Annotated in this window: 59 protein-coding genes (2 of these 59 running past the window's edge); 29 read left to right on the forward strand and 30 right to left on the reverse strand. The window is 55.4% G+C overall.

Annotation, left to right across the window (positions count from 1 at the left end; all coding sequences use genetic code 11):
* The 3 genes in view from IEW06_RS05375 to IEW06_RS05385 are tightly spaced (at most 25 nt apart) and all read right to left on the reverse strand, a layout consistent with a single transcriptional unit that may run on beyond the window.
* On the reverse strand, positions 1-621 hold the 5' portion of the coding sequence (locus IEW06_RS05375) for an exodeoxyribonuclease III (protein ID WP_308421993.1). Its footprint begins 222 nt before the window's first position; only the first 621 of its 843 coding nucleotides appear in the window; the start codon lies at positions 619-621; its stop codon lies beyond the left edge, outside the window.
* A 25-nt stretch (positions 622-646) separates the two neighbouring features.
* Positions 647-1003, reverse strand: a complete 357-nt coding sequence (locus tag IEW06_RS05380; protein ID WP_187733572.1) for a hypothetical protein — start codon at positions 1001-1003, stop codon at positions 647-649.
* 2 nt (positions 1004-1005) lie between these two features.
* Positions 1006-1383, reverse strand: coding sequence for a carboxymuconolactone decarboxylase family protein (locus tag IEW06_RS05385; protein ID WP_187733571.1), 378 nt, complete (start codon positions 1381-1383; stop codon positions 1006-1008).
* Positions 1384-1589: 206 nt separating this feature from the next.
* Here IEW06_RS05385 and IEW06_RS05390 point away from each other — a divergent pair, with 206 nt between their 5' ends.
* A complete protein-coding gene (locus tag IEW06_RS05390; RefSeq protein WP_187733570.1) occupies positions 1590-2132 on the forward strand; it encodes a hypothetical protein in 543 nt (180 codons plus the stop codon).
* Positions 2129-2830 carry a ComF family protein gene (locus IEW06_RS05395; RefSeq protein WP_187733569.1) on the forward strand — a complete coding sequence of 234 codons (702 nt, stop codon included), beginning with the start codon at positions 2129-2131 and terminating at the stop codon, positions 2828-2830. Before IEW06_RS05390 ends, IEW06_RS05395 begins: the two co-directional genes overlap by 4 nt.
* Before the next feature lie 128 nt (positions 2831-2958).
* Here IEW06_RS05395 and IEW06_RS05400 read toward each other — a convergent pair whose 3' ends face one another.
* Both IEW06_RS05400 and IEW06_RS05405 read right to left on the reverse strand, forming a co-directional pair.
* Entirely contained in the window at positions 2959-4233 is a 1275-nt protein-coding gene (locus IEW06_RS05400; protein ID WP_187733568.1) for an SUMF1/EgtB/PvdO family nonheme iron enzyme, read from the reverse strand.
* A 76-nt stretch (positions 4234-4309) separates the two neighbouring features.
* On the reverse strand, positions 4310-5383 hold the full coding sequence (locus tag IEW06_RS05405; protein ID WP_188547627.1) for a PorP/SprF family type IX secretion system membrane protein: 1074 nt from the start codon (positions 5381-5383) through the stop codon (positions 4310-4312).
* Positions 5384-5636: 253 nt separating this feature from the next.
* On the opposite strand from IEW06_RS05405, the gene IEW06_RS05410 reads away from it, so the two are divergent.
* Entirely contained in the window at positions 5637-8711 is a 3075-nt protein-coding gene (locus IEW06_RS05410) for an AsmA family protein (protein ID WP_187733566.1), read from the forward strand.
* Between the two features lie 213 nt (positions 8712-8924).
* Positions 8925-9761, forward strand: a complete 837-nt coding sequence (locus IEW06_RS05415) for a DUF4382 domain-containing protein (protein WP_187733565.1) — start codon at positions 8925-8927, stop codon at positions 9759-9761.
* Positions 9762-9849: 88 nt separating this feature from the next.
* On the opposite strand, the gene IEW06_RS05420 is transcribed toward IEW06_RS05415, so the two are convergent.
* The 7 genes from IEW06_RS05420 to fumC form a co-directional block, all read right to left on the reverse strand.
* Positions 9850-10485 (reverse strand): thioredoxin family protein, encoded by a 636-nt coding sequence (locus IEW06_RS05420; protein ID WP_187733564.1) that lies wholly within the window; start codon positions 10483-10485, stop codon positions 9850-9852.
* 96 nt (positions 10486-10581) lie between these two features.
* Entirely contained in the window at positions 10582-11073 is a 492-nt protein-coding gene (locus tag IEW06_RS05425; protein ID WP_187733563.1) for a DinB family protein, read from the reverse strand.
* Positions 11074-11184: 111 nt separating this feature from the next.
* Positions 11185-11652: a DUF6970 domain-containing protein gene (locus tag IEW06_RS05430; RefSeq protein ID WP_187733562.1), complete on the reverse strand. Its 468-nt coding sequence runs from the start codon at positions 11650-11652 to the stop codon at positions 11185-11187.
* A gap of 135 nt (positions 11653-11787) precedes the next feature.
* Positions 11788-12180 (reverse strand): diacylglycerol kinase family protein, encoded by a 393-nt coding sequence (locus IEW06_RS05435; protein ID WP_187733561.1) that lies wholly within the window; start codon positions 12178-12180, stop codon positions 11788-11790.
* Entirely contained in the window at positions 12173-12766 is a 594-nt protein-coding gene (locus IEW06_RS05440) for a GNAT family N-acetyltransferase (protein WP_187733560.1), read from the reverse strand. Before IEW06_RS05440 ends, IEW06_RS05435 begins: the two co-directional genes overlap by 8 nt.
* Positions 12767-12867: 101 nt before the next feature.
* Positions 12868-13929: a DHH family phosphoesterase gene (locus IEW06_RS05445; protein WP_188547629.1), complete on the reverse strand. Its 1062-nt coding sequence runs from the start codon at positions 13927-13929 to the stop codon at positions 12868-12870.
* Positions 13930-14001: 72 nt separating this feature from the next.
* Positions 14002-15405 (reverse strand): class II fumarate hydratase, encoded by a 1404-nt coding sequence (gene fumC / locus IEW06_RS05450; protein ID WP_187733558.1) that lies wholly within the window; start codon positions 15403-15405, stop codon positions 14002-14004.
* Positions 15406-15573: 168 nt separating this feature from the next.
* Between fumC and IEW06_RS05455 the strand changes: the two genes are divergently transcribed.
* Positions 15574-15960 carry a dodecin family protein gene (locus IEW06_RS05455; protein ID WP_187733557.1) on the forward strand — a complete coding sequence of 129 codons (387 nt, stop codon included), beginning with the start codon at positions 15574-15576 and terminating at the stop codon, positions 15958-15960.
* A gap of 143 nt (positions 15961-16103) precedes the next feature.
* Here IEW06_RS05455 and IEW06_RS05460 read toward each other — a convergent pair whose 3' ends face one another.
* Together IEW06_RS05460 and IEW06_RS05465 are read right to left on the reverse strand one after the other, a co-directional pair.
* Positions 16104-17561 carry a TonB family protein gene (locus IEW06_RS05460; protein WP_188547630.1) on the reverse strand — a complete coding sequence of 486 codons (1458 nt, stop codon included), beginning with the start codon at positions 17559-17561 and terminating at the stop codon, positions 16104-16106.
* A complete protein-coding gene (locus IEW06_RS05465) occupies positions 17548-18174 on the reverse strand; it encodes an RNA polymerase sigma factor (RefSeq protein WP_187733555.1) in 627 nt (208 codons plus the stop codon). Before IEW06_RS05465 ends, IEW06_RS05460 begins: the two co-directional genes overlap by 14 nt.
* Positions 18175-18343: 169 nt before the next feature.
* Here IEW06_RS05465 and IEW06_RS05470 point away from each other — a divergent pair, with 169 nt between their 5' ends.
* The 6 genes from IEW06_RS05470 (at position 18344) to IEW06_RS05495 (ending at position 24804) form a co-directional block, all read left to right on the forward strand.
* Positions 18344-18637: a hypothetical protein gene (locus tag IEW06_RS05470; protein WP_187733554.1), complete on the forward strand. Its 294-nt coding sequence runs from the start codon at positions 18344-18346 to the stop codon at positions 18635-18637.
* Between the two features lie 422 nt (positions 18638-19059).
* A complete protein-coding gene (locus IEW06_RS05475; protein WP_187733553.1) occupies positions 19060-19914 on the forward strand; it encodes a prephenate dehydratase in 855 nt (284 codons plus the stop codon).
* A 17-nt stretch (positions 19915-19931) separates the two neighbouring features.
* Positions 19932-21113, forward strand: coding sequence for a pyridoxal phosphate-dependent aminotransferase (locus IEW06_RS05480; RefSeq protein WP_188547632.1), 1182 nt, complete (start codon positions 19932-19934; stop codon positions 21111-21113).
* Positions 21114-21117: 4 nt separating this feature from the next.
* Positions 21118-21960 carry a prephenate dehydrogenase gene (locus tag IEW06_RS05485; RefSeq protein ID WP_188547634.1) on the forward strand — a complete coding sequence of 281 codons (843 nt, stop codon included), beginning with the start codon at positions 21118-21120 and terminating at the stop codon, positions 21958-21960.
* Positions 21960-23060 carry a chorismate mutase gene (locus IEW06_RS05490; RefSeq protein WP_187733552.1) on the forward strand — a complete coding sequence of 367 codons (1101 nt, stop codon included), beginning with the start codon at positions 21960-21962 and terminating at the stop codon, positions 23058-23060. The genes IEW06_RS05485 and IEW06_RS05490 overlap by 1 nt, the downstream gene beginning before the upstream one ends.
* A 292-nt stretch (positions 23061-23352) precedes the next feature.
* On the forward strand, positions 23353-24804 hold the full coding sequence (locus IEW06_RS05495; protein ID WP_188547636.1) for a phytoene desaturase family protein: 1452 nt from the start codon (positions 23353-23355) through the stop codon (positions 24802-24804).
* A gap of 118 nt (positions 24805-24922) precedes the next feature.
* Here IEW06_RS05495 and IEW06_RS05500 read toward each other — a convergent pair whose 3' ends face one another.
* Positions 24923-25687 (reverse strand): porin family protein, encoded by a 765-nt coding sequence (locus tag IEW06_RS05500; RefSeq protein WP_187733551.1) that lies wholly within the window; start codon positions 25685-25687, stop codon positions 24923-24925.
* A 288-nt stretch (positions 25688-25975) separates the two neighbouring features.
* Entirely contained in the window at positions 25976-27226 is a 1251-nt protein-coding gene (locus tag IEW06_RS05505; protein ID WP_188547638.1) for a tetratricopeptide repeat protein, read from the reverse strand.
* Positions 27227-27325: 99 nt separating this feature from the next.
* On the opposite strand from IEW06_RS05505, the gene IEW06_RS05510 reads away from it, so the two are divergent.
* The gene (locus tag IEW06_RS05510; RefSeq protein WP_188547640.1) at positions 27326-28702 is read left to right on the forward strand and encodes a lysophospholipid acyltransferase family protein; all 1377 of its coding nucleotides are present in this window, start codon (positions 27326-27328) and stop codon (positions 28700-28702) included.
* Positions 28703-28731: 29 nt separating this feature from the next.
* On the opposite strand, the gene IEW06_RS05515 is transcribed toward IEW06_RS05510, so the two are convergent.
* The 4 genes from IEW06_RS05515 to IEW06_RS05530 form a co-directional block, all read right to left on the reverse strand.
* Positions 28732-29358 (reverse strand): hypothetical protein, encoded by a 627-nt coding sequence (locus IEW06_RS05515; protein ID WP_188547642.1) that lies wholly within the window; start codon positions 29356-29358, stop codon positions 28732-28734.
* A gap of 2 nt (positions 29359-29360) precedes the next feature.
* Positions 29361-30194 (reverse strand): metallophosphoesterase family protein, encoded by an 834-nt coding sequence (locus IEW06_RS05520; RefSeq protein ID WP_187733546.1) that lies wholly within the window; start codon positions 30192-30194, stop codon positions 29361-29363.
* Positions 30195-30313: 119 nt separating this feature from the next.
* Positions 30314-31966, reverse strand: coding sequence for an FAD-dependent oxidoreductase (locus tag IEW06_RS05525; RefSeq protein WP_187733545.1), 1653 nt, complete (start codon positions 31964-31966; stop codon positions 30314-30316).
* 147 nt (positions 31967-32113) lie between these two features.
* Positions 32114-33502 (reverse strand): sensor histidine kinase, encoded by a 1389-nt coding sequence (locus IEW06_RS05530; RefSeq protein ID WP_187733544.1) that lies wholly within the window; start codon positions 33500-33502, stop codon positions 32114-32116.
* 271 nt (positions 33503-33773) lie between these two features.
* Here IEW06_RS05530 and radA point away from each other — a divergent pair, with 271 nt between their 5' ends.
* Together radA and IEW06_RS05540 are read left to right on the forward strand one after the other, a co-directional pair.
* Positions 33774-35159: a DNA repair protein RadA gene (radA, locus tag IEW06_RS05535; protein ID WP_187733543.1), complete on the forward strand. Its 1386-nt coding sequence runs from the start codon at positions 33774-33776 to the stop codon at positions 35157-35159.
* A 313-nt stretch (positions 35160-35472) separates the two neighbouring features.
* Positions 35473-36951, forward strand: coding sequence for a TlpA family protein disulfide reductase (locus IEW06_RS05540; protein ID WP_187733542.1), 1479 nt, complete (start codon positions 35473-35475; stop codon positions 36949-36951).
* A gap of 68 nt (positions 36952-37019) precedes the next feature.
* Here the strand turns inward: IEW06_RS05540 and IEW06_RS05545 are convergent, their stop codons facing one another.
* The gene (locus tag IEW06_RS05545) at positions 37020-37382 is read right to left on the reverse strand and encodes a hypothetical protein (protein ID WP_187733541.1); all 363 of its coding nucleotides are present in this window, start codon (positions 37380-37382) and stop codon (positions 37020-37022) included.
* 373 nt (positions 37383-37755) lie between these two features.
* Between IEW06_RS05545 and IEW06_RS05550 the strand changes: the two genes are divergently transcribed.
* From IEW06_RS05550 to IEW06_RS05590, 9 genes are all read left to right on the forward strand, one after another.
* Entirely contained in the window at positions 37756-38097 is a 342-nt protein-coding gene (locus IEW06_RS05550; RefSeq protein ID WP_187733540.1) for a CHRD domain-containing protein, read from the forward strand.
* A gap of 68 nt (positions 38098-38165) precedes the next feature.
* Positions 38166-39023: a CHRD domain-containing protein gene (locus IEW06_RS05555; protein ID WP_188547644.1), complete on the forward strand. Its 858-nt coding sequence runs from the start codon at positions 38166-38168 to the stop codon at positions 39021-39023.
* A 69-nt stretch (positions 39024-39092) separates the two neighbouring features.
* The gene (locus tag IEW06_RS05560; protein WP_188547646.1) at positions 39093-39587 is read left to right on the forward strand and encodes a CHRD domain-containing protein; all 495 of its coding nucleotides are present in this window, start codon (positions 39093-39095) and stop codon (positions 39585-39587) included.
* A 67-nt stretch (positions 39588-39654) separates the two neighbouring features.
* Entirely contained in the window at positions 39655-40491 is an 837-nt protein-coding gene (locus tag IEW06_RS05565; protein ID WP_187733537.1) for a CHRD domain-containing protein, read from the forward strand.
* A gap of 94 nt (positions 40492-40585) precedes the next feature.
* Complete coding sequence (locus IEW06_RS05570) at positions 40586-41092, forward strand: CHRD domain-containing protein (RefSeq protein ID WP_187733536.1); 507 nt, start codon at positions 40586-40588, stop codon at positions 41090-41092.
* 69 nt (positions 41093-41161) lie between these two features.
* Positions 41162-41644, forward strand: coding sequence for a CHRD domain-containing protein (locus tag IEW06_RS20980; protein WP_187733535.1), 483 nt, complete (start codon positions 41162-41164; stop codon positions 41642-41644).
* A gap of 162 nt (positions 41645-41806) precedes the next feature.
* The gene (locus IEW06_RS05580; protein ID WP_187733534.1) at positions 41807-42268 is read left to right on the forward strand and encodes a CHRD domain-containing protein; all 462 of its coding nucleotides are present in this window, start codon (positions 41807-41809) and stop codon (positions 42266-42268) included.
* Between the two features lie 123 nt (positions 42269-42391).
* Entirely contained in the window at positions 42392-43414 is a 1023-nt protein-coding gene (locus IEW06_RS05585; RefSeq protein ID WP_187734204.1) for an SPASM domain-containing protein, read from the forward strand.
* A gap of 194 nt (positions 43415-43608) precedes the next feature.
* The gene (locus IEW06_RS05590; RefSeq protein WP_229743049.1) at positions 43609-44514 is read left to right on the forward strand and encodes a mechanosensitive ion channel family protein; all 906 of its coding nucleotides are present in this window, start codon (positions 43609-43611) and stop codon (positions 44512-44514) included.
* A gap of 80 nt (positions 44515-44594) precedes the next feature.
* Here the strand turns inward: IEW06_RS05590 and IEW06_RS05595 are convergent, their stop codons facing one another.
* From IEW06_RS05595 to IEW06_RS05620, 6 genes are all read right to left on the reverse strand, one after another.
* Entirely contained in the window at positions 44595-44933 is a 339-nt protein-coding gene (locus tag IEW06_RS05595; RefSeq protein WP_187733533.1) for a hypothetical protein, read from the reverse strand.
* 117 nt (positions 44934-45050) lie between these two features.
* A complete protein-coding gene (locus IEW06_RS05600; protein ID WP_187733532.1) occupies positions 45051-45254 on the reverse strand; it encodes a FeoB-associated Cys-rich membrane protein in 204 nt (67 codons plus the stop codon).
* 50 nt (positions 45255-45304) lie between these two features.
* On the reverse strand, positions 45305-46099 hold the full coding sequence (locus tag IEW06_RS05605) for an inositol monophosphatase family protein (protein WP_187733531.1): 795 nt from the start codon (positions 46097-46099) through the stop codon (positions 45305-45307).
* 118 nt (positions 46100-46217) lie between these two features.
* A complete protein-coding gene (lnt, locus tag IEW06_RS05610; RefSeq protein ID WP_229743050.1) occupies positions 46218-47954 on the reverse strand; it encodes an apolipoprotein N-acyltransferase in 1737 nt (578 codons plus the stop codon).
* Positions 47893-48591, reverse strand: a complete 699-nt coding sequence (gene rsmI, locus IEW06_RS05615; protein ID WP_187733529.1) for a 16S rRNA (cytidine(1402)-2'-O)-methyltransferase — start codon at positions 48589-48591, stop codon at positions 47893-47895. Before rsmI ends, lnt begins: the two co-directional genes overlap by 62 nt.
* A 68-nt stretch (positions 48592-48659) precedes the next feature.
* A complete protein-coding gene (locus tag IEW06_RS05620; RefSeq protein WP_262891916.1) occupies positions 48660-48923 on the reverse strand; it encodes a 4a-hydroxytetrahydrobiopterin dehydratase in 264 nt (87 codons plus the stop codon).
* Between the two features lie 142 nt (positions 48924-49065).
* On the opposite strand from IEW06_RS05620, the gene IEW06_RS05625 reads away from it, so the two are divergent.
* The 3 genes from IEW06_RS05625 to IEW06_RS05635 all read left to right on the forward strand — a co-directional run bounded on the left by IEW06_RS05625 (position 49066) and on the right by IEW06_RS05635 (position 50762).
* Positions 49066-49602, forward strand: coding sequence for a hypothetical protein (locus tag IEW06_RS05625; protein WP_187733527.1), 537 nt, complete (start codon positions 49066-49068; stop codon positions 49600-49602).
* Between the two features lie 43 nt (positions 49603-49645).
* A complete protein-coding gene (locus tag IEW06_RS05630) occupies positions 49646-49882 on the forward strand; it encodes a hypothetical protein (protein ID WP_187733526.1) in 237 nt (78 codons plus the stop codon).
* A 181-nt stretch (positions 49883-50063) separates the two neighbouring features.
* Complete coding sequence (locus IEW06_RS05635; RefSeq protein ID WP_187733525.1) at positions 50064-50762, forward strand: metallophosphoesterase family protein; 699 nt, start codon at positions 50064-50066, stop codon at positions 50760-50762.
* Between the two features lie 68 nt (positions 50763-50830).
* On the opposite strand, the gene IEW06_RS05640 is transcribed toward IEW06_RS05635, so the two are convergent.
* Both IEW06_RS05640 and IEW06_RS05645 read right to left on the reverse strand, forming a co-directional pair.
* Entirely contained in the window at positions 50831-51631 is an 801-nt protein-coding gene (locus IEW06_RS05640; RefSeq protein ID WP_187733524.1) for a tetratricopeptide repeat protein, read from the reverse strand.
* Between the two features lie 103 nt (positions 51632-51734).
* Positions 51735-52274 carry a hypothetical protein gene (locus IEW06_RS05645; protein WP_188547652.1) on the reverse strand — a complete coding sequence of 180 codons (540 nt, stop codon included), beginning with the start codon at positions 52272-52274 and terminating at the stop codon, positions 51735-51737.
* A 153-nt stretch (positions 52275-52427) separates the two neighbouring features.
* Between IEW06_RS05645 and glyA the strand changes: the two genes are divergently transcribed.
* The 3 genes from glyA to rpiB all read left to right on the forward strand — a co-directional run bounded on the left by glyA (position 52428) and on the right by rpiB (position 55241).
* Complete coding sequence (gene glyA, locus IEW06_RS05650; protein ID WP_188547654.1) at positions 52428-53720, forward strand: serine hydroxymethyltransferase; 1293 nt, start codon at positions 52428-52430, stop codon at positions 53718-53720.
* Between the two features lie 152 nt (positions 53721-53872).
* Positions 53873-54763 (forward strand): twin-arginine translocase subunit TatC, encoded by an 891-nt coding sequence (tatC, locus tag IEW06_RS05655; protein ID WP_187733522.1) that lies wholly within the window; start codon positions 53873-53875, stop codon positions 54761-54763.
* A gap of 49 nt (positions 54764-54812) precedes the next feature.
* The gene (gene rpiB, locus IEW06_RS05660) at positions 54813-55241 is read left to right on the forward strand and encodes a ribose 5-phosphate isomerase B (RefSeq protein ID WP_188547656.1); all 429 of its coding nucleotides are present in this window, start codon (positions 54813-54815) and stop codon (positions 55239-55241) included.
* A gap of 79 nt (positions 55242-55320) precedes the next feature.
* Here the strand turns inward: rpiB and IEW06_RS05665 are convergent, their stop codons facing one another.
* Positions 55321-55334 carry the 3' end of a hypothetical protein gene (locus IEW06_RS05665; protein ID WP_188547659.1) on the reverse strand. 1399 nt of this gene lie beyond the right edge of the window, so only the last 14 of its 1413 coding nucleotides appear in the window; the start codon falls outside the window, past its right edge — the gene reads right to left on this strand; the stop codon is at positions 55321-55323.

The raw sequence follows: 55334 nt of genomic DNA on the forward strand, positions 1-55334 counted from the left end.
AAAATCGGCAAACCAGCGCCGCTCCTCCGGCGTGAAGCCGGTGCTGTTCTGATTGGCCTTCGGGTTGTGCAAATCAAGTTCGCGCTGACAGCAATTGAAGTCGCCCACAATAACAAGGGGCGGCAACTCAGGCCGCAACTCCCGCACGTAGCTGCGGAAAAAATGCAGCCATTCGACTTTAAACGCCTGCCGCTCGGGGCCGCTGGTGCCGGAGGGCATGTATGTGTTCAGCACCGAGAAATCGTCAAAATCCAGCCGCAGGACCCTCCCTTCGCAGTCGTAGCACTCCGTATCGCAGCCAACGGCCACATGGTTGGGCCTATGCTTGGTAAACGTAGCTACGCCGCTGTAACCGGGCTTCACGGCCGGATGCAAGTATGCCTGGTAGCCCAGCGCCTCAAAGCCCGATACGTCGAGCGGTTCGCGGCCGGCTTTTATTTCCTGGAGGCAAAGTACGTCGGGAGCGGCCTCGCGCACCCAGTCAAGCAAGCCTTTGCTCAAAGCGGAGCGCAGACCATTGACGTTGTAGCTGATAATCTTCAAAAGTGAAATGGTGAAGTTGTGAAGTGGTAAATGTGAAGTAGTGATACTGTTGTTATCAATGCGCAAGTCGAACGACAAACTCACAATTTCACCACTTCACCATTTACTCCTTCATCCATTTATCAAAATATTCCAGAATGTGCCATTTCAGCATGCGCTCCTGCTCTTTCAGGTTGGCAAAAGGCACGGGCTGCAAGAGCTTATAGTGCGGCCAGCCATCCTCATCCACATGGTCCAACTCGTAGTGGCCCGAGAGGCTGAAGAGTCGGCAGGTAGCAATGTGCATGAGGTCCTGCTTCTGTTCTTTGGTGAACGGCCCGGCCCCCTGACCTAGTTCCTGCACGCCAATAAGCAGCAGCAACGCATTCAGATCCGGCTTTTTGCCAAAACGCTCCCGCATCTCATTCATCAACTGCCACCAGCGGGCCTCAAATTCGGCCTCCGTTTCCTGCGCGTCCATGCTTAGGCGTCGTGGGCGTGCGGTGGGGCGGCCGTTACAGCCTCTTCTTTCAGAGCTTCCCAATACTCCACGGCGCGCCGGAAGTGGGGAATCACGATGCTGCCACCGATGAGGTTAGCAATGGCAAACACCTCATAGATTTCTTCGTCATTTATACCTTCTTCGTGGCATTTGCCCAAGTGATATTTGATGCAATCATCGCAGCGCAGCACCATGGAGCAGGCCAGGCCCAGCATTTCCTTGGTCTTCACGTCGATGGCGCCGGCTTGGTAGGTGTTGGTGTCGAGGTTGAAAAAGCGCTTGATTACCTTGTTGTCGGCCGCCATGATCTTCTCGTTCATGCGCGCCCGGTAGTCGTTGAATTCAGTGACGATACTCATATTGTTGAAGGGAAATAAGTCGGAGGTGAAAATCTATAACACGAAAGTAGGCAGAAAAGGCCCGCTTAGTTGCTAGGCAGTGCTGCGCCCACTACCTTACTTTCTACCTATATTTCTATCTTTTTGTCGTTCTGGCTATGCGAATTATGCGGTTGTGGCGGGTTGGTTTGATGGTGTTTCTGGGGGCTACTTTTTTTACCTCTGGTATGGCAAAGCTCTACGCCGGTCACCATTTTCCCGGCTGGATTGGCCCCGTGTGGCTGATTGAAAAGCTACAGGCTTATCAGCTGGGCATGTACGCGGCCTTTATTGCGCTTAGTCAGGTCATAACTGGGTTCTTGCTGCTGACACGGAGGTTCTGGCTACTCGGTGCCATTGGGCTGGTACCTATGCTGCTCAACATTCTGCTAATCACCATTTCGCAGCAATGGGGCGCAACTTCCTACATAGTGGGCGTGCTGTTACTGATGGATTTGGCGCTGCTCCTATCTGAATATCCGCGTTTGCGCGTGCTGTGGGCCGATGTAGCGTATTCCCCTCCCACTACACTTCAGGCGAAGCCCACCCTGCCTGGTCACTTGCTTTGGTCGTTGGGCATTTTGCTGGTCATCAGCGGCATTCTCGTATCCTATCAGGCGCTTAGCTTGAGTTACTGGCTGGTGGCAGGTGGCTTACTGCTCGCCTGGCTGAGCCCTTTGGCCGACCGCCGCAAAACCGTGGCTACGTTTTTGCCCCCCACGCCTTCATGATCCGTACCGCCCTGTCCGACTTTGTTACCTTAATCTTTCCTCAGGTATGTCTGGCTTGCGAAGAGTCGTTGGCCCGCGGCGAAGATCATATCTGCACGGGTTGCCGCGCCCAGTTCCCTTACACAGACTATCACAAATTGCCCCCAAGCGAGAATCCATTGGCTCGCAAGTTCTGGGGAAAGCTGCCCGTACGTTACTCGCTTAGCTACCTGCGTTTTTTGCGGCGTGGCCGGGTACAGCATCTGCTGCATCAGCTTAAGTATCAGGGCCAGCGCGATATTGGGCGCGTATTAGGCCGCTGGTATGGCGCCGAACTAGCCGACCACGGCCTCGCTACCGATTTTGACCTGATTGTGCCTGTGCCGCTGCATCCGCGCAAGCTAGCCAAGCGCGGCTACAACCAATCGGATACGTTTGCCGAGGGCTTATCATTGAGTCTGGAGGTGCCGTGGAGTGCCGCCACGTTACAGCGTACAGAGTACACAACTTCCCAAACCCAGAAGAACCGCGCTGAGCGGTGGCAAAACGTAGCGGAGGTGTTTGAGGTAGCCAAGCCAGCGGACGTTGCAGATAAGCGCATCCTGCTCGTAGATGATGTGCTGACGACCGGCGCCACGCTCGAAGCTTGCGCGGCTGCGTTACTGGCCGCTGGCTGCCGAGAAGTCAGCATCGCAACCATTGCCTGCGCAGAGAACTAACCTTGGTTTGAAGGCCATATAAGTCTTACCTATTCACATCGCTTCCCAGCCAACATGGCTACAAAAAAAAGCCCCCCAGCACTCGGCTGGGGGACTTTTTTTTAGTGTTAATCGACTGCTAAGTCAGATTACTTGTTTGAGCCAGCGTTAATCATGGCGCAGCGGAAACCGATAGCAGCAGTAGCTGAGTCTTCAGCCATGAAGCGACGGGTGCCGGGCGACAACCAATAGGCTACGTCCTTCCAAGATCCGCCTTTGTAGACACGCACGTGGTCGTCGATGAGCGACTGGTAGCCTTTCTTGTCGTAGCCGGTGCTGCTGCCGTTACCCGATTCTGCTGGGTCGAGGAAACCGTTCCGGCGGAAGGGGTTCAAATCTTCTACGTCCTCAAACGAGAGCGGACGATAAATATCTTGTACCCACTCGTTTACGTTGCCAGCCATATTATACAGGCCGTAATCGTTCGGAGGGTAGTTGTAGATATACTCCGTGATCATAGCGCCGTCGTTCAGGCTACCAGCAATACCGGCATAGTCACCACGGCCACGCTTGAAGTTAGCCAAGAACTGGCCCATCTTCTTACCATAGGGGTTACGCACCTGACGACCATCCCAAGGATAGATACGCTTGTTTTCCTGGTTCTCGTTGCCTACTTCCTGCGTGCCAACAAGGGCCTGAGCAGCGAATTCCCATTCAGCCTCGGTGGGCAGACGATAGTTAGGCAGCGTGTTACCATCTTCGATAGAAGGCTTTGCTGCGCCAGCACCTTCAGCTGCATCGGCTGCTTCGTCGGCAGCAGCGTTTTTCTTGCTGCGACCAAATAAGCCACCTTTTTTCTTGGTAGAGGTGCCTCCACCGCTAGCTAAGGTCTCGTTCACTTTGGCGGTGCGCCAAGTGCAATAGTCGTTGGCCTGCAACCAGCTTACACCTACTACTGGGAAGTAACGGAAACCGGGGTAGCGCAGGTAGTAATCTACGTACGGGTCGTTGAAGGAAAGCTCACGCGCCCAAACGGCGGTGTCAGGTAAAGCAGACTGATAAAATTCTTCTGCTGAGTCTTTACGCACAAAATGCAGATACTCCAACCAGTGAATGTTGGCTACTTCGGCCTCGTCCATATAGAACGATGCGATAGTAACCGTGCGCTCCACGTTGTCGCGGGTCATGGCCACGTCCTCTTCGGCTGAGCCGAGTACAGTGCGTCCACCTTCAATGAAGATCAGGCCCGGACCTTCTGGAATACCAGCGTAGTCAGATACCTTCATGCCCTCTTCGGTGTTGTACTCGATGCCCGTCGTGGAGCTGTACTTACCAGGTTTGGTGGCGGTCGGTGCCCCTTTACTGCAGGCAGCCAGCGCGCAGGCTCCCACGATGGCAAAGCGTAAGTATTTGGAAAGATTCATGATGTAATAGAAACTACCTGAGAGAAAATGATTTAGAGAAGGTAATTTGACGCAAGTTACTTATTTGTACTGTGGTTTAGAAAGCAGGAGTCGGGATAGCTTTAAAGTTGCGGTGCCGCAAACGGCGCCAGGCATCTTCTATCCGATCAAAATTGCGGACGCTGACCGAAAGTTCATGCGCGCCACCTAAATCGGCACTAAAATCACTCAAGCTGACATCGTAGCTATAGCCGAAGCGGAAAACGCCCGTGCTGATGCCGGCAATAGCTGCTATAATCTGCTGTGGCTGAGGAGCGCCGGGCAGCGGCATTCCCCGATACACGGCCCCGAGGGTAATTGGTGAAACGGTACCATACAGCCCAACTTCCGCCCGCTGCGAACCACCCTGCCGGGTGTAGCTGGCCGTACCGGTCAGGCTAATCTCACGAGTTTTGATGGGAGTGGAGGTGCGCACGAAATAATGTTTGTAACCGGTATTAAAGTTCAACCGCATTGGCAGCTTTGTTTGGGTTGCAAAACCCAGATCTGGCTGATTTAAGTGGTGTGCAGCAGCCCCTATCCAAAACCGTTCCGTATATAGCAAACCTCCTACCCCAATTGTAAGATAATTTACCGGAACCACGTCCAGAGTCTCTGCAGTGAGATTTCCAGTTAGGCCTTCATCCGAAAGTTGGTCGCCAAAAACAAGGTTTCCGTAGCTCACGCGCTGATTTCCGTAGCTGGCCTGCAAGCCCGCGCTTAAGCTTATATATTCCGTAAGACGAGTGTGATACGCATATAAGCCCCCCACCTCAAAACGCGTGTAGCCGACGGAGCCCGTGCGGTCGTAGTTGAGCAAAAGGCCGACGGCGCTACGCTGGTTCCGCATGCGGTAGTCGGCGGCTAGCTGGCTGGTTTGGAAGGTGCCAGACAGGGTCGGGAATTGGTTTCGATAGTTAAGTGAAACGCTATAATCGTCGAGCAGGCCGGTAAAGGCTGGGTTGGTGTGCAAGCGCGTAGCGTAGGGCTGGGAGAAGTACAAGTCCTGAGCCTGCACCTTCGAGTGCAAGCCCATACTACAACCTACTGCCAACACTACCGGCGCCACAAAGCGACTCCAGGTACAACGAAGCCGCTGGGGGGCAAAAAAAGAAAGTAGAGGTAGACGCATAAAGAAAAACACTAACGCGCCACCTATCCCGTTTCGTACGCGGGACCCAGGTGGCGCAAGAAGTAAAAGGCACTCTTGCCCAATAAAGTAAGTTAAAATGTCCGTGGATCGAATGTTAATCTTAGCAATGTCCTTCAGGCTAACATTGCACTATTTTTGCCGATTCAGGATTTAAATCTCAGGTAGCACCCGCTCCGGTGGATGTGTTGAGCCCCGAACTTGTACACTTCTCCTGTTTCAAAGCCTCTTACTCATGCGTAAAATTTTTGTTGGCCTGCTGGTATTTTTAGTGGTGCTGGTGGCCGCTGTTGCCCTGGCGCCCCTTCTGTTCAAAGACAAAATCAAGCAAGCCCTGGATCGGCAGCTGGCTGAGCGCGTTGCGGCTAAGGTAGAGTACGATCCGGCCAATGTAAGCCTGAGCTTGTTCCGCACCTTCCCCGATCTGGCGCTCAGCATCGACAAGCTGCGCATAATCGGGCAAGATTCGTTTGCCCGCGATACGCTCGCCTACCTGCCGGCCTTTCGGGTGGGGCTTGATCTGATGAGTGTGGTGCGGGGCGAGCAGATCAAAATTAAGTCTATTCAGCTCGATCAGCCCGATATAAATCTGCGGGTGCTGAAAAGCGGGCGCGCCAACTGGGATATTTTCCTCTCTGACTCCACCCTGGCTACCCAAGGCAAGGATACAAGTCAGCTGAGCATCGCAATCAAGGGCTGGGAAATCGTGGGGGGCAAAATGCGCTACGAGGACCTCACTATTCCTTTTGCGGTGCAGGCCCACAACGTGAACCACACCGGCTCGGGCGACTTCACGCAGAATGTGTTCGATATGGTGTCGCAGACCACGGCCGATCGTTTCACGATGAACTACGCCGGCACCGATTATTTATCCAACACAAAGCTAAATGCCGACGTGACCATGGCCATGGACCTGGATAAGATGTTGTTCACGTTCAAAGACAACCAAGTGCGCGTCAATGAATTTCCGGCCAGCTTCGCTGGTACCATTGCCATGCCCCAGGACGCTATCAACTTCAACCTGACATTTAAAGCGCTCGAAACCGACTTCAAAAACATCCTGAGCATTGTACCCGGCGTGTTTACGGAGAAATTCAAAAATATTGAGACGGGGGGCAAAATGGCCTTCGATGGCTACTACAAAGGCACCATGGACGAGGTGAAGTCGCCGGGCTACGGAGTGAATCTGCAAGTTAAAGACGGCATGTTTAAATATCCCGATTTGCCGCAGGCCGCCCGCAACATCAACGTGAATATGGTGGTGGATAATCCTTCGGGCTTCACCAACAACGTGAAAGTGAGCGTGAAGCAGTTTCACCTCGATCTAGGCAAAAATCCCGTGGATGGCACCGTCGCCATCGATGGTCTGGAGCCGATGCGCGTGGACGGGCGCGTGAAAGCAAACGTGGATCTGGCGGAGATAATGAAGGTGTATCCAATTGAGGACTTGCTGCTCAGGGGGCAATTATTCGTGGATGCGACCGCCAAGGGCATTTATTCAACTACTCAAATGCCTGTGGTGCAAGCCGCTATGCGCCTGACCAATGGCTATGTGAAGTCCAAGCAATTTCCGGCACCTATTGAAAACCTGACGTTGAATGGTACCGTCACCAATACAACGGGCAAGCCCAACGACACGCGCCTGAATATTCCGCAGTTCCGTATGCTGCTGGATGGCGAGCCGCTGGAAGGCCGCATTGCTGCCCAGAACATCGACAAGCCCATCTTCGACACCAACGTGCGCGGCACGGTGGATTTAACCAAGCTGACCAAGATTTTCCCGCTGGAAGGCATGACCGTAACCGGGCGTCTGAACGGCGACATTGCTGCTAAGGGCAGCATGGCTGATATCGAAGCGGAGCGCTATCAGAACGTAGTGGCCTCGGGCACCGTGAATGCTCAGAACGTGACTTACAAAAGCGCTGACCTGCCCCAGGGCGTGAAAGTGACGCGCGCCACCGCCACGTTCAACAACGACAAGATTGTGCTGCAGAATATGAATGGCTTTGTGGGCAGCTCTGATATTGCCGCGTCGGGCACCATCAGCAACTATATGGGCTACTTGTTTACGCCGGGCCAGCCCTTGCGCGGCAACCTGACCGTGAACAGCAACCGCTTCAACGTGAATGAGTGGATGGTAGACGAGGTAACTGCCAAGCCTACGACCACCGCCAAGACCACCGCGCCCGCCCAGGCGCAAGGAGTGCTCCAAATCCCGAAATACTTCGACCTGACCTTGAATAGCAATGTTGGTCAAGTGGTGTATGATAACCTCAAGCTCGACGATGTGAAGGGCACCGTAGTCGTCCGCGACGAAGCCGTGCGCATGGATGGGCTGACCTTCAATACGCTGGGGGGCAATTTTGCCACTACCGGCAGCTATAGCAGCAAAGATTTGCAGCACCCCAAGTTTAACCTAGGGCTCAACATCAAAAACCTGAATTTCCAGAACGCTTTTCAGGCCTTCAACTCCGTGAAAACGCTGGTGCCCCTGGCCGCCAATCTGGAAGGAATTTTCTCTACTAATTTCAACGTAAGCGGCGAAATGGGCCCGGATATGATGCCCGTGTATAGCTCCCTTACCGGCAAAGGCTTATTTGAGGTAGTGCGCGCCGCCGTTAGTGGCTCCGAGGTAATGGACAAGATTAGCGCCCTCACCCAGTTTCAGGAGTTGAAGAAGTTTGTGGTCGAAAACAAAGATGTAGCCGCTGAACTGCTCAACGGCAACTTCATTGTAAAGCCGTTTGATGTGAATGTGGGTCAGATCAAGATGACCGTAGGCGGCTCCAACAACGTGAACGGCAACCTCGAATACGTAACTGCCCTGAATGTGCCCACCGGCAAGCTGGGCAATCAGCTCAACGCCCGCCTCACCTCGCTTACCGGCGTCCAAAACCTGGAAGGCACCGAGCGCGTGACCCTTGGCCTCACGATTGGCGGCACCGTCAAGAATCCGCAGGTGAAACTGAACAGCGGTAGTGTGAAGGCGCAGGCCAAAGACCTGGTGCAGAACATTGTGCAAGCCAAAGTGACCGATGCTAAATCACAATTGCAGGCCCGCGCGCAGGTGGCGCAGGACAGCCTGCAGCGTGATTTGGCCCGCAAGCAGCAGGATTTGCAGGAAAAGGCACGACTTGAAATCGAGAAAAAGCGCCTCGAAGCCGAAACCAAGATTCGTAGCCAGGCCAAAGACAAGCTTAACGGTATTCTGTTTGGCAAGCCCAAAACTCGCCCCACTGAAACGACGGAGCCCGCCACCACTACCCCAGAGCCATCTCCGGCTGATACTACGAGCACAGGCAATAGGTAAACCTTTTGTCTACAAAAAAGCCCCCCACCAGCAGCCGGTGGGGGGCTTTTTTATTTGGTAAGGTTTAGCAGATGTCTATTCAGCCTCCTTTTCAGTTTAAAAGTATATTTATTTCTTTAGGATATAATAAATCTAATAGTTCTGGCTTGAATATGGCTAGCGTATTCTTCAGCCACTCAAGCCTCGTTCTCCCTTTTTCATCCGCTTTCTCTTATGAAAATCCCTCATTACCTGCCCATTGTATTACTTGCTGGGCTTACATTGGCGAGCTGCGCCGATGACAAAAGCAGCAACGCTACCAAGCTGCAAATCCGCCTGACGGATGCGCCCGGCGACTTCCAGAAAGTATTGCTGGATGTTCGTCAGATTGAAGTGCACCTCAAGGACGAGCAAAGCGCTGATGGCTGGGAGCTGCTGCCTTTTACGCCCCAAACGCTGAATGTACTCGACTACGTAAACGGCCGCTCCGCACTGCTGGTAGATACTGACTTCGAGCCCGGCGATCTGAAAGAAATTCGTTTGGTACTCGGTCCGAATAGCACCGTGACGACCCGTGACGGACAGATCTATGAACTTAAAACGCCTAGCGGCCAGACTTCCGGCGTCAAGCTGAAGCTTGATAATGCGACGCTGCGGGAGCGTGAAACCTTCCAGCTTCTGCTCGACTTCGACGTGGCCAAGTCGATTGTGCAGCGCGGCAACTGGCGCCCCGGCGTCGATAAGAAAGAGCGCTTTCTGCTGAAGCCGGTCATCCGGGTTATCGCTCAGGATATTGCCGGCGGCCTGCGCGGCACCGTTACGCCCAGCGCGTCTTTGCCCCAAATACTGGCTATCCGCGCTTCTATCACGCCAGCCGATACGTTCAGCACCTCCGCTGACGCATCAGGCGGATATCAATTAAGTAGCTTGCCATCAGGTGTTTACCGCGTGGAGTTTTTCCCCACCACTACGGCTCCCACTGGTCAGCCCACTTACAAAAACGTGGTTCGTACCGACATTACCGTTACTAATAATCAGGTAACTGAGCTGGGCCAGACCAAGCTTGATTAAGTCTGATTCAAGTTCAAAAAAGCCCCCCAGATACTTTCTGGGGGGCTTTTTTGTTCGTAAACAACGTGTTCGGAAAGCCAAGCTGCACTTACTTGGCACTCAGCGCCGGCTCCAGTGCCCGCACCAGTTCCAGCAGCTCCAGTTGCGTCGATTGCGTTTTGTCGTGGGCGTACCAGCTGTGGAGTTGTGTAGCAAAGTCTTCGAAAGGCAGATTCTGACTTTTTAACTCCCGAAACATGGTCTGCGCGGGCGCCGGGCGCGGGCCCCACGTGGCGGCTTCGGTGAGCGTATCGGCGTGCAACACAATGAGTTTGGGAATAGAGCGCCCGCCATCCGTGAGGTAAATATCCATAAGATCCAGGTTCTCGTCGCGCAACAGATACCGTGATTCCAACTTACCATTGCTGGCTTGCACAATCGCCTCGATTGCGGGCACAATCTGCGCCGCGTCGCCGCACCAGCCTTCGGTGAGCGTCAGCCACACGTACTTGTTTTGCAAATTGGCTAAGGCTTCGCGCAGCTCAGGGAGCAGCACAATGGTTTTGTCTACGCGGCGCATACGCTGCACATTCAGGCGAGCGTACTGCAGAATTTGCTCCGTTTGATTGGTGCCAGTCGTGAGGTTTTGGGCCATCAGCTCATCAATAAGCTGGCGGTAAGAGGCATAAGTATAAGCTGAGGCCAAGCGCTCAGGAGCCAAAACAGGAGAAAGGGGAGCAGACATAGACAGGGTGTTAAGTAGAATAGCTGGATAACAAACAAAAACCCTTCTGGTAGGCAAGCCAGAAGGGTTTTTACGTAAGCGTAACAAACTCAGGAGCTATAAGCTCACGGTTTCCTTCGCTGACAACTCGCGGCAGTAGGTGATAAAGTCAGTATTGATAGGCTCTAACCCATTGTCGCGCAGACGGGTAGCTACCTGGCCGCGGTGATAGTTGGCGTGCACATGCACGTGCGTCAGCACGTCGGATACCTGGCTCACGTAAGCGTCGCCCACTGAGTTGGTATAAGTGATGGTGCGGTACAGTTCGGTGTCGTCGGCGGCCTGGGCCATCTGAAGCAGGCGGTTGGAGGTTTGGGCGTGCAGCTGGTGTAAGCCTTCCAGCGTGTGCTCCTGCCACACTTTCACCGGGCTTTGCGTGTCGGTGAGGCGCGCAATCCAGATAGCCTGTGCGTTGAGCACGTGGCTAAACAGGCGCAGGGCTACGGCCGGAATTTCGGCGCCGCCCGCTACTGCTTTATCCAGGTGAGCAAGCAATGTATCATTGGCCCACACATTATAAGCGGCCAGTTTTTCGATGGTGTTAATCATGGGAGTTTAATGATGAAAACGGATTAGAAATCAACCGTAGCAAATGGCTTTCGAAAAGTAATTGAGAGCCGAGGACAAGGCGCAAATTTATTTGAAACCAAGTAGAACAGCCTACCTGGGATCTTGCCAGATCAGTCTTTCGCGCGATCTTTTCTGAAGAAAGTCAGAGCATTTGCCATCTCCTTTGCCCGTAATGCCACCATCGGGCTGGCAAATGATTTTGCCATCGGCCGCATAAAGCGTAGTGAAAAAGTCGCAGCAGGGAGCCGTTTCATAGTACACCACCTGGTCGTTGTAGAGGTAGCGGAATACCTGTACGGGTGGGTTGGTGGGTTCTTCGGCCAGTATTTTTCGAATACGCTCCTTTAGCCAGGCTGGCTGCCGCGTGGTATCAGCTATAGCTGAGCGAGCGGGCGTGGGCATCACCGTGTTGGCGCTGGTTGGCGCGGGAGTGCTGGTGCCCGATACGCTGCCCGTCACGGGAGGATCGGTGGGCGTGGTTACGTTCACACCAGTCTGACAACCTGCTGCTAGCAAGGTCATCATCATGAGGGAAGTAAAGAGTAAAGCAGAGCGCATAGGGAGCAAAAGGAAGCAATGAGCAAAAAGCAATAGGCTACTTGCGAGGCACACGTTCCGTTTAAGGTAGGCCCATAATCGGAACAGTAGTTCTTACGCCGCGCTTTGCTAATTGTTCTTTAGGCCTGGTTCGCGCTACTCAACTAAAGCCCATACCTGGGGGGCAAATATGAGCGCCCCAACGACTACAGCGGCCAGTGCTGCCAGCAAAACGGCCCCCGCAGCTACATCCTTGGCCTTTCCGGCCAACGGATGATACTCCGGCGACACCAGATCCGTCAGCGCCTCGATGGCCGTATTCGCCAGCTCCGCCGTCCAGACGGTGCCCACGGCCAAGGCCACGAGCGCCCACTCCGTCCGGCTGATGCCAAAGTAGAATCCCAAACCAATCACGACCACCGTCGCCAGCGCGTGAAAGCGCAGATGCACCTCCGAGCGCAGCGCCGCGGCCACGCCCCGAAAGGCGTGCCCGAAGCTGTCGACGCGGCGTCGTAGCAGGCTGCGCTGGTTGGGGGGCAAATCAGGCATGAGGTTCGAAATCCTGGAAGGTAGTGGTGCGCAGCTGATGCCATTCCGGTTTCAGAACGCTGAAAATGACGGTGTCGCGCCGGCGTCCGCCCTGGGTGTAGCGGTGGCTGCGCAGGGTGCCTTCCTCCGTCGCTCCCATGCGCCGCATCGCCGCCTGCGACTTCAGGTTATGGGTATCGGTTTCCAACTCTACCCGCTCGCAGCCCAGTACGTCAAACGCATGCCGAAACAGCAAATGCTTCGCCGCCCGATTCAGGCCGCTGCGCTGGAAGTCTGTGCCCACCCACGTATAGCCAATAGATAAGCGGGCATCATCCAGATAGATATTGTAATAGCTGCTGCTGCCGGCTACCCGGTTCGTTTGCTTATCCACTATCACGAAAGGGTAGCGCTGCTGCTGCTCGCGGCCCTGCACTGCCGCCGCAATGTAAGCGGCCAGACCTATGCGGTCGTCGCCGCGGGTAAGCGTAAACTGCCACAACTCAGGGTCGAAAGCGACGGGTTGCAACGCCTCAAAGTCGTCAGCCGTTAAGGGGCGCAGTTGGGCCCGGTTATTTTCAAGAAGTATGTCTTGGGCGAAATTCATAGAGAGGGCAGATGCGTGAAAGACAGCCCTAAAGATGCTGGAAAAAAGAAAAGCTACCACTCCCGGACGAAGTAGCGAATTTCATAGAAGCATAAGCTTAGTTAAAACCCCAGCCCTTGCAAAAGCAGCTGGTACTCGGCAGGAGGTAAATGCCCCCCGCTGGCCTGCGGGTGACCATGGGCAAAGTTAGCGGGTGGGGTAGCGCCAATCCGGGCAAACGCCGCCCGCAGCATATCCGGAATATGAAGGTCGCGGCTGGCAGCGCGCCCCGATATAGCCACGGCACCATCTGGCAAATAGCCCAGGTTAGCGCATAGCACCACTCTATCGGGCAGGCGCTGAATCCATTGCTGAGCAACGAGCGGATGAATCTGGCAGGGCGAATTGATGGTAATAATTGCCACCGACGCGGCATCCGGCCCTTTTGGTGGGAACTTGGGGGGCATTTTGCGGGCAACGGCCAGCTCGGCTGCTACTTCCGCCCGGTAGGCGGCCAGCGTAGCATCCTGCGCTAAAGCCCGCGGGTTATCATCGTGCAATAGATACTGTAAGGGTAAATCCAGGTCGAAAGCGCCGGCGCGGCGGGCCGCATTGCACATGGCTACGGCTTCCTTGAGCCACTTGGCGGTATGCTGCTTTTTAGTTTCGGCTAGCGGCGGCCACGGCGCCTGGTCGCCCAAATCGGAGAGAATACCAATGGCGGCCACCCAACGCAAGTCTGTCATTTCGGTCTCAGTAGCCAGCAACTCATACGCCAGCCAAGCCGAGCAGGGAACTGGCTCTAGGCCGTAGCCGGTGAGCACCGTAGCACCAGCCGGCGGCTGACCTTCGGGAATGTGATGATCCACGTAAAGCACAGGTACGCCATCGGTTTCCAGAGTCCCATTTTCATGCACGCCCAGGTCTGTGACGATAAGCGCGTCGGGTTTGAAGGCTAACAGCTTCTCACGCACCGCCGGAGTCAGAAAGGCGTTTTCACCCTTGCCTGATGGCAAAACTTCTACGTCCCAACTGGCATTAATTCGATTCAGCCCGCGCCCAAATAAGCCCCCCGCAGCCAATCCGTCTGCATCGAAATGGCAAAAAACAACTACGCGGCCTGCATCAGGAATCTGGTCCAGAAAAGCACGAAAAGGTGCGATAAATTGGGGATAGGCAGACATGAAAACGGGCGGCCAGCATAGTAGCTGGTCGCCCGTTGTTCGTAGAGTAGCTCAGTAAGGTTATAGCGTGGGCTACTTCTTTATCTCGCCCACCATGTCCTCCGGTTTCAGCCACTCATTAAACTGCTCTTCAGTCAGGTAGCCGAGCTTCAAGGCAGTTTCCTTGAGGGTACTGCCTTCGCGGTGCGCAGTTTGGGCGATTTCTGCGGCTTTATAGTAGCCGATGTGCGGGTTCAGGGCAGTTACCAGCATTAGGGAGCTGTTTACGTGCTTCTTAATGTTCTCCTCAATGGGTTTGATGCCTTCCGCGCACTTATCATTAAACGACACGCACACATCACCAATGAGGCGGGCCGAGTGCAAGAAGTTATAGATCATCAAAGGTTTGAACACGTTCAGCTCGAAGTGGCCGTTCATGCCGCCGATGTTAATGGCTACGTCGTTGCCCATCACCTGCGCGGCTACCATAGTCATGGCCTCGCTCTGGGTGGGGTTTACTTTGCCGGGCATAATGCTGGAACCAGGCTCATTATCAGGGATATACAGCTCGCCAATGCCAGCACGCGGGCCCGAAGCCAGCAGACGAATGTCGTTGGCAATCTTCATCAGGCTGGCAGCTACGGTTTTCAACGCGCCGTGTGCCTCCACAATGGCGTCGTGAGCAGCCAGGGCCTCAAACTTGTTTTCAGCAGTAACGAAGGGCAAGCCTGTCAGGTCGGCAATGTGCTTGGCTACGTTCTCGGAGTAGTTGGGGGGCGTATTGATGCCCGTACCTACGGCCGTACCGCCCAAAGCCAGCTCCGACAAGTGAGCCAGCGTGTTTTTGATAGCCCGCAGGCCGTGGTCGAGCTGTGATACGTAGCCCGAAAACTCCTGGCCCACGGTCAGTGGCGTGGCGTCCATCAGGTGAGTGCGGCCAATTTTTACCACGTGCATATACTCCTCCGACTTGCGCTTGAGCGTGTCGCGAAGCTTCTCAATGCCGGGCATGGTCACTTCCACCAGAATCTTGTAGGCCGCGATGTGCATGGCCGTGGGGAAGGTGTCGTTCGAGCTTTGCGACTTGTTTACGTCATCGTTAGGGGCCAGCGCTTTCTTCTCGTCGCTGAGCTGTCCGCCCTGCAATACGTGGCCGCGGTAAGCTACTACCTCGTTCACGTTCATGTTGCTCTGCGTGCCCGAACCCGTTTGCCACACCACCAGTGGAAATTCCGCGTCCAGTTTACCCTCCAGAATCTCGTCGCACACGCGGCCAATCAGTTCGGCTTTTTCGGCTGGCAGTACGCCCGCGTCGCGGTTGGTGAAGGCGGCTGCTTTCTTCAGATAAGCAAAGGCGCGGATAATTTCCTTCGGCATCCGGTTGATATCCTGAGCAATGCGAAAGTTGTCGATGGAGCGCTGGGTCTGGGCGCCGTAGTAAGCGTCGGCGGGCACCTGTACGGGGCCCATAGTGTCTTTCTCGGTACGAAAATTCATGAAGCGGAATGCTGAGGTGGCAGATTAGTTCGAGGGGGTAAAAGTACGTAACGCCCAGTCGGGGGGCAACGTTGGAACTCAGCCGAACAGTGCGCGCTTGCGTACAACCATGCCGGCCCCACCTAGAGCCGTTGTTTAGCCCCGTTCCATCACCAAACGCCCCAAGCTATGAGTAACATCAAAAAAGTAATTGAAGTACTGGCCAGCTCCGACAAAAGCTTCGAAGACGCCCTTCAGCGCGCCCTCACCGAAGCCAGCACCACGCTCAAAGGCATCAAGTCGATCTACATCAAAGATCAAAGCTGCAAAGTGCAGGACAACAAGATTGTAGAGTACCGCGTCACAGCCAAAATCACCTTCGAAGTATTGCACAAGTGGAACGCCGGTGCCCTTAGCAGCGGCATAGAAACCGAGCAGGCCGAAGTTCCCGGCACCGGCGGCGGTACCCCCGATTACAGCCACGTAGAAATGAGAACTCAGCCCGACCTTCCCCGCGAAGTAGAACCCGGCGGCAGCGCTACCACGGCAGAAAGCGGTGGCGGCTACAGCGGCTAGAAACATTTTTTGGATTATTAAAAAAGCCCCCCAGAGCAGTTCTGGGGGGCTTTTTTGTTGAGGCTTAGCTTAAAAATGAATAAGGTGGCCGTGTGCCTGCGAGTTGCCCAGCGTGCCTCGCAGGACCATGGCCGCTATAGTTTCTACAAACGAAACGGTACTGATATACGCACCTGCTGGGCGGTGCGGCGCCCCCCGATAATGCCCGGAAACCAGGCTGGTCCTTCGCGCACTAAGCGCATGGCTTCTTCGTCGCACTCTTTGCTCAGGCCGCTCACCACTTTCAAATCCTCAATAGCACCGCTGGCAGCTACCGTGAATCGTAGTTTCACCGTTCCTTGCGTACGGTCACGTAGGGCCTTTTCAGGGTATTGCAGCTCCTCTTTTAAGTATTCGTGGAAAGCCGGTAGGCCGCCGGCTGGCGCGGGACCAACGGCTGGTGGCGCGGGCATTTTGCCTTTGCGTGTCACTACCACTTCGCTGAGACTCCTGGTATCGGAGGCGAGGGCCAGGGTGAGCGGAGTACTGGGACTGGTGAGCTTATATTCTCTTGTCTGATAACCGACGGAGGCAATGGTCAGGGTCGATTGGCTATCGGTTATGGGCAGCGCGAAGGAACCATCGGCCTGCGTGCTCACGCCTTGCTGAGTGCCTTTCACCAGCACCGTCACGCCCGGCAAACCTTCACCGGAGCGCTGATCGGTGATGCGGCCCCGAACCATGCGCATGCTGGAACCCGGAGCATTGCTGGCCAAAGACCGCGCATCGCTGCTGGGGGGCATTTTTGCCGCTTGCTCACCCGAGTCGGCAGTTGGCGCGGCCGTGCGGGCCAGAGTCGTACGCGCCCGGTCGGGTGGGAGAGGGGCAGAAGCGGAAGCAACTGTCGGGGCTTCGGTATCCGCCGCCAAACCGGAGGTGGCAACACTATCATATACTACTTTATCTTTCCTGTCAAAAGCCTCTGTTCTTATTGCTGCTATATCAGCACGGGCCGATTCCGCCATTCGAGCCGGCCGGGTACGACCAGCACCAACTGCTTTTGGCCGGGCGGAAGCCACCGCCCGCGACGGCGCCGGCCGAGTCCCTTCAGAGTCTGACGCATCAGCTGCCACTATCTCCGCCGGCATCGGTTTCAATTCTATTGTCTCCACCTCAGGTTGGGGCGTTGGCGGCGTCATTATTTCTTGTTGCGCTGCCGCCTTTTCCCTGCGCATCACCGCCGCTACTGGCTCCGACTGCGCTTCGGTTTTGGATTGATTGAGACGCCAGCCAACGATACTGGCTATCAGTAATAACACGACGCCGGCCATTTGCAGCCAAGGCCAATCTGCCGCTGACTTCCGGCTGGTATCCTGCGCTACGCGGGTGCGAAGGCGGCTTTGCAGATCCGTCAGGCTGTGGTCGGTGGTAGCGGCGTCGGTCATCTCCAGGCCTTCCAGTATCTCGGCACAGCGCTGACAATCAAGCGTGTGCGCTTCTACGCGGTGCTGAGCGGCTGGCGCGAGCGTACCAGCCACATACTGCCGCAGCAAGGCCACAGGCAGGTGCCCACCGGGTGCGGGGGGCAAAAGTGGAGCAGGTAGCTGGTCAGTGGGCCGCATCAGGAGAAGAAGACTCTAAGTAACGTTTGAGGTTGCGCTTGCCGTTTTGCAGGTGACTTTTTACTAAGCCCAGCTCGAAGCCGGTGATGGTGGCGATAGTACGATAACACTGCTTTTCGAGATAAAACAGTTCCAAACATCGTCGCTGACCGGGCGGCAGCTCAGCCAGGGCAAGTTCCAGCGCTTGCAGACGCTCTTCGGTCAGGGCGGCTTCGTCGGAGTCATCAGCAGGTAGATGCGCCGCCACCGCCGATTCCATACCGGCCGCGTCGGGAAAGTGCAGCACCAGCGCGCCGCCATCCGGGCCGGCACGTTGGCGGGCCCGCAAAATCATCAGGCAATGATTGCGGGCCGTGGTATGCAGCCATGCCGGAAAATTTTCGACCTCATGCCGCCGCAGGCTTTCCACCAGCTTTTCAAACAGCTGCATCACAGCGTCTTTCGCGTCATCCTCGTCGCGCAGATAGCGCCGGCAAACGGCTAGCACCGCCGTCATATGTCGCTCATACACAGCGCCCAGGTCGGCCACGTCGCCGTGCTGACGGTAGCTCACCAGCAGCTCTGCGTCGGATAGCGCGGCAGGCAGCTCAGGACGACGGCGTTTGAAAAACATACAAGGCGAAGCGAACAACCAGCGAATGAATCGGGAAGCTACGGGTTGGGGGGCAAAATTCCGCTTGTGAGCTGCGTACCGTGCCGCAACGCTACGTATTTCGACCAGTCCGTGTGGAATTTAGCCAAAGTGAGCATCGAGGTAGATGTTGTACCAACTCCTTTGTGCGATGAACTACAGATACCTCTTGCTGATAGCCGGGTTGCTCGGCGCGTTGCCTGCCGCGGCCCAGACGGCACCAACGTCAGCTCATACGCCCACCGATACGCTGGCTGCCGCTCCCGAGGCGGCTTACCAAACCGCTGCGGTGCCATTGCCGTGGTGGTTGCCCACAGCCGCGCAATGCGCTGCTATTCGGGCTCAGGAAGCCATAGAATTCCCTGGTCAGGCTGCCCGCCGCGAAAAACACATGCAGCGGCAAAGCAAAAAGCTAAGGAAGAAGTATCCGCAAGCGACGGAATAGCCAAGTTGCAAATGGCTTATGGCCAAGGAATAAAATCAGAAAAATTTGGGGTAAACTTGTTTTACTGCTTGGCTTTCTTCAGATTTGGGCAGCTAAACGGCTACTTTCTTCATGCGCACGACCTCCACCCGGTATTATTTTACCTCATATTATTTCTACGCCACCGCGTAGAACCGAGGCCGCTTGCCCCACATCAACCCTGACCAATCAAGCGCCTTCGGACTCCCGAAAGGCGCTTTTTTTATCTCCTGAGTATTCCTTGATCATGCAGTTCTCCGCTTCTTTTTATTACGGCTTCTATTATTTCTTCTACCGGGAGAAACAGGGAGTCTTTTATTCTGCTTAAGTTAAAAAGAAGCAATAAAAAAGGCCCCCTGAACCTCAGGGGGCCTTTTTTATAACAAAATCACGCATCTAATTACATGACACCAACCATCGCCATTCAGGGTTTCGCCGGCAGCTTTCACCAGCTCGCCGCCCACCAGTACTTCGGCCCCGAAACCGCCGTGACGCCCTGCGCTACCTTTGCGGAGGTGGTGCGGCAGGTGGCGCGGGGCACGGCGGCGGGTGGAGTGATGGCCATTGAGAACTCCATTGCAGGCAGCATTTTGCCCAACTACAATCTGCTCCAACAGTCGGAGCTGCGGGTGACGGGTGAAGTGTACCTGCCCATTCGCCAGCACCTGCTGCTGCTGCCCGGGCAAACCCTGGCTGACCTGCGTGAGGTGCACTCTCATCCGATGGCCCTGCTTCAGTGCGCCGATTTTCTTAATCAACACCCTGAGTGGAAGCTGGTTGAGACCGAAGACACGGCCCTAAGTGCCCAGCGCATCCGCGAAGGCCACCTGATGGGCATCGCGGCCGTGGCCGGCCAGGCTGCCGCTGAGCTGTTTGATCTGGAAATAGGAGCCGCGGATATTCAGTCGGTACCGGAAAACTACACGCGCTTTCTTATCATCAATACCGCCGAAAATGCCCCCCAGCCGGCTTCAGCCAACAAAGCGTCGGTGTATTTCCACACTTCTCATACTAAAGGCTCGCTGGCACGGGTACTCAACAAAATCGCCGACCACGACCTGAACCTTTCCAAGCTGCAATCCTTTCCCCAGCCCGGCCGGGCCTGGCAGTACTTCTTCCACGCCGACCTGGAGTTCGACCACGCCGATCAGTTTCACGAAGTGCTCCAAGACCTGGAACCGCTCACCGAAGATCTACGCGTGCTGGGACTTTATCAACGAGGAAACCAGCAATTAACCGAATCAACACCAGTTAGTTAGAAGCTACAGCTACCACCATGAACATTTCCACCGCCGACCGCCTCCAGCACACGGGCGAGTATTACTTTTCCCAAAAGCTGCGCGAAATCGACGCCATGAACCAGGCGGGGGCGGCCGTTATTAACCTGGGAATCGGCAGCCCAGATTTGCCCCCGCACCCCAGCGTAATAGCGGCCCTGAGCACAACAGCTGAGCAGCCCAACACGCATGCTTACCAGGGCTACCAGGGCAGCCCGGCGCTGCGTCAGGCCATGGCAGACTGGTACCAGCGTGCTTATCAGGTGGAGCTTAACCCATCCAATGAGATTTTGCCGCTGCTGGGCTCCAAGGAGGGCATCATGCACATCAGCATGACGTTTCTGCAAGCCGGCGACGAGGTGCTGATCCCGAATCCGGGCTACCCGGCTTACCGCGCCGCCGCCCAGCTCAGCGGCGCCACGCCCGTCGATTACGACCTGACAGTGGCCAACAACTGGCAGCCCTACCTCGACGCCTTGGCCCAGCGCGACCTAAGCCGGGTAAAGCTGATGTGGCTCAACTACCCCCACATGCCCACCGGCGCTCCCGCCGACCTGGAGTTTCTGGCGCGCCTGGTCGATTTCGCGCAGCAGCACAGCATTCTACTAGTCCACGACAACCCGTACAGCTTCATTCTCAACGACAACCCACAGAGCTTGCTGGCCGTGCCCGGCGCGCGCGAAGTAGCCTTGGAGCTGAACTCACTCAGCAAATCGCATAATATGGCGGGCTGGCGCGTGGGGTTGCTGGCGGGCCGGGCCGAGTGGCTGCAACAGGTGCTGCGCTTCAAGAGCAACCTCGATTCGGGTATGTTTCTGCCGGTGCAGCGCGGCGCTATTGTCGCGCTGGGGCTGGGGGCTGATTGGTTTGAGCAGCTTAACGCCACGTACCGCGCCCGTCGCGAGCAGGTTTTCAACTTGCTGACCACCATCGGCTGCCAATTTGATCAACAGCAAACCGGTCTGTTTGTCTGGGGGGCAATTCCGGCCGGTTACGCCGATGGCTACGCGCTCAGCGACGAGCTGCTGCACCAGGCCAAGGTATTTATCACGCCGGGGGGCATTTTTGGCAGCAACGGCAACGATTTTATTCGGGTGAGTTTGTGCCAGCCAGAAAGCGTATTGGCGGCGGCGCTGGAGCGCATTGTCACCGCCCGAGCTTCCGCTCCTGTTTCTCAATAAGAAAATGATAGTCACTATAATAGGTATCGGCTTGATTGGCGGCTCGTTAGCCCTTAGCCTCCGGGAAGCGGGCCTGGCTACCCAAATCATTGGCGTAGACCAAAGCTTCGAAAACCAAACGAAAGCGCTGAGCCTAGGCCTTATCGATGAGGTAGCTGACCTCGCATCCGGCATCAGCCGCGCCGACCTGATTGTGTTGGCCGTGCCCATGGATGCCATGCTCACGCTGCTGCCCAAGGTTCTGGATTCAGTCGCTGACCACCAGATAGTTATCGACGTAGGCTCGACCAAGCAAAAGCTGCTGGGCTGCGTAGAGCAGCACCCGCGCCGCGCCCGTTTTGTGGCCGTGCACCCCATGGCCGGTACTGAGTATTCGGGGCCGGAGGCGGCGGTGCAAGGCTTGTTTCAGGGCAAAACCCTGGTTATCTGTGATGCGGAGCACAGCGACCCCGCCGCCGTAACCCGCGTGGGGGGCATTTTTGAGCAAATCGGGATGCGGCTGGTGTACATGGGCGGGGCCGCCCACGATTTGCACACGGCTTACATCTCTCATATCTCGCATATCACCTCTTTTGCGCTGGCGCTCACCGTATTAAACAAGGAAAAAGAGGAGCAGCAGATTTTTGACCTGGCCAGCGGCGGCTTCGAGTCGACGGTGCGTCTGGCCAAAAGCTCCCCGGATATGTGGGTGCCCATTTTTCGCCAAAACCGCCTCAACGTGCTCGATGTGCTCAGCGAGCATTTGCGCCAATTGCAGCACATGAAAGACGTGCTGGAACAGGAAGATTACCCCGCTTTTCATCAGCTCATCGAGCAAGCAAATCTCATTCGTAAAATCTTGAAATAATGGACCATACCCAAACTACCACCACTTCGGCCGCTGAACTCACCAGCAAAAAGCCCCTGCTCATCTCCGGCCCGTGCAGCGCCGAAACCGAGGAACAGCTCCTCGATACCTGCAACCAGCTGGCCCAAACCGGCCGCGTGGATATGCTCCGCGCCGGCATCTGGAAGCCCCGCACCAAGCCCGGCGGCTTCGAGGGCATTGGCACGAAAGGCTTGCCCTGGCTGCAAAAAGCCCGCGAGCAAACCGGCCTGCCCGTGATGGTGGAAGTGGCCACGCCCAAACACGTGGAGGACAGCCTTGCTTTCGAGATGGACGTGCTCTGGATTGGCGCGCGCACGACAGTGAACCCGTTTTCGGTGCAGGCTGTGGCCGACGCCCTGCGCGGTACGGATGTGCCGGTGTTCATCAAAAACCCCATCAACCCCGACGTAGAGTTGTGGGCCGGAGCCGTGGAGCGCTTAGCGAAAGCGGGCGTGAAGCAAATCGGCCTGATTCACCGGGGCTTTTCCAGCTACGGCAACACCGAATACCGCAATGCGCCGCTCTGGCAGCTTCCTATCGAAATGAAGCGCCGCATGCCCGAATTGCCGCTCATTTGCGACCCGAGCCACATTTGCGGCCGCCGTGACCTGCTCGCCGATGTTGCTCAAAAAGCCATTGACCTCGACTTCGACGGCCTGATGCTGGAATCGCACCGCGACCCCGACCAGGCTTGGAGCGATGCCGCCCAGCAGGTAACGCCCACCAACCTCGTCGCCCTGCTCGACCACCTCATCTGGCGCCACGAAACCACCGACAAGCAGGAATTTCTAACCGTGCTGGCCAAGCTGCGCGACCAGATCAACCACATCGACGACGAGATTATGCAGCTCATTAGCAGCCGCATGGCCGTCGCCGAGAAGATTGGTACCTACAAAAAGGAGAACGACATCACCATCCTTCAGCCTAACCGCTGGAATGAGATCCTAGACCGCGGCGTAAAAAAAGGTGCCAAGCTAGGCCTTACCAAAGATTTCATTCTCAAGTACTTCGACGCCATTCACCTCGAATCCATCAACCGCCAAAACCGCGTAATGAACCCTCACGACGACGTTAAATAAGGGCTGGGGGGCTTTTTCTTCGGGAACCAACTAAAGGAGCGAGGTTGTGATAATTCCTTTTAAGAGGAGAGTAGCAAAGCTGTAAGTTTTCCGTAAGAGCGTCATACATGTCTGGCGGTCATGCAGAGCGGTAGCGAAGCATCTCGCATGCTGATGTTGAGTTAGTAATCAACGACCGCACGCGAGATGCTTCACTGCGTTCTGCATGACCGCCTTTTGGATTGTTAACGGTTCGTTACCTTTCAGGCGCGGCCTAGTTTAGTCGATACTTACTCTATAAAAGTCATTTCTAGTGGATAAGCGAGATTTTGATGCCGTCGTTGTCGGCTCCGGGCCGAATGGGCTGGCGGCAGCTATTACGCTCCAGCAAGCCGGCCTATCCGTTTTGATACTGGAAGCCAAAGACGCTATTGGAGGAGGATTGCGCTCGGCAGAGCTTACGCTGCCTGGCTTTGTACACGACATCGGATCAGCCATTCACCCGCTGGCGGCAGAGTCACCGTTTTTCAAAACCCTTCCCCTGGCCGAACATGGCCTGAACTTCCTCACGCCGCCGGTAGCCGCCGCTCACCCCTTCGATACAGGTCGGGCTGCCACCCTGGTCGCTTCCTTAGCCGATACGGCGCACCGATTGGGTCCCGACGAAAAGGCTTACCGGCAACTGATCCAGCCTATTGTGCGCGACTGGCCAGTGTTGGCGCCCGCTATTCTGGGCCCGTTGCGCATCCCGAAGCATCCGCTGGCTATGGCCCGCTTCGGCCTCGATGCCGTTACCTCGGCTACGATGCTGGCCAAACGGTTTCAGACACTGGAAGCGCGAGGATTGTGGGCTGGTATGGCCGCTCACGCCATTCAGCCCCTTACCAATGTCACTACCTCGGCCATCGGGTTGGTACTGATGGCTATGGGCCATGTGCGCGGGTGGCCGCTACCGGAGGGCGGCGCCCAAGTTATAGCGCGGGCGCTGGCTTCTTATTTCGTGTCGCTGGGGGGCAAAATCGAAACAAATGCTCCCGTTAGCTCCCTCAGTCAACTGCCCTCCACCCACGCTGTACTTTTCGACGTCACGCCGCGGCAGTTGCTCAAGATTGCGGGCCATACCTTCTCGTCGCTCTACCGCTGGCAACTAGAGCGCTACCGCTACGGTATGGGCGTATTTAAAGTCGATTGGGCCTTGGATGGGCCGATACCGTTCACGGCGCCGGAATGCCGGCAGGCTGGCACCATACATCTGGGCAACTCATTGGAAGAAATACTTGCCTCTGAGCAGCAAACCAGCGAAGGCAAGCACCCCGACCGGCCCTTTGTGCTTTTGGCCCAGCAAAGCCTCTTCGACCCGACTAGGGCGCCGGCGGGCAAGCATACCGCGTGGGCCTATTGCCACGTGCCCAACGGCTCACGCGTTGACATGACCACGGCTATTGAAAATCAGGTAGAACGATTCGCTCCCGGCTTCCGCGACCGGATACTGGCCCGCCATACTTTCAATACAAGCGAGCTAGAAGCGTTTAACAGCAATTTAGTTGGTGGCGACATCAACGGTGGCATCCTGGATGTAACGCAGCTGTTTACCCGTCCGGCGTTGCGCGCTTCTCCCTATCGTACCTCGGCGAAGGGCCTCTACATCTGCTCTTCCTCAACGCCTCCCGGCGGGGGAGTGCATGGCATGTGTGGGCACCACGCCGCCCGGCAGGCCTTGCAGGATATATTCAAGCGCCAGCCGGAGCCCTTACTTGCCACTTAAAGCACAAGGCGCATTTCGCCTTAATTCGGCCTCTGACACGGGTCCTGTTAGCCCCAAAAAAGCCCCCCGGAATATCCGGGGGGCTTTTTATTGGTTGTTGAAAGAATAGGGCGCGAAACTAGAAAGAAAAGTTTACTGAAGCTTTGATCACGCGGTTCTGCGCGTCGAAACGGTCGTTTTTATCTAAGGACGAAAGGCCGTAGTCGTAGCCGGCGCTCAGGCCCAAGCCGCTGTCGAACTGGTAGCCCAGGCCGCCAACCACGCCGAAGTCCAGCTCACGAAACTGGTTGCGCACGTCGAAATCTTGCTTGAAAGCGGAGAAACCCAAGGCCCCCGCTTCTACCCGTACTTTGTTGCTCACCAGATAAGACGCCTGCGGGCCGGCATAGATGTAGAGGCCGCGCGTGAGGTAAGCCTTCGCCAGCACCGGCACATCAATATAAGCCATGCGGGCGGTGGCCGTTACGCGGGTGTTCAGAAAGTCAAACTGCTCGAAAGGAACACGGCCCGCGAGCTGGGTGCCTTTTTCGGAATAGATCAGGCCGGGCTCAATAGCGAAGTGAGAGCCCAGGGGCAGAGTGGCAAACAAGCCAGCGTGAAAGCCGGGCTTCATTTCGCGGGTCACGGCGCCATTGGTCAACTCAGCCACGTCAAGCACGCTTTGCACGGCATCACCCGACCAATCGGCGACATTGACGCCCGCCCGGAGGCCAAACTGCACACCCCGGCTAGGCGGAGCAATAGAAGTGGTGGTGGAATATTGCTTCGGACGAGGCGCCAACGGAGCATTATACGGTTGCCGAACCTGGGCCTGAACACCAAAGCCAGTAGAAAGGAGAAGAGCAAGCGCGGCCAGGCGACCGCAAAGACGCAGATTTTTCATATCCAGGAAGTAGTAGAGAAGGAGAAAAGAAACGCTGCTATTCGCTATGTGCACTGCGGAATAGCTGAGCGTTGCAAGGTATTATTGCAAAACCGTGCCAATCACTGCGTTATGCGGTAGTTGTGGCTGTAATATTCTGATTTATAGTCAATTAAAAATTAGAATAAGCACATGCAATCTCCTCTATACTTCTTGGACTGGTCCCAAAAATTACTTTTAAAGTGATTTAAGTCTGCTGAGTTTACGTATGCTGCCAACTCAAACCAGGCCGACAATTTGCCCCCCAGCCTATTCCTGCGGCGTGGATTGAAGCAACTGATCAATCACGGCAAAAGTCGGGTTGTTGGCGGGCAGGGCCTGCACCAAAAACTGCCGAGCCAGCACCAGCTGATTGTGCGCCTGGGGGGCATTTTTCTGGTCGAGGTACAGATGCCCCAGGTATAAGCGCTGGTAGCCTTGCGCCAGCGGCTCCTGATTGGGTACCGCCGCCTGCTCCGTGAGAAAGGTTATCAGGTCGGGTGCCTGATTATTAGCTACATACAGGTCGAGCAGCTCGCGGTAAGTGCTTTCATCTTTGGGCGCCAATTGGTAAAGCTGATTGGTGAGCCGCACAATCTCCGGCTTGTTGTTGCCTTTGAGTGCAGCCAGCAGCTTGGGTTTTACCGTCGCCAGCTCGGTGGGGTTAATGGGCTCCGGGTCGGTGGAGGCATCAGGGGTACGGGGCTTCGAGCGGGCCGAAGTCTTGATGGGGCGGCCTTCAGCCTTGCGTTTTATTTGCTCCTCAATATCGGCCAGCATGTAGGCGGCGTCGGACTTGAACTGCTCATCCTTATACAAATTGAGGGCGATGCGCACCTCATCCCGCGACTTTTCCAGCTGCTTGAGCTCAAGCAGCGAGTAAGCAAAGTGGTAGTGAGCGTCCGGAAAATCCTTCTTTAACTGAATAGAGCGCCGGAAAGGTGCCACGGACTGGGCAAAGTTGCCGAGGCGCTCATGAGCATAGCCCAAGGCATAATAAGAAAGATAATCGCCGTAGCCGCGCAGGTGAGCCACCTCATAATGCCGGACCATGAGGGCAAAAAGCCGGTCCTCGCCCTTCGCCTTCTCGGCACAATCGCACTGCTGGGCGCTGTAATAATAGTCGCCCAGGGCTTTGTCAAGCTTGTAATTGGTGGGGTTGCGCCGCTTCAAATTCAGCAAGGCCGTCTCGATGGGAAACCGATAAGCCGAGTCATAGGAGCGCTGGGCGCGCATTTGCTCCAGCGTTTCCACCAAGGCCAGATCCTTCATTGAAAATGTCTCATACTCACGGGTGGTAATGTGGTAGGAGAGGGCAATTTCCTGTTTGCGCATCACTATTGCCGGTCGGGTGTTTTGGCGGTCAAACTGCTGGAGCAGCGCAAATGCCGAGTTGTATTTGCGCTGAGCTACTAGGTCATTAGCTTGCTTTAGGGCGGCTAATTCGGCTTTGTCCGTCTGGGCCGAAGCGGCAGTCAGGGTCAGCAGGAAAGCGAGAAAAAACGAGAAGACGAAACGCATGAATAGAGCAGGAAAAATGAATGCGGCAGCAAAGCCTTGCCGAAGATACCGGGTTGAGAAATAATCCTGACTTTCGCTAACGTTTTACTGTTCCCGTTTATGCTGTCGTACGCCTTACTCAAGCCCCTGATTCAACTAGGGCTGCGCGTTTTCTTCCGTCGAATTGAAGTGCCCCACCGCAAACGGCTGCAAACTCCGGGGCCGCTTATCATTGCCGCCAATCACCCGAATACGCTCATGGACCCGCTGGTAGTAGCCGCTAACCGGCGCGACTCAGTGGCTTTTTTGGCCAAAAGCACCTTCTTCAAGGGGCCATTTATGAAATGGCTGATGGCTCAGACCAACTCCATTCCTATTTACCGCCGCCAGGATGCGGAGGGCGAGTCGGTCGCCCACGTAAGTCCGGCCGAGCTGGCCCAGCGCAACGAAGCCACGTTCGGCCGCAGCTACGATTACCTCGACCAGGGCGGCACCATCATGATTTTTCCGGAAGGCACCAGCGTAACCGAGCGCCGCCTGCGTCCGCTCAAAACCGGCGCCGCCCGCATTGCCCTGGGCGCCGCAGCGCGCCACGACTTCAGGCGTGAGGTGCAGATTTTGCCGGTGGGCATTAATTATTTCGACCCCAGCCGGTTTCGCTCCGATGTGCTGCTCAATGTGGCTCTGCCCATTCAAGTATCCGATTATGCGGCCCTGTACGCCCAGGATCCCATCGCGGCGGCGGACGAGTTGACCGAGGAAATTCGGCGGCGGCTGGAGGAAAACCTGGTTATAACCCGCGACGCGGCCGAAGACGAGCTGGTGCAGCAAGTGGAGCGCACCTTCGGCGAACACCTCGCTCCCAACGACGAAGAAACCCTTTACGACAACTTCGAGCTTAGTCGCAACTTGTCGGAAGCCATTATCTACTTCGAAAAACATGATCCTGCCCGCTTGCAGGAAGTACGGGAGAAGCTGAGTGAATACCTGCGCGAGCTGCGGGCCCTGCGCCTGACCGACGAGTCGCTGGAGTCGGGCAACAAAGGCGAGCGGTGGCTGCGGGGGGCAAAAACGGCGCTACGGCTGGCGCTGGGCTTCCCCGTGTATGTGTATGGCGTCGTGAATAACTACTTGCCCTACCGGGTTCCGTCGCTGGTAGCCCAGCGCGCCACCAAGGAAGTTGAGTTTGTGGCTCCTATTCTGATGGTGACTGGTATGCTTACTTTCAGCCTGGCCTACGCCGCCCAGATTGCCCTCGTGCACTACTTTGCGCAGAACTGGCGCCTGACCACGCTCTACGCCCTGAGCTTGCCGATTACCGGCTTTTACGCTTTGTATTATTGGAATAACCTCCAAGACCGCCTCCAGCGCTTGCGCATGCTGCGGCTGTTTCGGCAGCAGCGCCCGGCAGTAGAAAAGCTGTTGCGTCAGCGCGCCAGTATTATGCGCCTGCTCGCCGACGCACGGGCCGCTTATCTGGCTGGTAATGAGCTGTAGCGCGAACTAAAAGTTCGCGCTACAGGCGCCTAAAACGTGAATTTGCCCCCCACACCCAGAGTCAGAATATCCGTCACTTTCAACCCCGACAGATTGGTGGCTTTGCTAACGACATACAAGTCATTAGTACCCAGTTCATAATACAATGACACCATTCGGGGCTGACCACTGCCAGCCGGCTTCAGCCCACGCGCGACGCGCCCGCCCACAAAGGCTCCGAAGCGAATGGTAGATGACCACCAGTAGTAGCCATCGTAGTACTTCTCGTCGCGGGAGCGGTTCAGGGTGCGCGAAGGGGTGTAGTTCACCAGGCCACCAAACGAGAATGGGTGCAGGCACCACGCAGCGTTCCGCAGGGGAATGGTGTAGGGTGTGTAAGTCGTTTTGAGGGTGAAAATGCCCAAGGCCTTGGTGCCCGCGTAGCGTTGGGGCACGTAGCCGGCCAGCACATCTACGTCGAGGCGCTGGCGAAATACGCTATAGCCTACGCCCCCGCTCACCATGCCGATGCCGCCAGCCGCTTGCAGCACAGCGTGCTTCGGTACATACCAGCGCCGCCCCGAAGTAGTTGACGCCGAATCAGTTATTTGGGCCGAGGCTGGCAACGTGGATAGCAGCAAGCCGAAAAAGCCCCCCAGAAGTAGAAAAACACGCATAGCTAAAAGGCGACTTTCTCAAGCTTAAACTGATCGGCGCCCCACACGGTCAGAATCACGTATTGGCGCTTCTCAAAGGCAAAGGAGTTGATGTAGGTCACGCCATCCGCGTACGGCTCGCTGATGCTGAAGCTGTGGGCATGGCCATTGAGGTGAAACAGCAAGCGGGGGGCTTTTGCCAGCGCTTCGGTAAAGGGTTTCACCAATGCAGGGTCGAAATCTTCGTTGCTGGGCGGCACGTGGCAAAGCACAATCTGGCGACGTATGCCCACGGTATCAGCTAGTTGCTGCTGTAGCCAGCCTACATCGGGCACTTTTCCATTGAAGCCGTACTCGCGGCTGTTGGTGTCGATGAGGATAAAGCGGGTGCGGTCGTAAGTAAACGTGTAGTTCAGGGGGCCAAATATTTCCTGGTACGCCTGCCGGCCGTTGGCTACCTGGTCGTGGTTGCCGATGACGGTCAGGTAAGGCACCTTCAAATGGCGCAGGCGGTCATTCACCCACTGCATCTCGCGGCGTAGGCCAAAGTCGGCAATGTCGCCGGCCACAACCAGCGCCGAGATGCCGCGCTGACGATTTACGCTTTCCACCAGCGGCCCGATCTCCTCATAGAAACGCTGAGAATCGCCGGTAAACACAAAGCGCAGCGTGTCGCCGCCGGTGGGCTTGGGCTGAGCTTGCAGGCGCGCCAGGTTTTTGGCCGTCAGGTCGCGGTCGGCGGCAGGGGCGCGTACGTCGTTGGGGCTGAATTCAAATAGCTCGCAGCCCGTAAGCAGCAGTGTAGCCACCGTCAGAAGCGCCGCCTGCCGAATAAGGGATATTAAGGTAAAGATCATTAATTCAATGGGTTGTAGAATATAGCGCTTTGGAATAGTAGGCAGTCAACTCATATGGGCGGTCAGGCTTCGACAAGCTCAGCCTGACCGTCTTACACAACAGCCAACACTTGCCATTGCTACTCATCCAGGTATTCGTGCACAAACTTAATCGCCATCGATCCTTCACCCACAGCCGACGCCACGCGCGCCATAGCGCCCACCCGATTGTCGCCGGCGGCGAAGATGCCCGGTACGCATGTTTCGAGCAGATACGGCTCGCGATTGCGCTTCCAAGCCGCCGCAAAGCGTGGGTCCGTCACTAAGTCGCGACCCGTAAGCATAAAGCCGCGCTTATCGCAGAGAATAATGTCCTGTACCCACTCGGTGCTCGGTTTTGCCCCAATAAAAACGAACATGGCCCGCGCCGGCCGCACCTCTTCCTGCCCTCGGTTTACAATAACCACTTCCTCCAGATGGTCCTTTCCGCGTACCTCCTTCACCTCGGCGAAAGGCAGAATCTCAATGTTTTCCGTTTGCCCAATCTGGTCAATCAGATACGCCGACATAGACGCCGCCAACGACTCGCCCCGAATCAGGATAAACACGCGGCGGGCGTAACTAGCTAAGTACATGGCTGCTTGCCCGGCTGAGTTGCCGCCGCCCACAATGTACACGTCCTGCTGGTCGCAGGAGCGGGCCTCGGTGCGGGCCGCGCCGTAGTACACGCCGGCCCCGCTCAGGTGATGCTCGCCGGGCACATTCAGGGTGCGGTAGCTTACGCCGGTGGCCAGCACGAGCGCGCGGGTGCGCACTTCGCTGCCATCGGCCAGGGTCAATACCTTGTACTCGTCTTGCAGACAGAGGTTTGTGACTTCCTGGGGGGCTAATAATTCGGCCCCCAGCCGGATGGCTTGCGCCCAGGCCCGGTGAGCCAGCTCGGCGCCGCTCAGGCCCGTGGGAAAACCAAGATAATTTTCGATGCGCGAGCTGCTGCCGGCTTGTCCGCCGGGCGCGCCGCGCTCAATAACCAGCGTTTTGAGTCCTTCTGAGGCGCCGTACACCGCCGCCGCCAGCCCCGAAGGCCCGGCTCCAATCACGACCACATCATAAAGCTCGGCGGAAGCCTTCTGCGACAACCCTATTTTGAGAGCCACCGCCGCCCGCTCAGGCCGGGCCAGCGCAGAGCCATCCTCAAACACAACCACAGGCAAATCGGCGGGCGTGAGGCCGGTGCTTTGCAAAAGAGTAGCCGCCTCAGGGTTCGTTTCAAAATCCAGCCATTGATAAGCTACCATATAGCCCGCCAGAAAGTCTTTCAACTCATGCGAAACCGGCGACCATTGAAACCCGATAAGCCTAAGCCCTTGGAAGCGGGGCTTATAATGCGCTTGCCAAGCGGCCAGCAAGTCGCGTAGCGTGGGGTAAAGCAGCTCCTGCGGTGGGTCCCAGGGTTTCAGGAGATAGTAGTCGAGGTGAGCATTGTTGATGGCCCGAATGGCGGCCTCGGTATCGGCGTAGGCCGTAAGCAACACCCGCTTAGCATCCGGGAAAATTGCCCGGGCTTTTTCCAGCAGTTCCACGCCTTCCATTTCGGGCATGCGCTGATCGGCCAGGAGCAGTGCTAGCGGCTCGGCGCGCGTATCCAACTCCTTCAGGATTTCCAAAGCCTCCGGCCCCGAGCTGGCCCGCAGCACCCGATAATCGCGGCGAAACTCACTGCGCAAATCCCGGTCGATGGCGCTGAGCACCTGCGGATCATCATCCACAACAAGGAGAACAGGCTTTTTCATAATGGTAATTGGTGCTTAGTAGGGTATAGGCTAATTAGTAAACGTCATGCTAATAGACAGTCATGCAGAGAATTCAAAGGTACAGACGTGCTGGGGGGCTTTTTTACTTCAACTACTCTCAGACCTGTCAGAAAAAGCCCCCCAGCCTTATGTAAGCGCGGGAAGCCACACGCTAAACTCGGTGCGGCCGGGAACGGAGTTTACCTCCAAGCGTCCGTTGTGGCTGCGCACAATACGCTGCGCAATATCGAGACCCAGGCCAGAGCCCGCGCCCGCTTCTTTGGTGGTGAAGAAAGGCTCAAAAATATGATTCAGCACATCGGGCGCGATGCCCGTGCCATTATCGATGATGGCGACGCGCACAAAGCCGCTTTGCAAGTGCGTGCGCACGGTAATCTCTCCTCCGGTGGCCACGGCGTCAATGGCATTATCGAGCAGGTTCGTCCACACTTGGTTCAGGCTGCTGACTTGGCCGCGCACCAATGGAAGTTGGGGGGCAAAATCGCGCGTTAGCCGGATCTTTTTGGCGCGTAGCTGATGGCCCAGCATGGTAAAGGTGCTTTCCAGACCGTTGTGCACGTCCAAAGGTGCGCGGTCGGTGGCGCGGTCCATGTGGGAGTAGGTTTTTACGCTGGCCACCAAGGTGCTGATCCGGCTGCCGGCTTCCTGCACATCCCGGATAAGGCGCTGGGTGGTAAGCTGGCCTTCCAGCCAGGCAAAAGCAGCCGGCAGCGCCGCCTTGGGTAAGTCGGCAGCTACGGGGGCAAGTATGTCCTTCGTCACTCCAGCCTCTAGCAGACCGGCCGCGAGGCGGTAGCCATCAGCCACGCCTTGATCTTCGAGCCAATCAGCCAAATCATCCTCATAGTCAGCGCACTCCAGTGCCGACATAGGCTTCTCTTTGGCGATTATCTCGGTGGCTAGCAGCGTCAATGCTTTTAGCGCCTCGGGATTGGGGCAATGCTGAAGTAAGTCCAGAAGCTGCGCGGGTTTGGCCAGGGTCAGCTCCTGCAAGGCTTGCGAGGCGCGGGCAATGGCGGCGGCCGGATTATTTAGCTCATGTGCCAACCCCGCCGACAGTTTACCCAAAGCGCGCAGCTTGTCGTCGCGCTCCTGCCCACGGGCTTCATCACGGGCGCGGTCACTCATCAAAGCCACTAAACGCTGGGTTAGCTCCGGACTCGTTCGCTCCAGCTCCGGAAATAGATCTCGGTGCAGTACAAACACAGCGGTAGGCATTGTTGCAATACTATAGCCATTCACAACGCGCAGCCGCGAATACGGCAGCACGCCACTCACTTGCCCCGCACTCACCCGAAAAATAGGCTCGCGATTTCCATTGCGCACCGCGAAAAATTGTAGCTCACCCTGGAGCAAAGCCATCATGTACTCGGCTGGGTCGCCGGGTTTAAAAATAACTTCCTCGGCTGCATACTCGCGCCGCTCACCATGATCCATTAGCCAGTCGATGGTTTCGGGGGGCAAATCGGCAAAGGCAGGAATAACGGACAGATCAGTAGGAGCAAGGCTAGCCATTATATAATAAGTAAGGGATAGTAAATCGCTACATAACAAGCTACAAGCAGCTTGGGTTTGAGAAACTCAACTGTAGCGAGTCGGGGGGCTTTTTGCACAAGGCAATGGCTTAAAGCCTCATAGCAAGGTAAGTTAAATTCAATTTCAGCTGAGCTAGCGCTACTAATAATCACCGCTGCTGCCAGCCAGAACCGGTGAGCCCCGGCAAATCTCGATCTTGCCAAACTTTTCCTTCCTGCTGAGCATTCTATACGTTCATCCGACCCGATTCATGGCCAAAATCAAGACCCTTTATTTCTGTCAAAAGTGCGGTGCTCAGTCAGCCAAGTGGATTGGCCGCTGCCCGTCGTGCGGGGAGTGGAACACCTACGTGGAGGAAGTAGTCGAAAAAGAAAATAACCAGTCTACCGGCTCCTGGAAGCCACCTACGGCTTCGCCCGCCGCCAAAACCAGCGCTAAGCCCCGGCCTATCGGCGAGATTCACTACGAGGAAGAAGCCCGCATCGACACCCACGATGGGGAGCTAAACCGCGTATTGGGTGGCGGCCTTGTGCCCGGCTCTCTGGTCCTCATTGGCGGCGAGCCTGGCATTGGCAAAAGCACGCTTATGTTGCAGATTGCCATGAGCTTACGTCAGCTCAAGGTGCTCTATATCTCGGGGGAGGAAAGCGAGCAGCAAATCAAAATGCGGGCGGAGCGCCTCGGCGACCAGCATCCCGGCTGCTACATTCTCACCGAAACCAACACCCAAAATATCTTCCGCCAGATCGACCAGTTGCAGCCCAACGTGGTGGTGGTCGATTCTATCCAGACCCTGCAATCCGGCTTGGTAGAATCGGGAGCCGGCTCGGTGTCGCAAGTGCGCGAGTGCACAGCCGAGCTGCTCAAGTATGCCAAGGAAACGGGCGTGCCCGTGCTACTCATCGGCCATATCACCAAAGACGGCTCTATTGCCGGACCCAAGATTCTGGAGCATATGGTGGACACGGTGCTTCAGTTTGAGGGCGACCGGCACCTGAGCTACAGGATTCTGCGCACCATCAAAAACCGCTTCGGCTCTACTTCTGAGCTGGGTATTTACGAGATGCAGGGAGCTGGTTTGCGCCAGGTATCCAACCCCTCAGAAATCCTGCTGAGTCAGCGCACCGAAACCCTCAGTGGTATTGCCATCGGAGCGACGCTGGAGGGAAACCGGCCTTTGCTGGTAGAGGTGCAAGCCCTGGTGAGCCCCGCCACCTACGGCACACCCCAGCGCAGCAGCACCGGTTTCGACTCCAAGCGACTACAGATGCTGCTGGCTGTTCTCGAAAAGCGTAGCGGCTTGCGTCTGGGGCAGCACGATGTCTTTCTAAACATTGCCGGCGGCCTGCGCCTCGAAGATCCAGCCCTTGATCTGGCCGTGTGTGCAGCCGTTGTTTCCTCGCTCAACGACATTCCACTCAGCGGCGAAACCTGCCTAGCGGCCGAGGTTGGATTGAGTGGCGAAATACGGGCCGTAAGTCGCCTCGATCAGCGTTTGTCAGAGTCAGAAAAGCTTGGCTTTCAGGAAATGTACATTTCGCAGTTTAACGCTCGAGGTTTAGACCTGGGACGCTTTGGTATTCGTGTACACCCGGTTGGGAGGCTCGACGAAGTGTTAACAGGCCTGTTTGGGTAAAAAATTTAGGCATGTTTATAGCTGGTAACGCATATATAATAGCTTCAGCTACTCCGGTAAAATACCTTTTTGCCCCCTTTACAGTGGTTATGAGAGCTTTTACGCAGCCTAGCTTCCTAAATTTCAACTGGTAGCCTGATAAGACGTTACGAAAAAGTAAACTACGATATTGGATTTTATAGGTTTTTATGCCTTATCTTCGGGTTAAGAATTGTCTTATCCCGAGAATATACTGAATTGATCCATTCAGTCAGACATTAGTATTTAGCTAAGTATTCACCACGGATTCTCCGTGCTGTCGATTGCCTACTGCATGAATTCTGCTTCAAAAAAATCGCCTTTTCGTTTTCTCATTGGTCTGCTGACCGTTGCGCTGTTGGCACCCGCCGTAGGTCGGGCGCAGGGCACCGTTGTGCTGACCGGTAAGGTGAGCAATTACAAGACCGATACAATTGCCGTTTCTTTTCGTGAGCATCCGCTTGACCCTAAGGAACATATCACGTACGCGCGCCTCGATAGCAAAGGGGAGTTTCGGCTGGCCGTGGCGGTGCCCGGACCCACCCGCGCCGACTTGGTGTACGGCGATGACGTAGCCGACCTGTTTCTGGAGCCGGGCAACGCAATTGAAGTGCGCTTCAAAAGCAATGACCTAGCGTCCAGCATTAAGTTTAAAGGGCCTGGCTCCGCAGCTAGCAGCTATCTGGTTGAACTGGATGAGCAGTTCATTGAGAACGACGGCTTTCAGGTGCTGCCCGATAACATCATGCTTTACGAGCCCGGTTTCCTGTCCTTCTTAGATTATCGTCGCAAGGCCGAACAAAAATTTTTGGATGGCTATGCGGAAGACAATCAGGTATCGGCCGCTTTCAAAGCTTACGCCCAGGCCGAGATTGACTATAGCTACGCCAACGACCGTCTCACTTTTCAAGACCTCCGCGAGCAGGTTGTAGCCACCGAAGGTCGTTTGAAAATGTCGCCTGAGTACTACAGCTTCCTCAACGATGCCAAGCTTATCAACAACCCCAGTGCGGCCCAGAGCGAGCAGCATCAGGAGTTTTTGCTGAACTACATCCATTACACTGCGGTAGCTGCCAATCATCACCGCTCCGACCCCGACTTTTACTGGGTGTGCTATGATCTGGCTAAAAAGCAGCTGACGGGTCCGGTAAAACCCTTAATTATGGGCCGTATTCTGCAGGAGTCGTTTCGGTTTGGGCACGTGAAGCAGTCGGCGGCCATGCTGGCTGACTTTCGCAGTGTAGATCCTAAAAATGAGTTTTACCCGCTGTTGCAGCGCGATTTCGAAAGCCATAAGGCCTTTGCTATTGGTGCCCCGGCCCCCGATTTCAAGCTCGTGACGGTGAAGGGCGACACAGTATCGTTGCGCGATTTTGCTGGCAAGCTGGTCTACCTGAACTTCTGGCGCACAACCAGCGGTCTGAGCTTGCGCGACCTGCCGTATGCTCAGGATTTAGCGAAGAAATTCGAAGGCAAAAACATCGTGTTTCTCAACATTGCCCTCGATGAGAATGATCCTGCCTGGAAGCAGCTGGTGGTGAGCAAGAAGCTGCCGGGCGTACATGTGCGGGCTGCGGGCGGCTTGCGCTCAGCGCTGGCTAGGGCCTACGCCTTGCAGGAAGTTCCTTCGTATTTTCTGCTAGCAGAAGATGGCTCTTTCCTCAATACCAAGCCTAAGCGCCTGAGCAGCCACGCGGCCATCGACGAAATAAAAGAGTCTTTCGGCAAGGCCTCCACTTATACCAGCGCTTTGCCAGTCGGAAGCGAGAAGTAAGCTGACTTAACAGCAAAAAAGCCCCCCAGAACTAGTCTGGGGGGCTTTTTTTGCTTTACGGAAAGCAGCTAAGCTGCTCGGAAGCCGGTTGCTTGCTTAATAGTGCGCTCAGCGCCGGAAGCTGGCTCGGCGTAAGTATGGTCGCTTACCTCAACGGATAGCTTCTTGCCAAGTAACTGCTTGGTGTCAAGGTCTTTGCCGCCTTCAGCATGAATGCCAACGGCTGAGTAGAGAGAAAGCAGAATGGGCATAGCCGCCGGTGATGTATAAAAGCGCTGGGTTACGAAGCCGTCTTCGTTTTCCATACGCGCCGCGAAGAATGGCACATTCTGGTGCTCGCTGGTGCCTTCCTCAATATCGGTAATCTCGACCACGTGGCGGCCATCGGGCAGAAAGCCTTTCTCCTGGCCTTTTTCAACTGGAATTTTCATAGTAGCAGATCAGGGTTAGATAATGATTAACGGTAGGGGCAGAGTGGGGTTCCAAGAGATGGTATAAAACCGCAGTAATAGGCTTATGCTCTAACTCAACAATCAGAAATTCAAATACTTGTGGAAATATTGCAAAGCTTTTTCTTACATTCAAATTAATGATGTAGCGCAGGCTATTTATATCTCAACAGTTATTTCCCTTGGTTCTTATCTCCCACTCTTCACTTCCCAACCTATGCCAAACAAACTGACTGGCTTTTGCCTCTTGGCATTAAGCTCCGTAGCGTTTTCCGCCTGCGACCAGTTCGGCCTGGAAGACTGGCGAGGCAATGGGCAACCTGCCCCAAGACCCAAAATAGCCTTGACGTCCCCTATGGACGCTCGCCAAGTAGTAAATGGGCCTCCATCGCGGGATTTTGGGACCTACGCAGGGCTCTACGACCCACAAACCAATATATTGGTTTCTACTATCGGTTACTCTGTAGAGGGGGCGCCTGTAACATCGGCCCACCTATCGGCCCACCTGCACCGGGGGCGGCCAGGAACGGATGGGCCTATCGTTTTCTCCTTTCCTTCGCTCACACTCCCCATCGGAGCTACAGTGACCCTTTCTGAGGAGGACGAGGTGTTGCTGCTCAACAACGGGATGTATGTGGATGTGCATACGCGGCTTTTCTCTCAGGGCGAAGTTCGAGGGACTGTCAGGCGGCAGTAGAGCAGGCTCTGGTATAGACCAGCTGCACGGATAACAAGCTGATAACGCTCACGTCATACTCCTCACTGATGCTACAAAAACTCACTTCCGGTTTTCTTTTACTACTGAGTCTGGGCATAGTTTCCGCCTGCGACCAGTTCGACCTGGATGACCTGCGCAAAAAGGCGCCGCCTAGTCCTCCCGAAATATCTCTGTCTGCTACCCTCACGGACAACCAAGTAGTGCCGAGGCGTCCAAATTCCTCCCTGAGCATAGGTGCTTTTACGGCCACCTATGACCAGCAGACTAACCTTCTGACTTATGTTGTAGACTTCAGTATATTTTTTACTTATATACCCGAAGATGAGTTGCACCTGCACCGGGGCGCGCCAGGAACGAATGGGCCCATTGCCTATACCTTGCCTTCCCACAATGGGACCATCACCTTAACCGAGGCTGATGAGGCACTGCTGCTGGAGGGGAATATGTATGTGGATGCAGAGGTGGGCAATCCGCTCTATACCCGATCTCGGGGGGCTATTATAAGGCAGCCGTCCACTCCTGTTCCCGTTCCGGGCCCTCAGGTAGCTCTGACAGCCCGGGTAGATGGTAGCCAGGTAGTGCCGCCCACTTCTTCTGATCGTAAGGGCATTATCAATGCAATTTATAATAAGGACACCAATGTGCTGGCCTACTGGTCAATCTACACAACTAATAATTTATCATTTACATCTTCATCAGAAGCGGTGCATCTGCACCGGGGCGCGCCGGGCACGAATGGGCCCATCATAGCGACATTGTCTTTTCCTGGTGGTTACTACCCCCAAGGCGAAGCGAGCATTCCGGAAGCTGATGAAGGGGCATTGCTCTCCGGTGGCACCTATATAGACGTGCATAGAGCTGAGTTCCCGAATGGAGAGGCTAGGGGGGCAGTGGTGCCGCAGTAGCAAGTCCGGATTACGGGTTCCGCTAGCCGATATAAGCGTTTTTGTCTCTCACTCTTCACTTCCCAACCTATGCTAAACAAACTTACCGGCTATTGCCTGTTGGCAGTAAGCATAGTAGCGTTTTCCGCCTGCGACCAGTTCGGCCTGGAAGACTGGCGAGGTAATGGTCAGCCTGCCCCTCGACCCAAAATAGCATTAGTATCCAATAATATGGATGCCCGCAAAGTCGTATTGGGTCCTCCATCGCGGGCTACTGCGGTTTATACAGGCCTGTATGACCCGCAAACCAATGTACTAGCCTCAACTATCACTTATCATACGGCCGGTGAAGTCAGCACTGGTAATATAAATGGAACAGTAACGGCAGTCCACCTGCACCGGGGGGCGCCCGGAACGAACGGCCCCATCGTTTTCTCGTTTCCTTCGCTTACCCTCCCCATCGGCGCTATCGTGACGCTTTCTGAGGAAGATGAGGCCTTACTGCTCAACAATGGGATGTATGCGGATGTGCACACTCGGGGTTTTCCTCAGGGTGAAGCCCGTGGACCAATTACGCGGCAATAAGGCCATATAGGTCTAGCTTAATCATACTGTACTAAGGTGATAAACGCTCACGTCATACTCCTCACTGATGCTACAAAAACTCACTTCCGGTTTTCTTTTACTACTGAGTCTGGGCATAGTTTCCGCCTGCGACCAGTTCGACCTGGATGACCTGCGTAAAAAGGCGCCGCCTAGTCCTCCTGACATTTTTCTATCGGCAAAGCTTACGGGTAGTGGCGCCGGCGCCGGCTCTTTTACGGGCACTTATAACCACCAGACCAATGTGTTGGACTATACAGTGGCATTCGGTATTGTACCCTACAGCATCCAGCGGGATGTGCTACACCTGCACCGCGGCACGCCAGCAACTGGCGGGCCTATCGCTTATACCTTGCCTACGACCACGAATGGAACCATCACGTTAACTGAGGCCGATGAGGCTCTGCTGCTCAATGGTGGCTTATATATAGATGCAGAAGCACGACTTATTCGTGAGACGGACCCGCTCACTGTCACATCGCGCGGTACTATCGTGAGGCAGTCGCCCACACCTGCTCCTGTTCCGGGCCCTGAAATAGCGCTAACAGCCCAAGTAAACGGTAGCCAGGTAGTGCCGCCCTCTTCTTTCCCTGAAACAGCTACTTTCCATGCCTTGTATAACAAGGACACCAATGTGCTGACCTACTACTCTGTTGGAGGAAACTTTTCGTTACCAGCAGACGTGCATTTACACCGGGGTACGCCGGGCACCACTGGACCTATTATCGTGGAACTGCCTTTTCTTTTAGGTTTCTTGTCCCAGGGCGAGGCAACCATTCCGGAAGCGGACGAAGCAGCATTGCTCTCCAGTGGCACTTATGTAGATTTTTTCCATAATGCTGCCCTCCCAAATGGGCTGGTTAGGGGTGCGGTCGTGCCGCTCTAAAACGAGCTAATAGGTTCTGCCAGCTTACTAAGCCTTTATCTGCCTCAATAGGCTCCTTTCCTGGTTTTATCTCCCACTCTTCACCTACAATCTTATGCTAAATAAACTTATTGGCTGTTGCCTGTTGGCATTGAGCTCCGTAGCGTTTTTCGCCTGCGACCAGTTCGGCCTGGAAGACTGGCGAGGTAATGGGCAGCCTACGACTAGACCCAAGATAGCATTATGGTCTTCCATGGATTCCCGCCAAGTACTGGGAGAGCGATTGCCATCGCGGGCTGTGGGGGCTTATTCAGGCTTGTATGACCCGCAAACCAATGTATTGGTTTCTACCATCACCTATTATAATGCAGGTGAGCGTGTTCCCTCTGGTAGCGAGAGCTTAGCTCTGCCGGTAGTAGCAGCCCACCTGCACCGGGGCGCGCCGGGAACAAATGGGCCCATCGTTTATTCCTTTCCTTCGCTGCTATCTCCAATTGGAGGTACAGTCACCCTTTCTGAGGCTGACGAAGCTTTGCTGCTGAACAACGAGTTTTATGTAGATGTACACGCGCAGATTTTCCCCGAAGCTGGGGAAATCAGGGGTACTATTATGCGGCAGTAAAGCTGGTTTAATTCCAGTTCAATTGCCTCAACTTAAAGGTGATACATGTTTACTTCATACTCCTCGCTGATGCTACAAAAACTCACTTCCGGTTTTCTATGCTTCTTAAGTTTGGTCGCTATTTCCGCCTGTGACCAATTCGACCTAGATGACCTACGCAAAAAGGCGCCACCAACCCCCGAAATATCCTTGTCGGCTACGGTGACTGGTCCTCAAGCTTTGCCGACTCCTGCAACTTCAGGCTTAGGGTCTTTTACGGGTGTTTATAACCAGCAGACCAACGTCTTGACTTATAGCATGGCATACGTTTATGCAATTGGAGCTAATGCGCTTCAAGAATTGCACCTGCACCGTGGTGGACCAGGTGTTGTCGGGCCCATAATCTACACGTTGTCTTCGCCTCGGTTTCCAATTACAGGCACGGTCACTTTAAGTGAGGCGGATGAGGCTCTGCTCCTGTCAAATCAGATTTATGTGGATGGAGAGCTATCATTTCAATCGCCGCCTACTCCACTTCTTGTCCAAACTCGGGGTACTATCATGAGACAATAAAGGAACTTCTGTGTTTTTTCTGAAAACAAAAGAAAGTCAACTTGTTATGAACCGGAGGCGGGGCTTTATCGTACGTTGTGCTAGCGTGCTTTCTTATTCGATTTCCGCTTCAGCGGACCCACTTTTCTTCTTTTCTATAACTCACCCTTTACTACCTAACCAATGCTAAAAAAACTCACTTCTGGTTTCCTCCTGGCATCTAGCTTGGTGGCGTTTTCTTCCTGCGACCAAGTAAACTTGGATGATCTACGTAAAATCGTTAAGCCTGCCCCAAACCCCAATGTAGTTTTGACAGCTGTGATAAACGGTAGTCAAGAGGTGCCACCAACTCCCTCAGCCGCTACAGGTACGTTCTCGGGTGTTTATAACAAGGATACCAACGTACTGACCTACACGGTAACGTATACGGGCCTGACACCGCAAGCGGGACACTTGCATCGCGGTATGCCGGGTGTGAATGGTCCAGTGGTTCACCCACTTCCACAACTCACTTCCCCTATTACAGCAACGGCTACTTTCACTGAAGCCGATGAAGCCTTATTGCTGAATAACGGTTTTTATGTGAACCTACATACGCCCGCTTTTCCGGGCGGCGAAATTCGGGGCGACATTAAGGTAAAGTAACGCAGCCTGATTTCTTGAAAAGCCCCCCACACGATATGTGGGGGGCTTTTTTTATGCCCTGTAAGTACTAGCTAAACTTTAGAGGGCATTTTTGTTCAGGCATTGCCGACCTTTGCCCGCACCATGGCCTCCACGCTCACCGACGCGCTTAATCTGCTTTCCAAAACCACCCCGCGCCGTGCGCTCAATACCGCGCAGATAGTGGGAAGCTACGCCTTGAGCAAGCTCACCGGCAAGGCGCGCCACTGGGGGCTACCCATGGCGCTGTCGTTTGAGCCGACGACCAGCTGCAATTTGCGCTGTCCGGAGTGCCCGAGCGGGCTGCGCTCCTTTACCCGCCCCACCGGCATGCTGCCCGACGAGCTGTTCAAGCGCACGATTGACGAGTTAGCGGCGCGGCTCTGGTATCTAATTTTCTATTTTCAGGGCGAGCCCTACCTGCATCCGCATTTTCTGGAGCTGGTCAAATATGCCGCCGACAAGGGCATTTATACCGCTACCAGCACCAACGCTCACTACCTCAACGACCAGAACGCGCGCCGCACGGTGGAGTCGGGCCTGGACCGGCTGATTATCTCGCTCGATGGCACAACGCAGCAAACCTACCAGCAATACCGTGTGGGGGGCAAAATTGACAAAGTGCTGGAGGGGACGCGCAATGTGCTGCGCTGGCGCAAGGAGTTGAAGTCGAGCACGCCGCGCGTGGTGTTTCAGTTTCTGGTAGTGCAGCCCAACGAGCACCAGATTGAAGATGCCAAGCAGCTGGCCAAGGAGATGGGCGTAGACGATGTGTGGTTCAAAACCGCCCAGATTTACGATTATCAGAACGGCTCGCCCCTTATCCCGACCATCGACTACTACTCGCGCTACGAAAACAACCAGAATGGCACCTGGAGCATCAAAAACCGCCTGCTAAACCATTGCTGGAAGATGTGGCACTCCTGCGTGATTACCTGGGACGGCTTGGTGGTGCCCTGCTGCTTCGATAAAGACGCCGAATACCGCCTCGGCGACTTATCTCAGCAAACCTTTCGTGGCTTGTGGCAGGGGCCAAAGTACCGGCAGTTTCGCGCTTCCCTGCTCAAAGGCCGCGACCAGATTGAGATGTGCCGCAACTGCACGGAAGGCACCCGCGTGTGGGGCTAAAGCTGCTTTTCTGCTGCGTACAAAGCTGATTTCTGCGAACCCGAAATAGCAGATCTGGATGAGTGTGCGTTTGACACCGATAAAACCCCTATCCCGCTGAGCGCGTTGTTACTAGTACAGGGCAGTGCCCCTGTTGACTTTTCGTATGTTGCATTTCTGCATTTCCTTCCATGGTATTACAAGCAGTATTTGCCTTGACTTCTGATTTTTCGAACACGCTTAACCTCGTCACCGATAAGCTCGTTGCCTGGGCCGAGCAGTTTGTGGTGATGCTGCCTAACTTGGTGGTTGCCGTTTTGCTGCTGACGGTGACCATATTTGCCGCGCGGCTAGTAAAACGCTTGGCAACCCGGTTTCTGCCGCGCGTATCGCACAGCGTTACCATTAACAGCCTGATTGCGACACTGGTGTATTTTGTGGTGTTGCTGTTTGGGCTGTTTTTCGTGCTGTCGGTTCTCAACTTGGACAAGACCGTGACTTCCCTGCTGGCTGGTGTGGGTATCATCGGTCTGGCCCTGGGCTTCGCCTTTCAGGATATTGCAGCCAACTTCATCAGCGGTATTATCATCGCCATTCAGCGCCCCTTCAACGTGGGCGACATGATTAAGACCAACGACTACTTCGGCGTGATTGAGCGCATCCGGCTGCGCACCGTGGATTTGCGCCAGCCCACCGGCGAAATGGTGCTGGTGCCTAATCGCAAAGTGTTTGAGAATGCGCTTATTAACTACTCCGTGAATACCATGCGCCGCGTCGATCTAGACTGCGGCGTGGCCTACGATTCCGACCTGGATCAGGTGCGGGAAGTGGTGTTAGAAGCTGTGCAGCAGGTGCCTCACCTTGTGCGCGAGCGGGCTCCGGAGGTCATGTTTACGGAATTTGCCGACAGCGCCATCACGTTTCAGCTCCGCTTCTGGATCCCCTACAAGCGGCAAGTTGACTACGTAGGGGCCAAGAGCGCGGCCATTATGAGCATCAAAAAAGCCTTCGACGAGGCCGGCATCAACATTCCTTTCCCCATCCGGACACTTCACGTGCCTGGCGGAGCTGTTTTGCCTGTTGCCCTGCAAAACGAAGAAGTAGATACCAACAAGAGCTGATAACCGGCGTAAATGAAATCCTTAATCTAAAAAAGCCCCCCAGCACGTTGCTGGGGGGCTTTTTTGATTCTTATTAGTTCTTATTTGTGGTCCTTCCTGAGGTTTTTGCCTAAGTCTTCTACCTGCTTCAGAAACTCCATGCTATCAGAGTCGCCGGCTGGACCAAAGGCCGAAGAAATCGTGCCACGCGTACCATCGGAGCACTCTAAGGCGTAGAGAATAGACATGTCATCAGGGTCGCTCTCACCCTCGAAGCGGTAAAAATCCACGATGGTCACATCCGCGGGGCCGTAGCTGATGGTTTCGGAGCTAAAGGGGCGCAGACGGCCGTCAGAAACCCGAAAATCTTCGGTAAAGCCATCTTTGGCCAGCTTTTGCTCTACCATAATCAGGGAGCGTTCTTCTTCTTTATCTTGCATGATCAGGGGGCGTTTGGGAGTGGAACGGTGTGGCAGAGTAGGGAACAAAAAAGAACCCCGTGCCAACTATACGCAGTCGGCACGGGGCGAGGTTGTCTGAATCGGTAATAGTGAAAGTTATTTACTTGAAGCCGGGCTGGTTTTCTGCGCCGCCTCAATAGTGCGTTGCAGCCGGTCGACATCAATGGTGCCGCAGGCGCCGCCGCAGCCCTTGGCGCAGCCCGTAGTGCTTGGGGAGAAAAAAGCCCCCCAGAATATCCGGCCCACATAAATAGTGGCTGCCAGAAACAAAACGCCGATGAGGAAATATTGGAACAGCATAACGCTCACAAAACTACGCAATCCGGAAAAAAGTTTGGCTTTCGGCCCGGCTACTTCCAGTAATCGCCAATGGTCTGCTGCATCTGCCGGTGTATCTGGCCGTTGGTAGCTAACACTTCCCGACCAAAAATAGGGTCGCCATTGGTGAGAAACTGCGTGACGTGGCCACCGGCCTCGCGCACCAGCAGCACCCCAGCCGCTACATCGTAGGAGTTGATGTTGAACTCAAAATAGCCGTCGAAGCGGCCTGCTGCTACATACGCCAGGTCCAGCGCCGCCGAGCCTACGCGGCGGATACCGTGCGTCGACTGCATAAAGGCGCCCATAATTTTGAGGTAGGCATCCAGCTTGTCGAACTTGTAGTAAGGAAAGCCCGTGGCCAACAGCGACTCATGCAAATTGGCCGCGGCCGATACATGTATGGGCTTCTCATTACAAAAAGCGCCACTGCCCAGCGCCGCCCGGAAGCACTCATCCTGATTGATTTCATACACTACGCCCACCACCAGCTCGTCGCGGTGCATCAGCGCCACACTTACGCAATACGCGGGCTGCCCGTGGATAAAGTTGGTAGTGCCATCGAGCGGGTCGATGATCCAGTTGTACTCTTCGGTTCTGGCCTTGGCGGCGGTGCCTTCTTCCGTGATAAAACCAGCCTCGGGCAGCAGCGCGTGCAGCTCATCTACCAGCTGCTTTTCGCTTTGCTGATCGACGTACGAAACCATGTCGTGCAAGCCTTTATGCTCCACGGTCGCCAGGTCGAAGCTGGCGGCTTCCTGCCGAATAAACTGCCCGGCCCGGCGCGCTATATCCGCTACCTGCAGGCTTAATGCGTTGAAATCCATAGAAAAACATAATTGTCATGCAGAGGTGGAGCCGAAGCATCTCGCGTGCTGATGTGAGGTTAGCAACCCAAATAAACACGCGAGATGCTTCGCGCTGCGCTGCATGACATGTGGTTTGTTAGATCGTTTTGGGCCCCGTAAACCGGCGCACGAGCGTAAAACCCAGCAGTAATCCTGCCAGCACTTGCATAGTCGGCCCAATAAGATCGCCGTGGCGCACGTAAAAGGTCAGCTCTGAGTTGAGTTGCACCGTGGCACGGCTGGCCGCAGGTACCCACCAATCGGTCTGGGTCGTGATTTCGCCCTTCTGATTGATGAACGCCGAAATGCCCGTATTGGCCGACCGCGCAATAGCACGCCGGGCCTCGATGGCACGCAGAGTGGCGTATTGCAGGTGCTGCTCGTGGCCGGGCGAGTCGCTCCACCAACCGTCATTCGTGATGATGCCTAGCAGCGTAGCTCCATTCTTCACGTACTCGGCCACAAAGTCGCCATACACCGACTCATAGCAAATGAGCGGGCCCACCCACAGCGCGGAGTCGGTAGGGGAGCGGAATACCGTGCGCTCCTCCTGACTGCCGTAGCTGCCCACCGTGCCGCCTAAGTCGATGTTGGCAATGAGTTTCGTAAGCAAAGGCGGTACTTTTTCCACGCCCGGCACCAAGCGTGATTTATGGTAAAAATTAGCTGGCGTGCTGGCATTTGGCAGAAAAGCGGCCGTATTGAACACATCGTAGAAGCCCGTATCGTCGCGGAAGCGGGCCGTGACAGAGGCCGTTTCCTTGCTCGGATACGCTACCAGACTGGTAATACCCGTGATAAGCTCCAGATTCGGATGCTGAGCCAGCATGGCCCGTACGCGCTGGGTATTTGGGTTAGCATCAAACTGATTTTCCCACTGCGCCTGATCCAGCGAGGTTTCGGGCCAGAGTACAAGGCGCGTTTTGGGCGTCAGGTTTTCAGTGGTGAGGTTAATCAGCCGGGTAACCTGTGCCTCGATAGGAATGAAGTTTTCCGCCCCTTGAAACTTCTCCTGGTAGGGGTCGATGTTTGGCTGAATAGCTAATACCTCGACTGGGGGGCCTTTTTCCTGGTAGTTGTAGCCGATAAGCTTGGAAAGCCCGATGGGCAGCAAAGCAGCCAGCAAAGGAATCAGGATCAGGCGCTGCACCTGTACGCGGCTCAGCTCAGGGGCACCGGGCCTACTAGCCGCCGCGTATTTTTGCAAGGACAGAAACGCCAGAATATTTACCACCCAAATCCAGACGGAGCCGCCCAAAAAGCCAGTGTATTCATACCATTGCACCCAACTATTGGCTTGCGCAAAGCCGTTGCCAAGGGTGAGCCAGGGCCAGGTGAGATCCCAGTGCAGATGCAGCTGCTCAAAGGCAATCCAGTAAATGGGCAGTGAAATGTAGCCCAGCGTAGGACCAGCCAGCTTCTTGGTGTGATAAAACGCCATGGTGGGCAAACACATCAGCAAAGCGTTCAGCACGACGGCCGCGATTCCGCCGCCTAAAGTGCTGTAGCTCACCCACCATGTGGTAAAGGCATTCCAGAGTACCAAAGTCAGATAGGTATAGCGAAACACCTTCCAGCCGCTGGCCCCGCGCCGCGTAAGCAGCTGCTCCATCCGCAGATACGGCACCCAACCTACGAGCAGCAGCAGGGCCATGGCTGCGGGGTGAACGGGCCAGCCCGCCCACAAAAGCACAGCGCTGAGCAGCGCCAACAGCGAAGGTTGCCAATAGGCCCATCCTGCCCGGGGGCGCGGAGCCGTGGCAACGGCTGGGCTAGTCTTTACTTCCTTGAACGACAACAACGATTTCTCCTTTAATGGATGAACGGCCCGCAAAGTTGGCTGCCAGCGCGGGCAGCGTGCCGTTTACGGTTTCCTCAAATAACTTGGTTAATTCCCGGCTCACCGATGCTTGCCGCTCTGGTCCGAATACCTCAGCCAGCTGCTCCAACGTCTTTACAATTCGGTGCGGCGATTCGTAAAATATCAACGTGCGGGTTTCGGTGGCCAGTTCCCGCAGGCGGGTCTGGCGGCCTTTTTTCACGGGCAAAAACCCTTCAAACACAAATCGTTCGGCCCCGAAACCCGACTTAAGCAATGCCGGCACAAAAGCCGTAGCACCCGGCAGACACTCTACTTTTAAACCCCGGCTCAGGCACTCGCGCACCAGCAGAAAGCCGGGATCGGAAATGCCGGGCGTACCCGCATCCGACACCAGCGCCATCCGTTCGCCTTTTTCCAGGCGCTCAATCAGGCGGGCTACGGTTTGGTGCTCATTGTGCAGATGATAGCTGAGCAGGGGCTTTTTCAAGCCCAAATGCTGCATCAGGCGGCCGCTGTTGCGGGTGTCTTCGGCCAGCACCGTATCCACCTCACCCAGAATACGGATGGCCCGAAGAGTGATATCCTCCAGGTTGCCGATGGGAGTGGGCACGAGGTATAGAACAGTGGTCGTATGGGCTTCGTCGGGCATAGTGGCGCAAAGGTAGGCTGATGCGGGGATGTGCTAAATAGAAAAGCGTAAATGCAACCAGCCCCTGATCAGCGTGCGCCGTGCTCAGCGGCCAGCCGGTCGATGGCTTCGGCCAGGCGGTGGTCGCGTTTGGTGATGGTGTTGCCCGCATCGTGGGTGTTGAGGCGAAACTCAACGGTATCGTACACATTCGACCACCACGGATGATGATTCTGGCGCTCTGCTTCGGCGGCCACGGCCGTCATGAAAGCAAAAGCAGTTTTGAAATCGGGGAAGCGGAAGCTGCGGGTGAGGGCGTTATCGTGTTCGGTCCACATGGGGGGCTTTTTGATTGAGGAATTTGACAATAAAGCGCTCGGCACGAACGCTTTTTACTTGCGGTAAGCCACGCTCTTTCTGTTCAACTTAAACCAAATTTCGCAAACCAGAGTACACTTCAAGGTAATCCACCCACGACTCTAAACGACGCTTTCTATGGCTATTGATCCTAATAATCGTCCCGTCCGCGTCATCAACGACGACACTACTGATCAGGAATTAGCGGCCGGACATATCATTCCCGACGCTGATCCACCCAAAAACGAAGCTGCCCGTGGCGGGTTTGGCAATCGTGATGGCAAAGAAGGCTTTGGCACGGATAGCGGCAGCGGCAATACTTCTATTTCCGTGAACGAAGATGCAGATAAAGTAGGCCATCCCGCCGATAATATCTTGACAGTAGGCGAAGGTGCTGATGAGCAAGCCGACCAGGATATGCCCGACTTCGACCTCCCTAGTGCTGATACGGTTCGGCGGCCACCTTCTGCTTCGGAAGCCAACGCTACAAAAGCCCAACGCACCCTACACGGCGCCGGTGAGAGCGACGTAGATGGCATTCGTAATACCCTGACCAAAGACGACCACGACGTGTCGACAGTGCAAGACAGCCCGGCAGGCCGCGCTACCCCCGAAACCAACGCTGACCTGAATGACCCCAATGCCCAGGAATCTGGTATTTTGCGGGGTGAATAACGCTTGAAGTTCCAGTATTTCACCACTTTAACCTGTTGAAATCATGCCTTACAAAAGTAATAACACCAACCAGCAGTCCAAGGAAAACAAAGGCAACCCGGCCACCGGCGGCAAAGCCAAAGGCGACCCGAACAGTACGCCGATCAACGAAGACGAGTTGACGCAGCGCCTGGCCGATGAATACACCAATGACGGCGAGGCCGATATCCCGCCTCACATGACCAACAACCCCAACCGCAACTACGATAAGCCAGATCTGGATAAGCCAGCGTATAGCTAATTGATAATTAAGCAGTTGCAGAACCTTGTTCAAAAAGCACTTCTTCCGTTGGAGGGAGTGCTTTTTGATTTACCAGATGCTGGTTGGCCTGCCCAGAAAAGCCCCTAGAGATTTAAAATGCACGAAATTTTTGCGGGCTTTGGCCAGACGACAATAATATTAACTAATACTCTAAACGCTAATGGCTCGCTACGTTACCACCGATTTGCACGGCTGCCTACGCACCTTCCGCCACGCGGTAGAAACAAAGTTGCTGCTGCGCGCCACGGATGAGCTGTATGTGCTGGGCGATTATGTTAATAAAGGTCCTGACAGTCGTGGCGTGCTTGATTACCTGATGCAGCTGCAAGCGACTGGCTTTCAGGTGTATTGTCTGCGCGGCAACCATGATCAGGAGTTGCTCGATGCTGCTCACGGCAGAGCGGCCGCCACCTGGGCCTCAGCCGACGACCGGGCGTTGACGCTCCAGAGCTTTGGAGTGACGGAGGCGGCTCATATTCCGGAGCCTTACCTCCGCTGGCTCGATGCCCTGCCTTACCAACTAGATATTCCGGGCTTCACGCTCGTCCACGCCGGCTTCGACTTTCATTTGCCCCCCCAGCAGATGCGCCAAGATTGGAACACGATGCTTAATACCAAGCAGTTCGTGTTTGATGCGTCGCGGCTGCAAGGGCGGCGCTTGTTGTATGGCCACGTTCCGACGCCTACGGCCGAAGTGCAGCGGCGAGTTGATGCTCGTCAAGGAGCAATTGGCCTCGATACAGGCTGCGTTTACCGCCACAATCCGGAGTTGGCTCACTTAGCCGTGCTGGATCTGGACACGTTTCAACTTCAGCTTATTCCCAACCTGGAAGAGCCTTATGCAATAGCGCGTCGCTGAGGCAGTATGGTGGTTGATGCACAGCCAAAAAAAGCCCCCCAGCTTCCTGACTGGGGGACTTTTTTAAATTAGTCTTGAAGTACGTTGTCGTGCAGCACGAGCTGGGCGTCTTCCCGATATGGATTTTTGGGGTCGTCGGCTACCTGCCTTAGAATAGCGCGGGCCTCTACCGGGTGTCTACTATGCCAATGCACCATTCCCAGGTGATAAAGGGCCTTACCCGCCAGCGGAGAGCTTGACTGCTGACTTACCCGGCGCAGGTAAGAGCGCGCGGCTGTTGGCCGGTCTTGCTGAAGCAGAAAAATGCCATTGTAATAGAGCAGCGTATCCTGGCCCACTTGGTCGGGGGAGAGGCGCTGTAAAATACGGAGCGCGTCGGGGTAGCGGCCTGCCTGATACTGGTGCATGGCCTCGGCCAGCAAAGGCCGGCGGCTGATGCTCGGGTCGTCTTCCGACAAACCCAGATCCGGCTGATAATAGCGGCTCCAGGCAGCGGGTGCGTCATCCTCGCTGGGGCGCAGCATCAGCCAGGCTCCGATGCTTACCAGAATAATGCCCATGATGGCCAGCAGCCAGCGCCGACGAGTACGGCGGCGGGTATTGGCCGGACTGCGCTGCACGCGGGTCAGGGCTTGCTGGCGCTGGTCCAGGCTTTGGTCCAGGGCCTGAAGCTGTTCCTGCAATATCTCATGCCCGGCAGCCCAGCGCAGATCGGCTGTCAGCTGCTCGTAGGCCTGGTGCGCCTTCAGCAGCTCCGGGTCTTCAAGCATACGCTCCTCAAAGGCCTCCTGCTCGGCCGCCGAAAGCTGACCGTCAGCGAAGCGCTCCATATCTTCCAAATACGGGCGTAAGTCGAAGGACGACGTCATAGAAGAGGTGGAACTTTGAACCAAGGCAGCGCGGAAAGCTAGAGAAGCATGAGGAATGAGACGTAGTAGCCACTAGCTAAACAAGAAAGGGGCCAGCATCCGGTTAGATATCGGTAGAGGGTAGCGTATGGCCGTCAGCGTCGGGGGTTTGTAACGCTACTTCATACAGCTTACGCAGGTAAGTAGATTTCTGAATACGAGCCACTACAGCATTGGGATAACCCATTTTGCCTGCTACTTTCTCAAAATTATAGCCCCGAAAATAAAAATAAGAAAGTACTTGCCGACAATCGGCTCCCAACGCATGAAATGCCCGCAGCAGGTGCTGACGCCGGTTGGCTTCGGCTTGGGGCAAACGCTGAGCGGTGGCATCATCGAGGCGCTCCCGGGCCATGTCATAAATAAAAGCGCGCAGGTCGGGGGGCATTTTTGTCAGACGACCGTCGGTAGCGCGGTCATAAAACTCCAGCAATACGGCCCGCAGCGTGGCGTGAGCGGTGGCTGGGTCCTGCTTATAGTGCCACTTCGCCCAACGCGCAAAATGGTCGCGGTTCTGCTCGTAGAAAGTAATCAAGGATTTCTGGTTGCCCACACGAAGCTGGGCCAGAAGTTCGGCGAGGGGCGATACCATAGAAATGCTCACGTAGCGTATGGCAAGTAACGAGGAACAATCGACATGCGGAAGAGGTCTCCCGAGTTTGCCGGCAGCTTATTACTAAATTGCTGGTACCTGCTGCTGAACATTGCCACGAGCTGTGTATTTATTGCTAAATGATTCACCCCTACCTTTGAGGCTATGGAAACGACCACAACTACTCTCGCCCCCGATACCGTGCTGTTCGACCTTATTCGTAAGGAAAAAGAGCGCCAAACCCACGGTCTTGAACTCATTGCTTCCGAAAATTATGTGTCGGAGCAGGTGATGCGGGCGCAAGGGTCTATCCTCACCAATAAATATGCCGAAGGTTTGCCCGGCAAGCGCTATTATGGCGGCTGCGAAATTGTAGACCAGGTAGAACAGCTCGCCATCGACCGCGCAAAGGAGCTGTTTGGCGTAGAGTGGGTGAATGTGCAGCCTCACTCCGGTGCCCAGGCCAACGCTGCTGTCATGCTGTCAATCCTGAATCCCGGCGACAAAATTCTGGGCTTCGACCTAAGTCATGGGGGGCATTTAACGCACGGCTCGCCCGTCAATTTCTCGGGCAAGCTGTATAAGCCTTCTTTTTATGGCGTGGAGCCCGAAACTGGCCTCATCGATTGGGAGAAGGTGAAGGAAACGGCCCGCCGCGAGCAGCCAAAGCTTATAATCTGCGGCGCCTCGGCCTACTCCCGCGACTGGGACTACAAAGCTCTGCGCGAAGCCGCCGACGAAGTAGGCGCGCTCTTGCTGGCCGATATTTCGCACCCTAGCGGCCTGATAGCTAAAGGCTTGCTAAATAATCCGTTTGAGCATTGCCACATCGTAACTACCACCACCCACAAAACGCTGCGCGGACCGCGTGGGGGGCTTATTTTGCTGGGCAAAGACTTCGAGAATCCTTTCGGCCTGAAAACGCCCAAGGGCGAGCTCCGCATGATGTCGGCGCTGCTCGACTCGGGCGTATTCCCTGGCACGCAAGGTGGCCCCTTGGAGCATGTGATTGGCGCTAAGGCCGTTGCCTTCGGTGAAGCCCTCACTGAGACGTATGCCGACTACACGCGCCAGGTTATCCGCAACGCTAACGCTCTGGCTACAGCCTTCACGGAGCGCGGCTACCAGATTATCTCAGGTGGAACAGACAACCATTTGATGCTAATTGACTTGCGCAGCAAAGGCCTTACCGGCAAGCTGGCCGAGAACACCCTTATCAAAGCTGATATTACCATCAATAAAAACATGGTGCCCTTCGATGATAAGTCGCCCTTCGTGACCTCGGGAATGCGCATTGGCTCGGCGGCCGTCACCACGCGTGGCCTCGTTGAGACAGACATGACGCGCATTGTAGAGCTGATTGACGATGTGCTCATGCACCACGCCGACGAAGCCCACCTTAGCCGGGTGCGCGGGCAGGTAAACGAGTGGATGCAGGCCTTTCCGCTGTTTGCCTAGGCAAAAAATCAGCGCGAACGCGCTAACCGGGCGTGGGGAAAGACTTAAAAAAAGCCCCCCACAACCATCGTTTTTGGCTGGCTGCGACCTAGGCAGCCAAAAACTTCGTACGTCTGGCGCAGGCACTTAACTACAGAGGTGCTACCTACTTCATGTTATTAACCCAAGTATCAGTGGATCAAACCAGCATCCAAGCCGAAAACCGGCCGGGCGAGCCCCAGGAGATGTCTTTTATCGATCATCTGGAGGCCTTGCGCTGGCATATCATTCGGGCCGCCATTGCGGTCTTAGTGTTTACGCTGGGGGCTTTTTTAGCGAAAGACTTTCTCTTTCACGACCTGATTCTGGGCCCGTCGCGCCCCGATTTCTGGACGTACCGCATGTTTTGTGAGTTCGGAAAGCTCCTAAACGCCCCCGACCTGTGCGTGGACCCGATTAAGTTTGATATTCAGAACCGGCAGATGAGCGGGCAGCTGACGATGCACATCAGCAGCTCGTTTATCGTGGGGCTGGCCATGGGTTTTCCTTACACCTTCTGGGAGCTGTGGCGCTTTGTGAAGCCGGGCTTATATCCGCACGAGCAGGCGAACTCGCGGGGCGCGGTATTCTTCGTTTCAATTCTGTTCATTCTGGGCTTGCTGTTTGGCTATTACATTGCTGCGCCTTTGAGTATCAACTTCTTGGCTTCTTATCAGCTTGATCCCAGCATTGAAAACCAGATTGACCTGCAAAGCTATTTGAGCACGCTTACCACCATGTCGCTGTCCTGCGCCTTTGTATTTGAGCTGCCGATGATCGTGTTTTTTCTGGCTAAAGCTGGTCTGATTACGCCTGAGGTCATGCGCCTCTACCGCAAGCATGCTATTGTGGTTATCCTCGTGGTGGCGGCCATCATTACGCCTCCAGATGTATCGTCTCAGCTCATCGTTACCATCCCGATTCTGCTGCTGTACGAGGTGAGTATCAATATTGCTCGCATCGTACGGCGAAATAGTCTGCAAAAGCTCAACGCGGATCTGGTGGCTAATAACGGCCAGAGCTAAGCTGGCTGCCGGGCTCTATCATTCAAAAAAAACGTAGTACTGCACCACGATGAAAATTGCCATTGGCTCCGACCACGCCGGATTTGAGTACAAGCAGATGCTGGCCAAGTGGTTGCGCGAAGCCGGCCACGAAGTTCAGGACTTCGGTACGCACTCCCCCAATTCCGTCGACTACCCGGACTTTGTGCACCCGCTGGCCTCGGCCATCACGGCTGATGAGTTTAAGCAGGGAATTCTGGTTTGCGGCAGCGCCAATGGCGTGTGCATTACCGCCAACAAGCACCGCGGCATCCGCGCGGCTATTGCCTGGGAGCCCGAGCTAGCCTCCTTGGCCCGCCAACACAACGACGCTAATATTCTGTGCGTGCCGGCCCGCTTTGTAAGTGAAGAGGCGGCCCGCGAAATCGCGGAGAAGTTTCTCAGCACTGAATTTGAAGGTGGGCGTCACCAAACGCGCGTCAATAAGATTGATTGTTGATTAAATGGGTGGAGGTTAAATGGCTGGTCGTTCAACGAGATGCGGGAGCGACCAGCCATTTAACCTTCAACCATTAAATTTATCTCAGCCGGT

This window comes from Hymenobacter qilianensis (genome assembly GCF_014638675.1).
Taxonomy (GTDB): domain Bacteria; phylum Bacteroidota; class Bacteroidia; order Cytophagales; family Hymenobacteraceae; genus Hymenobacter; species Hymenobacter qilianensis.

Excerpts from the sequence above, each read along its gene's own strand:
- IEW06_RS05510 (WP_188547640.1), top strand. The coding sequence starts at position 27,326 with ATGCTGTCGTACGCCTTACTCAAGCCCCTGATTCAACTAGGGCTGCGC.
- IEW06_RS20980 (WP_187733535.1), top strand. The coding sequence starts at position 41,162 with ATGCTACAAAAACTCACTTCCGGTTTTCTATGCTTCTTAAGTTTGGTC.
- IEW06_RS05585 (WP_187734204.1), top strand. The coding sequence starts at position 42,392 with ATGGCCTCCACGCTCACCGACGCGCTTAATCTGCTTTCCAAAACCACC.
- IEW06_RS05485 (WP_188547634.1), top strand. The coding sequence starts at position 21,118 with ATGATAGTCACTATAATAGGTATCGGCTTGATTGGCGGCTCGTTAGCC.
- IEW06_RS05475 (WP_187733553.1), top strand. The coding sequence starts at position 19,060 with ATGACACCAACCATCGCCATTCAGGGTTTCGCCGGCAGCTTTCACCAG.
- IEW06_RS05385 (WP_187733571.1), bottom strand. The coding sequence starts at position 1,383 with ATGAGTATCGTCACTGAATTCAACGACTACCGGGCGCGCATGAACGAG.
- IEW06_RS05440 (WP_187733560.1), bottom strand. The coding sequence starts at position 12,766 with ATGAATTTCGCCCAAGACATACTTCTTGAAAATAACCGGGCCCAACTG.
- IEW06_RS05555 (WP_188547644.1), top strand. The coding sequence starts at position 38,166 with ATGCTACAAAAACTCACTTCCGGTTTTCTTTTACTACTGAGTCTGGGC.
- rpiB (WP_188547656.1), top strand. The coding sequence starts at position 54,813 with ATGAAAATTGCCATTGGCTCCGACCACGCCGGATTTGAGTACAAGCAG.
- IEW06_RS05640 (WP_187733524.1), bottom strand. The coding sequence starts at position 51,631 with ATGACGTCGTCCTTCGACTTACGCCCGTATTTGGAAGATATGGAGCGC.
- IEW06_RS05465 (WP_187733555.1), bottom strand. The coding sequence starts at position 18,174 with ATGTTTTTCAAACGCCGTCGTCCTGAGCTGCCTGCCGCGCTATCCGAC.
- IEW06_RS05410 (WP_187733566.1), top strand. The coding sequence starts at position 5,637 with ATGCGTAAAATTTTTGTTGGCCTGCTGGTATTTTTAGTGGTGCTGGTG.
- IEW06_RS05520 (WP_187733546.1), bottom strand. The coding sequence starts at position 30,194 with ATGATCTTTACCTTAATATCCCTTATTCGGCAGGCGGCGCTTCTGACG.
- IEW06_RS05525 (WP_187733545.1), bottom strand. The coding sequence starts at position 31,966 with ATGAAAAAGCCTGTTCTCCTTGTTGTGGATGATGATCCGCAGGTGCTC.
- IEW06_RS05405 (WP_188547627.1), bottom strand. The coding sequence starts at position 5,383 with ATGCGTCTACCTCTACTTTCTTTTTTTGCCCCCCAGCGGCTTCGTTGT.
- IEW06_RS05400 (WP_187733568.1), bottom strand. The coding sequence starts at position 4,233 with ATGAATCTTTCCAAATACTTACGCTTTGCCATCGTGGGAGCCTGCGCG.
- IEW06_RS05470 (WP_187733554.1), top strand. The coding sequence starts at position 18,344 with ATGAACTACAGATACCTCTTGCTGATAGCCGGGTTGCTCGGCGCGTTG.
- IEW06_RS05605 (WP_187733531.1), bottom strand. The coding sequence starts at position 46,099 with ATGGATTTCAACGCATTAAGCCTGCAGGTAGCGGATATAGCGCGCCGG.
- IEW06_RS05570 (WP_187733536.1), top strand. The coding sequence starts at position 40,586 with ATGCTAAATAAACTTATTGGCTGTTGCCTGTTGGCATTGAGCTCCGTA.
- IEW06_RS05530 (WP_187733544.1), bottom strand. The coding sequence starts at position 33,502 with ATGGCTAGCCTTGCTCCTACTGATCTGTCCGTTATTCCTGCCTTTGCC.
- IEW06_RS05460 (WP_188547630.1), bottom strand. The coding sequence starts at position 17,561 with ATGCGGCCCACTGACCAGCTACCTGCTCCACTTTTGCCCCCCGCACCC.
- IEW06_RS05550 (WP_187733540.1), top strand. The coding sequence starts at position 37,756 with ATGGACGCTCGCCAAGTAGTAAATGGGCCTCCATCGCGGGATTTTGGG.
- IEW06_RS05580 (WP_187733534.1), top strand. The coding sequence starts at position 41,807 with ATGCTAAAAAAACTCACTTCTGGTTTCCTCCTGGCATCTAGCTTGGTG.
- IEW06_RS05425 (WP_187733563.1), bottom strand. The coding sequence starts at position 11,073 with ATGATTAACACCATCGAAAAACTGGCCGCTTATAATGTGTGGGCCAAT.
- glyA (WP_188547654.1), top strand. The coding sequence starts at position 52,428 with ATGGAAACGACCACAACTACTCTCGCCCCCGATACCGTGCTGTTCGAC.
- IEW06_RS05415 (WP_187733565.1), top strand. The coding sequence starts at position 8,925 with ATGAAAATCCCTCATTACCTGCCCATTGTATTACTTGCTGGGCTTACA.
- IEW06_RS05560 (WP_188547646.1), top strand. The coding sequence starts at position 39,093 with ATGCTAAACAAACTTACCGGCTATTGCCTGTTGGCAGTAAGCATAGTA.
- IEW06_RS05505 (WP_188547638.1), bottom strand. The coding sequence starts at position 27,226 with ATGCGTTTCGTCTTCTCGTTTTTTCTCGCTTTCCTGCTGACCCTGACT.
- IEW06_RS05430 (WP_187733562.1), bottom strand. The coding sequence starts at position 11,652 with ATGCGCTCTGCTTTACTCTTTACTTCCCTCATGATGATGACCTTGCTA.
- IEW06_RS05600 (WP_187733532.1), bottom strand. The coding sequence starts at position 45,254 with ATGCTGTTCCAATATTTCCTCATCGGCGTTTTGTTTCTGGCAGCCACT.
- IEW06_RS05565 (WP_187733537.1), top strand. The coding sequence starts at position 39,655 with ATGCTACAAAAACTCACTTCCGGTTTTCTTTTACTACTGAGTCTGGGC.
- IEW06_RS05395 (WP_187733569.1), top strand. The coding sequence starts at position 2,129 with ATGATCCGTACCGCCCTGTCCGACTTTGTTACCTTAATCTTTCCTCAG.
- IEW06_RS05515 (WP_188547642.1), bottom strand. The coding sequence starts at position 29,358 with ATGCGTGTTTTTCTACTTCTGGGGGGCTTTTTCGGCTTGCTGCTATCC.
- IEW06_RS05390 (WP_187733570.1), top strand. The coding sequence starts at position 1,590 with ATGGCAAAGCTCTACGCCGGTCACCATTTTCCCGGCTGGATTGGCCCC.
- tatC (WP_187733522.1), top strand. The coding sequence starts at position 53,873 with ATGTTATTAACCCAAGTATCAGTGGATCAAACCAGCATCCAAGCCGAA.
- IEW06_RS05630 (WP_187733526.1), top strand. The coding sequence starts at position 49,646 with ATGCCTTACAAAAGTAATAACACCAACCAGCAGTCCAAGGAAAACAAA.
- IEW06_RS05445 (WP_188547629.1), bottom strand. The coding sequence starts at position 13,929 with ATGTCTGCCTATCCCCAATTTATCGCACCTTTTCGTGCTTTTCTGGAC.
- IEW06_RS05380 (WP_187733572.1), bottom strand. The coding sequence starts at position 1,003 with ATGGACGCGCAGGAAACGGAGGCCGAATTTGAGGCCCGCTGGTGGCAG.
- fumC (WP_187733558.1), bottom strand. The coding sequence starts at position 15,405 with ATGAATTTTCGTACCGAGAAAGACACTATGGGCCCCGTACAGGTGCCC.
- IEW06_RS05540 (WP_187733542.1), top strand. The coding sequence starts at position 35,473 with ATGAATTCTGCTTCAAAAAAATCGCCTTTTCGTTTTCTCATTGGTCTG.
- IEW06_RS05500 (WP_187733551.1), bottom strand. The coding sequence starts at position 25,687 with ATGAAAAATCTGCGTCTTTGCGGTCGCCTGGCCGCGCTTGCTCTTCTC.
- IEW06_RS05635 (WP_187733525.1), top strand. The coding sequence starts at position 50,064 with ATGGCTCGCTACGTTACCACCGATTTGCACGGCTGCCTACGCACCTTC.
- IEW06_RS05435 (WP_187733561.1), bottom strand. The coding sequence starts at position 12,180 with ATGCCTGATTTGCCCCCCAACCAGCGCAGCCTGCTACGACGCCGCGTC.
- IEW06_RS05595 (WP_187733533.1), bottom strand. The coding sequence starts at position 44,933 with ATGCAAGATAAAGAAGAAGAACGCTCCCTGATTATGGTAGAGCAAAAG.
- IEW06_RS05625 (WP_187733527.1), top strand. The coding sequence starts at position 49,066 with ATGGCTATTGATCCTAATAATCGTCCCGTCCGCGTCATCAACGACGAC.
- IEW06_RS05420 (WP_187733564.1), bottom strand. The coding sequence starts at position 10,485 with ATGTCTGCTCCCCTTTCTCCTGTTTTGGCTCCTGAGCGCTTGGCCTCA.
- IEW06_RS05480 (WP_188547632.1), top strand. The coding sequence starts at position 19,932 with ATGAACATTTCCACCGCCGACCGCCTCCAGCACACGGGCGAGTATTAC.
- IEW06_RS05455 (WP_187733557.1), top strand. The coding sequence starts at position 15,574 with ATGAGTAACATCAAAAAAGTAATTGAAGTACTGGCCAGCTCCGACAAA.
- IEW06_RS05490 (WP_187733552.1), top strand. The coding sequence starts at position 21,960 with ATGGACCATACCCAAACTACCACCACTTCGGCCGCTGAACTCACCAGC.
- radA (WP_187733543.1), top strand. The coding sequence starts at position 33,774 with ATGGCCAAAATCAAGACCCTTTATTTCTGTCAAAAGTGCGGTGCTCAG.
- rsmI (WP_187733529.1), bottom strand. The coding sequence starts at position 48,591 with ATGCCCGACGAAGCCCATACGACCACTGTTCTATACCTCGTGCCCACT.
- IEW06_RS05545 (WP_187733541.1), bottom strand. The coding sequence starts at position 37,382 with ATGAAAATTCCAGTTGAAAAAGGCCAGGAGAAAGGCTTTCTGCCCGAT.